Source organism: Massilia timonae CCUG 45783, assembly GCF_000315425.1.
GTDB lineage: Bacteria > Pseudomonadota > Gammaproteobacteria > Burkholderiales > Burkholderiaceae_D > Telluria > Telluria timonae.
This window is the reverse complement of record NZ_JH992925.1, coordinates 1-56,702: the sequence shown is the minus strand read 5'-3', so window position 1 is coordinate 56,702 and position 56,702 is coordinate 1. Positions and strand designations below refer to the sequence as shown.

The following is a 56,702-nucleotide window of genomic DNA, read 5'->3' as shown; positions in this document are numbered from 1 at the left end:
TGCTGTGGCTGGGCGTGCTGTTCATCCTGTCGATCTACTTCTTCCCGATCGGGATCGTCGGCAAGCTGCGCGTGCGGGCGTGGCTGGCGCGGCGCAAGATGGTATCTCCCGTGTCTTGAGACCTCTTCGGAGGTCTTTTTCCTGTCGCAGAGATATCGCGCCGGCGTCAGTCGCGGTTCGGGCGTGGTGGATCACTTGCGCTCGAAAATTCAGCCATCGGTGGACTCGTGGGGCGCCAACGCATGCCGCCCAGCAGGGTGTCCAGTCGTTGCTTGCTTTGTTCAAAAGGCGGTGGATGCTGCGTGATCTCGGTGGCGACCGCCCTGTTCACGGTATGCATTTCGACGAGAATGTAGGGCAAGACGTAAGTGCCCAGCCAGCCTCCATAACCTGTGAAGACATTGTAGATGTCGTATTTCTGGCCCTCCAATCCGGCTTGCAGGACGACGCCGCCTTGCGATGCGCTGAGTCCTCCCATTTTTACGGACTGGGGGCCGATGCGCTTGATGACCACCGGCCTGGCTTCATCCTCCCGCATTTGCGGCGGTGGGTTGATGCTCGCATGTGCCAACGCGTGTAGCAGCGGCGCTTTCGATCGGCGAGGGTGCACGGTGCCTGTTTCAATGGTGTAGAGCACGCCTGGAGCGTCGGGGAAACGCAAGGACTGCTTGAATTCGACGACGGTCCTGCCGTCGTCTGGAATGAAGCCATAGGGGATACATACGCCTGGTTCGGTCGGAATCTCGTGCAAGGCACGTGGCCTGAATGACTTGAGCATGGCGGAGAAATCACGCCTGTGAGCTTCCTTGGCGGCTGGCGTATCCATCTTGACCGTTGATTCGAATATGTATATGTAGTCTCCCCGCGTCAGGTAGGCGCGATAATTCGAATATTTGGTCATATAAATACCCCCTTCGAGCGTGCTGGTCCAATAGCCGTAGCTGGCGGGTACGCCCGGGTCGAACGGTTCAAATTTCTCGCGCATCTCCTCAATGGACTTTTGCCACATCTGAATAAATTCTTCCCGTTGTTTCACCTCTCTACGCAAGCTTTCAGCATCTTTGTTCTCCCGCCTCTGCTCATCGATATATCTGCGCGATCTTTCTATCAATTCCCTTAAATTCGCTTCTCGTGCTGGCGGGGTTATATCAAATATTTTCTCTTTACTGCTCCCACTCACCGACCCAATCACGGCAATATACGTATTACCGAAACGCAATGTATCGCCAGAACTGCGAACATTATTACTAAATGACCTCCCCCAAAATCCGCTACCATGCGGAACGTTATAGTATACTGGCCACTCGATTTTGTTTTTCACCTCGAATACGAGACGACCCAAGCATTCTGATTCAAGACCAGCGACGGGCCGATAATTCGGCGCAGTAACTTCTAGCACTCTTTTAGCATCAGGTATTCGAGATGGCACTGCATCTTCGCCATCGACTTGCATTGGTGGCGTCTGATTCGACTTTGCATCGCAGGCAGACGTCAGGGCAATCACCAGCGAAACCGCGACGCTATTCGACCAGAACAGGAAAAAATGCTCCTTGCGAAGCCATGCCCTGGGCGCACGAACAATAAGAACGCCCATCTGATCCATCCTAACTCCATTTTTCAAGTTTCGCATTTTCAGCCTCACCTATTCCAGCAAATGCATGTCCATCATCTTCAGACCTTCTCTCATCAGCAAGGATAGTCAAATTCATACCTGACGAATTACTCTCAGAATCCGTCCAAGACATTGGCAATGCAACGATAAATCCTTTGACGCCTATAGGATCCGTCTCGATAGTTCGCGATTTTGCATTCCATGACGAAGGCTTATCCATCACATTATCCAGCCTCCAGAAGCGCTCATTAAATGGCATATGCGCGTCTAACCTTCGCGTAGACCTATTCCATGTCGACCAAATCGAACTGGATCCCCCATCCACGTGCGGCAGAAAGGGAAATGCTTTTTTATATGCTAAAGCGTTAGCATATGAGACATGTTGGACAGCCTTCCAACTCTCCATGGCAGCGGGCTTATCAATAACGTTCTCCAGGTCGCGTGCAGGTTGGCTCCCAGCCATGAAACCAAACAGCTTCCTCCACAACTGCACTCTCAGCCTATGAACATTGGCACTTACCAGATCTTGATGCACACCGTCCAAGCTGATCTTCACCTGCTCATCATCACGCAGGATGACTGCGAGTTCCGAATCCCTGTCTCCAAGTTGACTACGATCATTAATATTGGCACTCCCCAGAACTGCCACCCTGTCGTCGACAATCAGCAACTTAGAATGCACGTAAATCTGTTCCGTTACGGGCCGTTGCCCTAAACTTTGCCAGCTTCGAAGATTCAGCATGGTCAAATAAGGTCTCCAGGATTCTTTAGCAGCATCTATAACATTATCAATTTCATATTTTTCAACCTCCGCGACCGCATCTTTTCTGCTAATTTTCCTTTCTTTGCACAACATAGCTCCAATTACTGCACGTCGAATCCTATTCACCAGACTGTGACTTCCCGCGACAATCGACTGCATGGTCAAATGTACCTGCGTCATGATATTCAGGGTATCCAATGTGCCCTCAGGGTGAAAAGGAAGTACCATATACACATGGAATGGGCGCCCGTCATAGATCGCATTCTCTATTCGACAAGCCAGCGCTTCACCGATCGGATTCAAGACTGCTTTCTGCGATGACCCTATTGATTGTGTTGCTTTTATTGCAGCGATATTTTTTAGCACCGCCTTCAAATCTCTTAGAAAAGCCGCTCCCTTCCCATTCCCATCCTTCATCACGGCATCGATCTGCGACCAGCGTATTGCAGCTGGTATATCACCAGGCGCGACCTCGTGGATTTCCAGGCGCTTTGCATATTTCTCATAGTCTGCCAAGGCTGTAACATCGGTCAGCGTGGCCATTGGCGAATTCTTTTTATCTTTTTCGCCGATTAGCTGATCAACCCCATAAGCCGATTGGAAGAACTGCCCTTCTATATAAATGAACTTCTGCGCACCATGAATTGCAGTCAGCATCGCCTTCAGACAATCATTCTGCGCATGTCCATGGTGTTTTTTTGCGGCCCCCGATGGCGCCGCATTCGACTCATCACGCAGCATCGCCACCGGCGCACTACGCAACACCTGCACCCAGCTCTTCCCCGGTCTGGGCTGCGCCGTCCTGGGCGGCGGCGCGGGTAGCCGCGGTATGCGAATACGTGCCGACGGCTTCAACCCGAATACAGCAAACAACGCACTGACATCCCGGGAAACAGCCGCGTGCGATCGTTCATAACGGCATGCGATGCCGTTCCAGCGCTGCACGAAATTCCTGGCCAGGTCGCTGACCGCCGGACCACTGATCGACGAATGGACATCGTGCCAGGGCATGCGCGGCTGCCCGGACGAGAGCGTCTTTCCGCTGGCAGGAACCACCTTGCCCAACGTTTTCAGGTTGGTGTACCGCCCTTTGGAAGTGTCGGCAAGGTTGCTCAGGTGCGTAAGCGTCGCGATCGTGAACGCCTCGATGAGCTCGACGCTGCCTTTCCACAGTCCCGCCGGTAACTGGTCCAGACTCGCGTTGTTCAGCCACGCCAGCAGCACCGCTGGCGCATTTGCCGCATGCGCCCCGCCGGTTTCCCGCAGCCACTCGAGCTTGCCATTCAGTTCCTGGTCCAGGCGCCGATAAGCCCAGCGCGCGGCGTCCTGGGCCGCGTCCACGGGAACATCCTGGAGCTTGCGCACGAACTCTGGCATCAAATCGCCTGTTGCCCACCAGTCGCTGACCACCTTGTGGGTCCGCGCCAGCGTATCGCCGACCGAACCGATCGCATCCTGCGCCATGGCGAGCGGTTTCGCGGGGGCCGACGTGATGAAGGTGCCGGTGCCGCCTACTCTCCCGTGAAAACAGGCGCAGAACAGTTCGGCGCGCGTCAGGTATTTCGTTTGCTCCACCTTCGACAGCGTATGAATTGGCGGAATACAGGGGTTATACAACTCGCTCCCGGTCCGTCCCTCCGCGGCGAGCGAGAAACGCCCATCGTCGCGCCTTCCGTATGCCAGATCGATACCTCCGACAAACGCCCGCTGCTCGTCGATGACCACGAGCTTTTGATGGTGCGAGAAACCGATGCCGAGGCCACCAGACATATCGCTCTGCGCGATCGCAGGCAGGGCAAAGGCACGCGCCGGCGGCGGCAGTCCCGCGTTGAGCTGGAAGACCACCAGCATCGTCTCGAAGTCGCCGGTATCGACACCAACCTTCGGCGACAGCCACGGCATCACATACACGCGCAGCGCAGGATTCGAATCGATCGCCTTCTCCAGGCATTGAAACAGCGTCTTCCCGCCAGCCAGCTCGACATCGAAGTTCACCTGCCAGCCAGCAATATAGATCGACTTCCTCGCGCCTGCGATCGCCGCGGCGACGGCATTGAAATACTCTTCGCCGGTGACATAGAAATCCACCTTGTTTCCATGCGACGGCTCGGAAAACACGCTTCCCCAGGACAGCCCCGGATGCTTTTCAACCGGTACGCCGTCCGAGATGAAGCACCCGGGGACAGAGGTCGCCGCAGCAATCGCTTTACCATCGCGAGAAACCAACTGCGATATGTGCTTGTTGCTCATCGCCAATCCGCTCCAATTCAGCCGAAACAAGTCGATTCATTTCTTTACTTTGGGGAAGATGCCGTTCGTGGCAGCCGCTTCGAATGCTTCTTTCGCATAACGCGCTTGCGGCAGGGCGCCATCCGCGAGCACCGATGCATGAAGATCCAGACTGAAATCCGCTGCGTGTAGGGCTTGCAGCAGCTTCTGCTTCTCGTCCCATTCGGGCGATTCCGTCTGCACATCGATGCGGACGACATGGCCGGGATAGACGAGCCAGGTACCGTCGGGATGCGCGGCATACGCTGCCGCGAGCTCCTCTTGGGCATCCGTTGTCAGCACCACGTTTCCATCGTCATCGGTAAGCCCTTCCGCCACCAATCGGTCGTCATCGATGAACGCAAGGCCGTCAGGCTTTTCGCCCGCCACGATCTTCCATGGCGTGCTCCCCAGCGCATGGCCGTTCGGTCCGGGCGTATCGGCCAGGCGCATATTGAACTGCAGCGGTCGTTCAGCAAGCGCCGAGCGCGGCAGCTTCGGCACCGGATAATTCAGGTTCTGCGGCCCGGACAGGCTTTTTTTTCCAGCGTGGACCCTGAGGGTTCCAGGGCATTGCACCGTGATGTTGCCGCCGCCGATCGTGACGCTCGCGCCGTCCGCGGTCGACAGGCTGATGGACTTCGCCGCCGCCCAGTCGACATGCGCATTGGCGCTGATGAGATTGATCTCGTCACGCGCCTGCACCGTCATTTCATCGCCTTGCGCCTGGATCTCGACGCAGTCCCGTGCCGAGACCAATTCCAATCCCGCACCGTCCTTGTCCGACGCCACCGCGCCCGCCAGCACGCCCATCGCCTGCCCGGAATGGATGCGGCTCGTCCCTCCGGTGACGAACTGGGTGTCCTGGCCGCTCGTCAAACTGCTGGTCTCGCCCGCAAGCAGCTGGATATCTTGCCCGGCGGCGGCGCCCAGGCCGTCCCGCGCCACCACCATGATGAGCGGATCGGCCATGTGCGGCGGCTTTCCATCGCCCGGTGCGGCAGGGTGGGCGTCCCCCGATGCCGATTTCAGCATCGCCGCGAGTGGCGCCGACTCAGCGCTCAACACACTCATGCCAGGTTTCGAGGCGCCGAGATGCGCAGCCAGACCAACCGTGAGATGCCTCGTCGCAGCGGCATTGAACGCCTAAACCGATTTCACCGCCTGCTGCAGCAATCCGATGCCTGCCGTGTTCTCGCCGGCCGGATCGCGCCGGCCCGCGCCGTGCTCGATCCTGTAGCTCGACACCAGCAAGCCGGCGCCGGCGCGCACCGCACCGTAGGCATCGGTGCGTAGTTCCGCTCCCAGCCCGCGAAAACTGCCACGGTAATTGTCGGCGGTATGGATCAGGTGGCCAAGATTCAGTTCGCTCGCCGCATGGGTACACCTCAATTGCACCCGCCCTTGAGCGTCCGTATCGTCGAACAGCAACTGGCTATAGCCCGAGCCGCCGAACTCCTTGCTGCGCAGGCCCCACTGGGCGGCGCCGTTGCGATGGCCGCCCGGGTCGCCGGATGCCCCGTGCCATACCGGACTGTTGCCGCCTGCCAGATTACCTTGCGCCGAACGCGCATGATCGTGGGCACGCTCGAAGACCGCAGCCGTGTGCGACGCGTCGCGCCGTCCTCCAGGCGTCGGTGCAGTGCCGCCTTCCCCCTGGCCGTTGTACAGCGCGCCGACGATGACCGGCCGGTCGATATCGTTTTCCAGGAACTGGACAAGCACTTCCTGGCCGATGCGGGGCAGGAACTGGAAACCCATGCCGTCGCCGCTCGAGCGCTGCGCCACCCGCACCCAGCAACTCGCATCGCCATTTTCCTGCCAGTGAAACCGGATACGTACGCGGCCAAGCCGGTCGCAATACAGTTCATCCGCACCGTTCGGCGTATCTCGGCCGTCAGGACCGACGACAATCGCACTTTGCGCGCCGGACGCCGTCGGTTTCGCCTGGCTGCGTCCATCGCTGCCAGGCAGCTGCGGACGCCACGGAAACTGCACCGGCACCGCTTCGAACCAGTTGGCGTAGCCCAGTTCGAGCGCCGTTGCGACGCTCAGGGCCAGGTCGTCCGGCAGGTCGCCGCGCACGAGTTCCTGCAGCAATTCGGGAACCGGGCCAAACAGCTCGGCGAGCGCATCGCGGGCGGGCGAAGGCAGATTGTTCACGCCGATGCTCAGCGCGCGCAAGACCACGAATGTCGGCGCAGGTCCCGTTTGCCGGCGCGGCAAGCCGGTGACGGTCAGCCGCGTACCTGCCCGCAGCGTACGGATAGTCGAGCGGCCGCTCCACATCCGTGCACGCGCTTCCCGTCCCTCCATCTGGAGGTCCGCGTAGCGGGTCGCCTGCTCCAGGTTCGCATACGCATACTGGCCGGGAGCATCGAACGATTCGAGCTCGGGCAGCCGGCGCGACCGCTCGATACGGGAAGGGGAACTCGCAGCGGTGACCAGGCGCGATTTATAGTCAGGGCCAAGCACGGTGGTAAGCGAAACGTGGAGGCGGCGCTCTTCCACCAGCGCCTGCACCGTGTCGCGCTCTTCCACCGAATGCGCGCCGTGGTAGCGCACGCCTCGCTCGAATGCGCTGCTGGGATCTTCCGGCACCGCGCTTGCCTGGCTACTGTCCGCAAACAGCACCACGCCGGGACCGTCCTCGGCCTGCTCGATGCGCCAGCACAGCCCTTCCTCGGCAAGCAGCCTGCGCACGAAGTCGAGATCGGATTCCCGGTATTGACAACAGTAGCTGCGCGCGACGGCCCGCGCCATGAACGGCCCGGTATCGGCACTCCAGCGCCAGCGTGCCAGTGGCCGGTAGGCCGAGAAGACGGCGTCGATGATCTCGATCACGGTCTTGTCCTGCCATACGCGGCAGTTTCGGGCCTGATCGAGACGCCGGAGCCACGCCGATATCCGCAGGCGGTAGCGCGTAAAGCCGCCGTCGCTGCCAAGTATCGCAGCTTCGCCGATCTCGCCCGCGAAACAGGTGCGCGTGCCGTCGGCCAGGCTGATGTCCAGGCTGGCCCGTTGCCCAATCAGGGTCGCCGGCACGATATACGTGCTGGTGGACAATGCGATCACATCGCGTGTCCCGAGTCCCTGCACCGCGTCATCGCCAAAAAAGGCTTCGACCAGGAGCACGTCGCTTCTCTGCGCCAAACGGTCGTCTTCGAGCGTCAGCGCGTAAAGCCTGGTTTCGCTGGAAAAATGTGCCAGCGTGGAAGTGAGTTCGTGTGCCAAGGCCTGGGTCGTCCATGCAGTGAGGAAAGCGACAGCTATCAAGATATCGCAGCAGAAACTCGGCGAGCATCTCTTTCCGGTGCGATTGCGGCGCATCAATGACGATCTCCCTCCACGTCCACCTACGCGATTGCCGCATCCGAGCCGCAGCGTCTCGCGTATCTGTATGCGGGACGGGTCACCCTGATTCATTGCATCGACGAATGGATGAACGAGCGATGGAAGATGCAGAGAAAAATCCTGATCGTGTGGACGGCTTCAGGGTGCGCCACGACACGTCGGTCGAGGCCGTCGACCAGTCCAGCCGACGCTGCGAAGTCGTCTTCATCGGCAACGCCGCCCACGCCGCCTCGCCCGTTGCGCCGCCGGGCCACCGGCCCGGTGCGCACGCCATTCGGCCGGGCTTCACGGGCGGTATTGCAATTTCCTTTCAGCATCGACTTGCAAAATTGCAAGCGCTTTCGTCAAGTTCCATCGCTGCATTTGAGGGGCGCCGCACACTCCGTTCGATGTTCTGAACACACATCAATATCTCGACCGTTGCCATTTTTATCATTAACTAAGAATGGCCTCGTCGTCAGCCAGCGCGAGGAATCCCATCCCTCTGGCCCCTGAACAACCACACCATGAAAAGACTCCAACTCCTGATCGCGACAGCGGCTGTCACCGCGGCCGCGTCCTCGCCGCTGGCCGCCCAGGCCAACGTCGAGGTGCTCAACGAGGGCTTCGCCAACCTGGCCGGCCTTACCGACTGGAACCTCGTCAACCACAGCAGCCCGGCCGGTATCGGCTGGTTCCAGGGTAATCCCGACGTCTTCGGCGCCCAGTCCGGCCCGGCCAACTCCTACGCCGCCGCCAACTTCCTCGGCGCCGCCAACGGCATGGGCATCGTCGACAACTGGCTGATCACGCCCACGCTCACGCTCAGCGGTCTCACCACGCTGTCGTTCTTCACCAACCGCGAGCTGGCCGACGGCTTCGACGACCTGATCGAGGTGCGCTTCAGTTCCGGCAGCGGGACCGATGTGGCCGGCTTCGACACCTTGCTTGCCTCCATCGGCGGCGACGATGCCTTCCCCGCCGCATGGCAGCAATGGAGCGCCAACCTGGCGGTCGAAGGAGAAGGACGCTTCGCCTTCCGCTACTTCGGCAACCCCGCCACGCTCAGCTACGTCGGCCTCGACACCGTACAGGTGGTCACCGCCGTGCCGGAGCCGGGCGGCCTGCTGCTTCTGGCGTCCGGCCTGGGCGTGCTTGGCCTGATGCGGCGCCGCGAGCGTCAATGAGTTCCTGGAGATATCCCATGCGATCCACTGTCCACCTTCCCGCCATGCTCGCCCTGCTCGTGGGCGCGTCCCATCCGGCTGCCTGGGCCACGCCCCAGGCCGGCGCCAGCCAGGGCATGACCGTCGTGCGCGACGCCGATACCGGCGAGCTGCGCGCGCCGACCAGCGCCGAACGGCAGGCGCTGCAGACCGCGGCGCCGGCTTCGGCCGCCACCAGCCGCCAATCCCCGCCCACCGTGGTGACCGGTCCCGACGGCCGGCGCAACGCCCAGCTGGGCGAAAGCCGCCTCGTCTACTCGGTGGTCACGCGCGGCCCCGATGGCAAGCTCGACCAAACCTGCGTCCACGGCGCGCATGCGGCCGAACGCATCGTCAACGGCGTCGCACCCGCCCACGAGAAAGGCCGCCATGATCACCGCTAATTCGTTCGCGCGCCTCGCCGCCGTCGTGCTGCTCGCGGCCGCCAGCCTGGCCAATATCGCCGGCGCCCGCGCCGCCACCATCGTGATCGTCAACCAGAACGGGGCCGGGATCGGCTTCAACGATCCCACCCCGGTCGAGCCGGTAGGCGGCAATCCCGGCACCACCCTGGGCCAACAGCGCCTGATCGCCTTCCAGCACGCGGCCGACCTGTGGGGTGCGACGCTGGACAGCGATATCCCGATCCGCATCGGCGCCGCCTTCGTGCCGCTCAGCTGCACCGTCACCAGCGCCGTCCTCGGCTCCGCCGGCGCGCCGTCGGTGTGGGCCGACTTCCCCAATGCGCCGCGCACCGACACCTGGTATCCGCCGGCGCTCACGGCCAAGCTGGTCGGCGTCGACCTGACGCCGCCGAGCCAGCAGCACATCATCGCGCGCTTCAATTCGCTGCTCGGCCTGTATCCGAACTGCGTGCCCGGCCTCACCTTCTACCTCGGCCTGGACAACAACGCGGGCGACCAGATCGACCTGGTCACCGTGCTGCTGCACGAGATGGCGCATGGCCTCGGCTTCCAGACCTATACCGACGACGCGACCGGGGAAGAAATCCAGGGCACGCCCTCGATCTGGGATCATTACCTGCTCGACAACCGCAGCGGCCGCACCTGGGTGCAGATGACGGATGCCGAGCGCGCGGCATCGGCGGTCGCCTGGCGCGGCCTGTCCTGGAACGGCGCCAACGTCACCGCGGCCGCACCAAGCGTGCTGGCGCGCGCTGCATTGATGACGATCAGCGGTCCTTCCGCCTCCAGCGCGGCCGGCGTGTATGCGGTGGGCACCGCCAGCTTCGGCCCTCCGGTGGGCGCCACGCCCGTCAGCGGCCAGCTGATGCCGATCATCGACCAGGCCGGCGGCGCCGGCCTGGCCTGCGCCCCACTCAGCACCGTCAATGCGCTGGCGGTACGCGGCAATATCGCCCTGGTCGACCGCGGCAATTGCGACTACGTGGTCAAGGCGCGCAACGTCCAGGCGGCGGGCGCCATCGGCCTGGTGGTGGCCGATAACGTCCCGGGCGAAGTGGCCGGCCTGCCGGGCCTCGATCCGGGCATCACGATTCCCGCGCTGCGCATCACCCAGGCCGACGGCCAGAAGCTCAAGTCCGCCCTGCAGACCCGCTCGCGCACCCGCTCGGGCGTGGTGGCGCAGTTCTCGGTCGATCCGCTGCGCCTCGCCGGGGCCGACGAGGCCGGCCGCGTCCTGCTGTACACGCCGAGCGTCAACGCACCCGGCTCCTCGGTCTCGCACTACACGACCGAAGCCACGCCGAACCAGCTGATGGAACCGGCGATCAACGACGACCTGACGCACGAGGTGGCGCCCCCGCACGACCTCACGCTGCCGCTGCTGTACGACATCGGCTGGTGAACCGGAACGTCCGGCGCCGCGCTCGGGCGCCGGACGCGCGGCAAATAAAAAGGCCGGCCACCCTCGCGGGCGCCGGCCTATGAAGAAGAACCTCAGGCTCAGGCCTGGGCGCCCTTCTTGTACGCTTCCACGCCATTGACCAGCTCGGCCTTGGCCTCATCGATGCCGGCCCAGCCTTCGATCTTGACCCACTTGCCCGGTTCCAGATCCTTGTAGTGCTCGAAGAAGTGCTGGATCTGCTTGAGGCGCAGCTCTTCCAGGTCTTCCAGCGACTGGATTTTCTTGTACATCGGCAGCACTTTTTCGACCGGCACCGCGATCACCTTGGCATCGCCGCCGCCGTCATCGGTCATCTTCAGCACGCCCAGCGCGCGGCAGCGCACCACCACGCCCGGCGGCAGCGGGAACGGGGTGATGACCAGCACGTCGCATGGATCGCCGTCGTCGGCGATGGTCTGCGGCACGTAGCCGTAGTTGCACGGATAGTGCATGGCCGTACCCATGAAACGGTCGACGAAGATCGCGCCGCTGTCCTTGTCGACCTCGTACTTGACCGGATCGGCGTTCATCGGGATTTCGATGATGACGTTGAAGTCGTTCGGCACGTCTTTGCCGGCTGGGACGTTATTCAGGCTCATGGATGGTCCTTGGTTGCTGGAGAGTCAATAATAGGCCGTCATTATAGCGAAACAGGCATCGCCTGTGCGGTGCGGCAGCGGTCAATGGTGTCGTCATCGGTCGGAGCGGTGTGACTGCATTGCCGCTTGTCGACTCTTTCTTCCACCATCCTCTCGCTGCAGATTGGTGCACCACGAAAACCGGCTTGTGCTTTCCGTTTTTATTGGTTCGAATATCCGAATTAACCACACATTTTTTGCAGAAATCTTACTTCTAAGCATTTTTCTTTGCATCATGTGGCGGTCCATGAGAGAGTTTCTTGTTATTGAAATCCAGCAAATTTCCCAAGCCATCCTCCGTAAATACGGATTTGCTGATTTTCACGTCTTTCTCAAACAATATCGGAGCGTCTCATGAGTACAAGAACAGCAACCGTCCCGCCTGGCAATGGTGAAATCGCCTTCATCGATACGTCCATCGCCGGCTACCAGACGCTCCTGGATGGCTTGCGAGAGGGTGTGGAGGCAGTGCTGATCGACGGCGCCCACGATGGCGTGGCGCAAATCGCCGCGGCGCTGGCCGGCCGCAGCGGGATCGAGGCAGTCCACATATTTAGCCATGGGGCGGCCGGCGTTCTGCAACTGGGCGCGACGCGCCTCACCGAATCCAGCCTTGCCGAACATGCGGCCGACCTGGACGTGCTGCGCAGCACGCTGGCAGAGGGCGCCGATCTGCTGCTCTATGGCTGCGATGTTGCTGCCGGCACGGTGGGTGAAAGCTTTTTGCATGCCCTGTCGGTGGCGACCGGAGCCGACGTAGCCGGCTCCATCGATCCGAGCGGCAGCGCGCTGTTGGGCGGTGATTGGGAACTGGAAGCGGATACCGGCAACATTGAAACACATTCGGCGCTGACGAAGCTTGGTTCGGCCACTTTTGGCGGTCTGCTCGGCATAAGCAGCGAAGACTTCGATTCTCTGGGACCTGGCAACATTTTCGGAAAGGCCATCACTGCGGGAGACTGGACCTTTTCATCTGATGTCGACACCGATTTGGCTATCGCGAGCAGCGCCCCGGAAGAGTTTCCCACATATCTGAACATCGATGAGAACGATCCAAACGACCGTGCCGTCGCCCTCAACTACCAACAACTTCTCGGACCGCAGGAATTCCGAATGAAGTCGACGGACGGCACGAATTTCAGCCTTGAATCCTTCAAGATTGGACAAAGCCCGGAATCACCATCGACGGTTACCATCGTCGCATACACGGACAGTGGCTTAAAAGTGCCTGGGGTCGCGATCGACCTTGCTAACTCGTCTTCCAATGGCGGTATTACCTATTCAATGAACGCCAACGATATCAATGGGCGTTACGGTACGTTGACCTTCGGCTCGGCGTACGCGGACATCGATGAGATCCGCTTCATCGTTAGCGAAGGTGCAAATCTATTTCTCGACAATATTACGGTAAGCCCGGTAGCAGTGGATGAGACGGAGCCCCGGGACCTGTCAGAAATTCTGTGTGCGGGGCCAGAATTCAGAGTTAGATAATTGCGTTCGTGAAGCGCTCGCCGAACATGATAGCGAACTGGTTGGCAGCCTGCTTCCAGGTACGCTGCGGCATCTTCCAATCTTTCTCGATATTGCGCAAGGCCAGGAACAATAACTTGGTCGCGGCTTCGTCGCTGGGGAAGTGGCCGCGGTTCTTGACGATCTTCCGTAGGCGCATATGCAGGCTCTCGATGGCGTTGGTCGTGTAGATAATCGTGCGCACTTCAGGCGGGTAGGCAAAGAAGGGAATCACCTGCTGCCACTGGCGCCGCCACATTGCAGCCACGGTCGGAAACTTGGTGCCCCATGGACCTTCCGCAAACGCGTCCAGCGCCGCTTCTGCCAGGTCGGCATTGGCAGCGTGGTAAATCGGCTTGAGCGCCGCTGCCAGCTCTTTACGGTCCTTCCAGGCCGCAAGCGTCGTCGAGTTGCGGATCAGGTGCACGATGCACGTCTGGATCTGCGCCTGCGGATAAACGGCTTCAATGGCCTCGGGGAAGCCACGCAGGCCATCGACGACAGCGATCAGGATATCGTCCAGCCCACGATTCTTGAGCTCGTTGAAAACCTTCAGCCAGAACTTGGCGCCTTCGGTCTGCTCGATCCACAGACCCAGCACTTCCTTGCGGCCGTCGGCACGAATGCCCAGAGCCAAATACACAGCCTTGTTCTTGACTGTACCTTCGTCCCGGATCTTCAGGCGCAACGCGTCGAAATAGACGATTGGATACATCGCTTCAAGCGGCCGTTGTTGCCACTGTGCGACCTCGTCGAGCACCTCGTCGGTGATGGTCGAAATCAGGTCCGGCGACACCTCGGTACCGTACAACTCCAGCAGATGCGCCTGGATCTCACGCACGCTCATCCCACGCGCGTACATGCTGATGACGTGATCATCAAAGCCAGACATCCGGCGCTGATGTTTGGCCACCAGCTTGGGCTCAAAGCTCGACAGGCGATCGCGCGGCACGTCCAGGTGGAGCTCGCCGCCGGGCGTGAGCACCTTCTTAGGGCTGCTGCCGTTACGGTGGTTTTTAGTGCCTTCTTCCTCGTTGGCCAAGTGATGGTTCAACTCGGCCGACAACATACGTTCGGCCAGCATCTTCTTGAGTTGCCCGGCCAGGCCCGATTCGCCAAGGATCGACTCAGCGTCCTTGTTCTCAACCTGGGCCAGCAACTGGTCGATCAGCTCGACGGGGAATGGGTATGCTGCTTTTTGCTTCTTGAGCTTCTTAGTGGTCATCACTTCGGTCATGGAACAGTCCTTTCGGGATTATTTCATGACCCCGGTTCCACACAGAAATTCTGACAGGCTCGAGCCCCGCATCAGTTCGGTCACGGCCCCCCAAAACGACACCTATGCCATCGGCGAAACGCTCCTGTTCACGGTCACCTTCGACAAAGACATCATCGTCGCCGGCACTGATAGTAGCCTGGAACTGGACATCGGCGACGTCGCCCACAACGCCACCTTCCAATCAACGCCTACCGACCGAACCATCGTTTACAGCTACACGGTGCGAAGCGGCGACCTCGACGCCAACGGCATCACGATCAACGGACTGTCCCTCGGCACCAGCACCATCCGCGATGCGGCCAACAATCCCGCCGACCTCACGCTCAACAATGTGGGCGCCACCGCCGGAGTACGCGTCGACGGCGTGGCTCCCGCGATCACCGGCACGATCTCCGCGCCCGCCGACCGCTGGTACAGCGTGGGCGACGAACTGCTGTTCACGGTGACCTTCGACGAAGACATCGTGATGTCGGGCACCGTCAGCACGCTCACTCTGGACGTCGGCGGCGTTGCCCGCCAGGCGGTCTACGACGATTCGAACGGCGCCAGCATCACCTACCGCTACATCGTGCAGAGCGGTGACAACGATGCCGACGGCATCGACATCACCGGCCTGGCGCTGAACGACACCTTCATCCGCGATCACGCCGGCAACGACGCCAATCTGACGCTGACCGGCCACCTGCCGGTGCTGACCGGCGTGCTGGTCGATGGCGGCGCTCCCTCCATCAGCGCCGTCGACGTGCCGGAAGACGGCTACTACCGCGCAGGCGACGTCCTGAGCTTCACCGTGACGTTCGACGAGGACGTGATCGTCGACGGCGACGACAGCATGCTGAGCCTGACCATCGGCACGACCGCGCGCAACGCCATCTTCGAGTCGAGCACCGCCAACTCGATCACCTATACCTACACGGTGCAAGCCGGCGACAACGACGCCAACGGCATCGCAATCGACGGCATCACGCCAGGCTTGACGACGATCCGCGACGCGGCCGGCAACAATGCCTCTCTGTCGCTGATCGGCAGCCTCCCGCCGACCACCGGCGTCATCGTCGACACCACGGCACCGTCGGTCTCGGGCAATATGTCGGTGCCGGCCGACGCCACTTACGTGGCTGGCCAAATCCTCGAGTTCAAGATCACCTTCAATGAAGACATCACCGTCAGCGGCAACGCCAGCACGCTCGGCCTGACGATCGGCAGCACCGCGCGCAACGCCAGCTTCCACTCCGTCGACGGCAGCACCGTGACCTACCGCTATACGGTACAGGCGGGCGACGTGGACGCAGACGGCATCGTCGTCGGCGCCATCGATCCGGGCCTCGACACCTTCATCGATGCGGCCGGCAATGCCGCCGACCTGTCGCTGAGCGACCACATTCCGTCTACGAGCCAGGTGCTGGTGGACGGCACCGTCCCCTCGGTCACCGGCATCGACGTGCCGGACGACCGCTGGTACACGCTCGGCCAGGTGCTCGAGTTCACGGTCAACTTCGACGAGAACGTCACCGTCTCCGGCAGCGCCAGCAAGCTCGAACTCGACATCGGCGGCACCTCCCGCAGCGCGACCTATTCCTCGTCGATCGGACACAGCGTCACCTATCGCTACACGGTGCAGGCCAGCGACAATGATGCCGATGGCATCAATGTCACCGGCCTGACCCTGAACGGCAGCACCATTCACGATGCCGCCGGCAACGATGCCGACCTGACGCTGACCGGACACGTGCCGCCGCTGACGGACGTGCTGGTCGACGGCGGCCCGCCGGCCGTATCCGGCAATATCGAGGTGCCCGACGCCGGCAGCTACCGCGCGGGCCAGGTCCTGAACTTCACGGTGAAATTCAGCGAGAACGTGACCGTCGATGGCCAAGGGAGCGAACTCGCCCTGCACATCGGCGAAGCCGTGCGCCATGCCGAATTCGTCAGGAGCGTCGGCGATTCGGTCACTTATTCCTATACCGTCCGGGCGGGCGACACCGATGCGAATGGCATCGAAGTCGGCGACATCGTCCTGAACGGAACGACGATCCGCGACGCCGCCGGCAATGACGCCAACCTGTCGCTGGACGACCACCTGCCATCCACCGCCGACGTGCTGATCGACACCACCGCGCCGGCCGTCGCGGGCACGGTGACGGCGCCTCTTCCCGGCACCTATGTGGCCGGCCAGAGTCTCGTCTTCGTGGTCAGCTTCGACGAGAACGTCACCGTCGACGGCGACAGCAGCACGCTCGGCCTGACCATCGGCACCACCGCCCGCAAAGCCACCTTCCTGTCCGCCGACGGCGACACGGTGACCTACCGCTACATCGTGCAGGCGGGCGACCTGGACGCCAACGGCATCGACGTCGGCGCCATCGACCTGGGCAGCAGCACGATCCGCGATGCCGCCGGCAACGACGCGGTCATCGAGCTTGCCGGTCACCTGCCATCCACCAGTGACATCCTGGTGGACGGCACCGCGCCTGTCGTGAGCGGCACGATCGCAGCGCCCGACAACAAGACGTACACGGTCGGCGAAACGCTGACGTTCACGGTCGCGTTCAGCGAGAACGTGACCGTCACCGGCACCACCAGCACGCTCGGCCTCGACATCGGCGGCGCAGCGCGCAGCGCGGTCTACGACTCGAAGAGCGCCAACAGCATCACCTACATCTACACCGTGCAGGCCGGCGACAACGACGCCGACGGCATCGAGATCACCGGCCTGGCGCTGAACGGTGGCGCCATTCGCGATGCCGCCGGCAACAATGCCGACCTGGCACTGGCTGGCCACCTGCCCCCGCTGGGCGCCGTGCGTGTCGATACCGCGGGCCCAAGCCTGACCACCGCCACGGTCAACGGCAACAGCATGGTGCTGGGTTTCGCCGACGCCGGCGCACTGGACGCGGCGCATCCTCCCGCCCTGGGGGACTTCACGGTAACGGTGGCGGGTGAGACCGTCACCGTGACTGGCGTTACCGTCGACGCAAGCGCCAAGACCGTCACCCTGACCCTGTCGAGCGCCGTGAAGAATGGGCAGGCGGTCACGGTGGCCTACGACGACCTGACCCCGAACGACGCCAATGCCATCCAGGATGCGGTCGGCAACGATGCCGCCAGCATCGAGGTCACGCCGGTCGTCAACAACACGCCGGCGCCGCCGACCAATCCACCAACCAATCCGCCGACCAATCCACCAACGACCGGCAACACGGTCGATGGCGTGCCCCTGCAGACCGGCACCGTCGTGCGCAGCGACGGCACCGTGGCCCAGGTCATCACGGTGCCGATCGTGACCCCGTCGCGCGAGGAACAGGTGGGCAACAACGACGTGGCCGACATCCCGCTCGTGAAAGCGGCGGACGGCAGCAGCCTGCTGGCCGTGCAAGTGCCGACCGGCGCCGGCCTGCAGTCGATCGGCAACGGCGCCCCCAAGCGGGCCGGCGATTCGCTCACCGACCTGATCCGCGAAATCCAGGCGCATACCGCCAGCGGCTCGCATGACCAGAACCAGCTGACCGGCGGTGGCGGCGGCTTCCTCGACATCCTCGACGCCGATACGCCGCTGCTGGTGCAGACCCTCGTCCTGAGCGGCAATGGCGGCACCGCCGACGTCCCGCTGGGCATCATCGGCCAGCCGCAGCAAGCTGGCTCCGTGCAATCGGCGCTGGTGATCGACACGCGTTCACTGTCGTCCGGCGCGACCATCGAACTGCAGCACGCGAGTTTCGCCGCGATCATCGGCGCGGCGACCGTGACCGGCGGCGCCGGCAAGCAGTACGTCTGGGGCGACGGCGCCAGCCAGACCATCATCCTCGGTGAAGGCGACGACGTGCTGCATGGCGGCGCGGGAGACGACATCATCGGCAGCGGTGGGGGCGACGACATGATCTATGGCGACGAAGGCGACGATCTCGTCTTCGGCGGCGAAGGCAACGACTACCTGGACGGTGGCGCCGGGCACGACACCGCGCGCTTCTCCAGCGCCGTCGACAGCTACTCGCTGCGCCTCAAGGATGGCCTCCTGGTGATGACGGACCGCGTGGGCAACGATGGCATCGACACGGTGGCGGCAGTGGAAGTCCTGCGCTTCACTGGCGGCCAGAGCATGGCAACCGATGCCGTGCTCGCGCGCCTGTATGAGGGCGTGCTGGGCCGCCAGGCCTCGGCGGCCGAAATCGCGTGGTGGCAGGACGTGCAAGTGCGCGGAGCCTCGCTGCAGCAGATCGCCGCCGCCATCATCGATTCGCCCGAAGCCGCCCAGGCAATGGGCCGGGCCGATGACGACGCCTTCGTCGCCGGCCTGTACCAGTCCGTGCTGGGCCGCACGGCGGCGGCGTCGGAAAGCGCTTTCTGGACCGACCTGCTGGCGGACGGCGTCGACCGCGCCACGGTCGCGCTGGGCTTCGTGAACTCGGCCGAGAAGCTGGCTTCCTCGCTCGACGTCGACTTCAACCACAGCGACGTCGCGGTGCTGGCGCGGATGTACCATGCCATGTTCGGCCGCGCGCCGGATGAGGGCGGCCTGAACTTCTGGCTCGAACGCCATGAGGACGGCGCGTCGCTGGGCGCCATCGCCGACGCTTTCGTCGTGTCGGCCGAAGCCCAGGGACTGGCCGGACACGGCAGCGACGCCGCCTTCGTCGACCAGCTGTATGCGACGGCGCTCAACCGCGCGCCGTCGTCCGAAGAGAAGACGCTGTTGCTGGAACAACTGCAAAACGGCGTCTACGATCGCGGCCAGGTGCTGCTGAACGTGGCGGAAACGGAAGAGAGCATCGCCATCGTCGGGGCCATCAACACGAGCATCGACCTGTTGTGATCCAGCGTGGCCCGCCAGAGCGGCGGCGGGCCCGCTGCAACGGCCAGCTGCCGGCCGGTCGCTACAGGACGCTGGCCAGGGCGCACTGCCGGTAATGACTCGCCGCCTCCTGCTCCTGTCCCAGCGCCTCGTGCATCTGGGCCAGCTTGAGGTGCGCCTCGCGCACCATCGACGCATCGAGGGCGTCCGACAGCGCCTGCTCCAGGTAGCGCTGGGCCTTGCCCCACAATTTCTGTTTGAGGCACAGCGAACCCAGGGTCAGGGCCAGCTCGGCGTCCATCGGGCGCTCGCGGCGCCAGGTCTCGCAAGCCTCGATCTGGGCCAGGAGCGAAGGAGACCCGGCCGGGCTGGCGGCGTCGCGGTAGGCGCGCACCACGCGCTCGTCCCAGCCGGCCTTGAGCGACTCTTCGGCGATCGCGCGCGCCTCGTCGTGCAGTCCGCGCGCATTGAAGGCGCTGGCGGCGCGCGCCGCGACATAGGGCACGGTGCGGTCTTGCGCCGGCACCGTAGCCCAGATGCGGCGCAGCGATTCGGCGTCGTGCCCGTCGCCGCCCAGCAGCGCCTCGTAGGACAGCTCGCGCAGGCGGCTCGACAGGGCCGGATGCAGCGCGCGGCGTTTGTCGAGGATGCGCACCAGGCGCAGCACCTCGGGCCAGTTGCGCGCCTGCTGGTTGGCCTTCATCGCCCACTGCAGCGCGTGGATGTGGCGCTGGCCGCTGGCATTGAGTTCGGCGACCGCTTCGAGCGCGGCTTCGGGCTGGTGGTCGTCGACCAGCAGTTCGGTGACCGTCATCAGGCGCGCGGTCTTGAGGGTGTTGTCGTGGGCGATCCCGGCCAGCCAGGCGTCGCGCCGCGCCGGCTCGCGCATGCGGTGCGCGGCGCGCGCGCCGATCAGGGCCGCCAGGCCGGCGTTCTCGGGCAGCTCGGCGGCGCGCATCGCGGCTTTCTCGGCGTGGCCGAAGCGGCCTTCGAACAGGGCCTTGAGCGCGTCGCGCATGCCCTTGTTGCCTTCGCGTTCGGCGCGGCGCTGACGATAGGCGGCCACGCGCTGCGGCATCCTGAGGGTGGCGTTGATGGCGCGCACCAGGCCGTAGAGCGCCAGGAAGGACGCCACCAGCAGCACCACGAACAGGTTGAGCGACATGTCGATCCGGTGCGGCGGATAGAACAGCACCACATTGCCCGGATTGAAGCGCGCCGTCACGGCGATGCCGATGGCGGCGGCCATCAGCGCGACTAACCAGAGAAGTAAACGCATAGCTTATTGTTTCGCTTTGTAGTTGCGCACGGCGTTCAGGCTGTCGGCCAGCGTCGGCATCTCGATCGTCAGGTTGTTGGCCTGGACCTGGCGCAGCGCGGCCTGGGCCGACTGCGTCACGCGCGCGCGCGTGTCGAAATACTTGAGCAGCATGGCCTGGGCCGTGGCCAGGTCGTCGCGGAAGGTCGCTTCGTTGCGCGACAACAGCGCCAGGCGCGCGTTCAGCAGGCGCAGCTTGAGGTTCTCGCGCACGAAGAACGACTCGCTCGGCGACAGCATCAGCGCCTCGGGCGACTCGACGCTGCGCACCCGGATCAGCTGGCGCACGTCGTCCCACATCTCCTGGCTCCACAAGGTCCAGGTCTGGAGCATGCGCTGGCCCACGCCCAGCGGCTGCGCCGCATCGGCGCCCGCCGCATTCGCTCCGGCGCCGGCTGCGGAGACAGCCGCCTCGCCCTTGCGCGCGGCGCGCACCGGCGCCACCGGCAGCAGCGGCTTTTCGCTCGACAGCATCGGCAGCGAATCGACCTGCCCGATCACGTGGTCGAGGCGCACGGCGACGCCGGCCAGGTCCACCGCCGGCAAGGCCTTGAGCTTCTCGATGTCGCCCGCGATGGCGCGCCGGATGGTGAGGAACTGCGGGGTATCGGAGCGCGACACCGCGCGGTCGGCGTTCTGCAGCGCGATCAGGGCGCCCTGCACGTTGCCGGCCAGTTGCAGCTGCTGGCTGGCGGTCGACAGGACCTGCTCGATCTCGGTCAGCGCCCACTCGTCGCGGTTCTGCGACAGGTCTTTATAGAGTTGCTCGAGCGCCACCTGCTGGCTCTGGGCCTCGCTCTGGCGGCTTTCGAGCACGCCGACCTTGATCTGGAGCTCCTTCGACTGGTCCGCCACGTCGCGCGCCAGCGCCGCCGTCTCGGCATTGACCGCATTGCCCTTCTGGAGGCTGCGCGCCATGTCCTGGCGCAGCGCGTTGATGCGGTTGTGCGACGAATACGTCTGCAGCGCCAGCAGCACGGCCAGCGCGATCACGGCCAGCGGCAGCGGGCGCGCCAGGCGGTCGAACAGGCCCGGGCCGCCCGGCTCGCCCATGCGCGGCAGGACGGGCACGCCTCCGGCCGGGGGCACGCCACCCGCCGGTGGCGTGCCGCCCGGAGGGGGCATGCCGGCGCCGCCGGCCGCGCCCTCCGGCACGCCGCTCTGGACGCCCTCGGGCTTGTGGAGACTCGGTGCGGGCACATTGGCCTGCGGCTGATCTGGATTGTTCGGCAATTCGTTCATTATTGTGATTGTAACGCTGCTAGTATGCGGGCATCTCCGGATCCCGTCAGGGTCACCTGGCGCAGGCCCAGCGCATGCGCCGTCTCGGCAATCCGCGCATGGGGCACCACCAGGCGCTGCCGCTCGAACCGTTCCTGGTACTGTGCCTGGAACTGCGGCGGCCCCAGCGCCGCCACCAGGCCGGCCAGGCCGCGCAAGGCTTCCGAGCTCGTGATTATCCAGTCGTTTGGCTGCGCCAGCAAGGCGCGCAATCGTGCGCCCAGCTCGTCCGTCAATACAGGGGTGGCGCGGCGGTAGGCCGCCACCGCCTCGACCGTGGCGCCGGCCGCGCGCAGGGCGTCGGCCAGCAGCTCGCGCCCGCCGTCGCCGCGCACGATCAACACGCGCCGGCCGGCAAACAGGGCCAGGTCCAGGCTCTGGAGCAGGTGTTCCGAATCGGCGTGGGCGGGGTCGAGCGGACTGTGGATCGTATGGGCGGGCGCCGCCACGCCATGGCGCGCCAGCGCGGCGCGGCTGCCCTCGCCCACGACCGCCAGCGGCACGGCCGGCGGCCATGCCTCCAGGTGGGCAAACGCCCCATCGACCGCATTCGGCGAGACGAACACCGCCAGCGCATACTCATGCAGGGCGGCCAGCGCCGCACGCAGCGGCGCCGGATCGTCGACCGGGGCGATCTCGAGCAGCGGCAAGACCTCGGCCGTGCGGCCGAGCGCCCGCAGCGCCTCTGCCAGGCCATCGGCCTGGGCGCGCGGCCGGGTGACCACGACCACGCGCTCGCTCACGCCTGGCTCCAGTTCAGGCATCCTCGGCCGCGTCCAAGCGGCAGGCGGCCAGGATCGCGCTGGCGTCCTGCTGCGCCAGCAGCTCGGACACCTGCTCTCCCAGGTATTCCGGCTGCCCGGCGGCGCCCGCCACCTCGGCGTGCGCGCTGCGCTTGCCGTCCGGGGTCGCGACCATGGCGCGCAGGCGCATCTGGCCGTCCTGCACGGTGGCGTAGGCCGCCAGCGGGATCTGGCAGCTGCCGCCGAAGATGCGCGACACCTTGCGCTCGGCCAGCACCGCCTGGGCGGTTTCGACGTGGTTGAGCGGGGCCAGCACGGCGCGCAGGTCGACGCCGTCGCTGCGCGCGCCGCTCAGGATCTCGATCGCCATCGCACCCTGGCCGGCCGCCGGCAGGCTCAGCTCGGGCTCGAGCAAGGCCTTGATGCGCTGCGGCAGCCCCAGGCGCTTGAGGCCCGCGGCGGCCAGGATGATCGCTGCATAATCGCCGCGATCGAGCTTCGCCAGCCGGGTGTCGAGGTTGCCGCGCAGCGGCTGGATCACCAGGTGCGGGTAGCGCGCCGCGATCAGCGACTGGCGGCGCAGGCTGCTGGTGCCGACCACGGCGCCGGGCGGCAGCTCATCCAGGCTGGCGTAGTCGTTCGAGACGAAGGCGTCGCGCGGGTCTTCGCGCTCGAGCACGGCAGCCAGCTCGAAGCCTTCGGGCAGCTCCATCGGCACGTCCTTGAGCGAGTGCACGGCCAGGTCGGCGCGGCCTTCGGCCATCGCGACCTCGAGTTCCTTGACGAACAGGCCCTTGCCGCCGACCTTGGACAGGGTACGGTCGAGGATCTGGTCGCCGCGTGTTGTCATTCCGAGAATTTCGACGCTACATTCTGGATATAATGCGGCGAGCCGGTCGCGCACGTGCTCCGCCTGCCACATGGCGAGGCGGCTCTCGCGGGATGCGATAATCAATTTGGCTGGCGCCTGGGGCGTCACGTTGGATTCCTGCTGTATAGCGTTTAACACTCGAGTTCTTTCACTGTCATTGGGCCGACCCGGACGATGCCAGTAGCCGCTCCCTGCATAAGATCATAAATTTTATCATGGGGGCATCTTGCAGATCATGGCCCACCGCCATCGCACAATCTATTACTTGTGGTCGACATGGACAATCCTGCTGCACCCGTAGTACAAGCCGGCGCCGACAAGGACGCGCCGCTCAAAGAAGACATCCGCCTGCTCGGACGCCTGCTGGGCGACGTGCTGCGCGACCAGGAAGGCGACGCGGTGTTCGACATCGTGGAAACCATCCGCCAAACCGCGGTGCGCTTCCGCCGCGACGACGATCCGGACGCCGGCGAAGAGCTGGCCACCCTGCTGCACAAGCTCACCCGCGACCAGACGATTTCGGTGGTGCGCGCCTTCTCGTACTTCTCGCACCTGGCCAATATCGCCGAAGACCAGCACCACAACCGGCGCCGCCGCGCGCACCTGTTGCAAGGTTCGGCGCCGCGCTCGGGCAGCATCGGCTACGCGCTGGGCAAGCTGGCCGAGGCGGGCATCGGGCGCGATACCGTGGACGCGTTCTTCCGCGACGCCCTGATCTCGCCGGTGCTGACCGCGCACCCGACCGAAGTCCAGCGCAAGAGCATCCTCGACGCCGAGCACGACATCGCGCGCCTGCTGGCCGAGCGCGACGCGCCGCAGACGCCGAAGGAACGCCGCCGCAACGAGCAGCTGCTGCACGCCCGCATCGCCACCCTGTGGCAGACGCGCATGCTGCGCTACTCCAAGCTGACCGTGGCCGACGAGATCGAGAACGCCCTGTCCTACTACCGCATCACCTTCCTGCGCGAAGTCCCGGCCCTGTACGACGACATTGAACTCGAGCTCGCCGAACAGTATGGCGGCGATGGGTCGGCCGCCGCCGCCCACGCCTCGTTCCTGCAGATGGGCAGCTGGATCGGCGGCGACCGCGACGGCAACCCGAACGTCAACGCCGACACCATGCGCCACGCGCTGACGCGCCAGTCGACCACCATCCTCGACTTCTACCTCGACGAGGTGCACGCGCTGGGCGCCGAGCTGTCGGCCTCCACCCTGCTGGTCAAGGTGTCGCCGGCGCTGGAACAGCTGGCCGACGCCTCGCCCGACGCCTCGCCGCACCGCAGCGACGAACCCTACCGCCGCGCCCTGATCGGCATCTATGCGCGCCTGGCCGCCACCGCGCGCGAGCTGGGCGTGGGCCACATCCTGCGCAAGGAAGTCGGCCATGCCGCGCCCTATCTCGACCCGGAACTGTTCGCGGCCGACCTCGAGGTGCTGGCCGACTCGCTGCGCCAGAACCACGGCGCCATGCTGATCCAGCCGCGCCTGGCCGGCCTGCTGCGCGCCGCGCGCATCTTCGGCTTCCATCTCGCTTCGCTCGACATGCGCCAGAGCTCGGACATCCACGAGCGCGTGCTGGCCGAGCTGTTCGCGCGCGCCGGCGTCGAAGCCGACTATGCGGGGATGGAAGAAGAGGACAAGCGCGCGCTCATCCTGCGCGAGCTGGCGCAGCCGCGGCCCCTGTTCTCGCCGTACGAAAGCTATGGCGACGAGACCAATTCCGAGCTGGCGATTTTGCGCTGCGCGCGCGAGATCCGCCTGCGCTACGGCCCGCGCGCGATCCGCAACTACATCATCTCGCACACCGAGACCGTGTCCGACCTGCTCGAAGTGCTGCTGCTGCAGAAGGAGACAGGGCTGATGCGCGTGAGCGCGGGGCTCAGTGACGTGATGGTGATCCCGCTGTTCGAAACCATCCCCGACCTGCAGCGCGCCGCCGGCATCATGGACGAGTGGATGGCGATTCCGCTAGTGGCCGGCATCATCGAGAAACAGGGCCGCCTGCAGGAAGTCATGCTCGGCTACTCCGACTCGAACAAGGACGGCGGCTTCCTGACCTCGAACTGGGAGCTGTACCAGGCCGAGTTGAAACTGGTCGAGGTGTTCGAACAGCGCCAGGTCAAGCTGCGCCTGTTCCACGGTCGCGGCGGCACCGTCGGCCGCGGCGGCGGCCCGAGCTACGACGCGATCCGCGCCCAGCCGCCCGGCACCGTCAACGGCCAGATCCGCCTGACCGAACAGGGCGAAATCATCGCCTCGAAATTCTCGAACCCCGAGATCGGGCGCCGCAACCTGGAGCTGCTGGTGGCGGCGACGCTGGAAGCGAGCCTGACGCCGCACGGTGTGAAAGACGGCGCCAGCGGCGTCGACGCCGGGCGCCTGCAGCGTTTCGAGTCGGTCATGGCCGAGCTGTCGAACCGCGCCTACAAGGCCTACCGCAACCTCGTGTACGAAACGCCGGGCTTCACCGACTACTTCTTCGAAGGCACGCCGATCGCCGAGATCGCGGAATTGAACCTCGGTTCGCGCCCAGCCTCGCGCAAGTCGACCCGCCGCATCGAAGACCTGCGCGCGATTCCCTGGGGCTTCTCGTGGGGCCAGTGCCGCCTGCTGCTGCCGGGCTGGTTCGGGTTCGCGTCGAGCGTGACGAGCTGGCTCGACGATGCCAACGTCGGCGCCGATCGCGACGCGAAACTGGAAGAGCTGCGCGCGATGTACCGCGACTGGCCGTTCTTCGCCACCCTGCTGTCGAACATGGACATGGTGCTGGCCAAGACCGACCTGGCGATCGCCTCGCGCTACGCCGGCCTGGTGAGCGACGCCGGCCTGCGCGAGCGCATCTTCCGCCGCATCGCGGCCGAGCATGGCGAGACGATCCGCACCCTGGAAGCGATCACCGGCGCCAGCGAACGGCTGGCCGGCAACCCGCTGCTTGCCCGCTCGATCCAGAACCGCTTCGCCTATCTCGATCCGCTGAACCACCTGCAGGTGGAGCTGATCCATCGCCGCCGCAAGCTGGCCGACAATGCCGACCCGCGCGTGCATCGCGGGATTCATTTGTCGATCAACGGGGTGGCGGCGGGGCTGCGCAACACCGGTTGAGCGCGTAGCGCTCGAAAAAACAAAAGCCGCCCGGCGCAAACCGGGCGGCTTTTTTACATCCACACCACCGATGAATTACTGGTTGTGCAGGAAGGTCTTGAGCTTGTCCGAACGCGACGGCTGGCGCAGCTTGCTCATCGCCTTGGCTTCGATCTGGCGGATACGCTCGCGGGTCACGTCGAACTGCTTGCCCACTTCTTCCAGCGTGTGGTCGTTCGACATCTCGACGCCGTAGCGCATGCGCAGCACCTTTGCTTCGCGCGGGGTCAGCGAGTCCAGCACTTCCTTGATCACGTTGCGCATCGAGGCGTGCAGCGCGGCGTCCAGCGGGGCCAGGGTCGCATTGTCCTCGATGAAGTCGCCCAGCTGCGAATCGCCGTCCTCGCCCATCGGGGTTTCCATCGAAATCGGTTCCTTCGCGATCTTCATGATCTCGCGAACCTTATTCTCCGGCATCTCCATCTTGGCGGCCAGGGTCGGCAGATCCGGCTCGCTGCCGGTTTCCTGCATGATCTGGCGCGAGATGCGGTTCATCTTGTTGATCGTCTCGATCATGTGCACCGGCACGCGGATCGTGCGCGCCATGTCGGCGATCGAGCGCGTGATCGCCTGGCGGATCCACCAGGTCGCATAGGTCGAGAATTTATAACCGCGACGGTATTCGAACTTGTCGACCGCCTTCAGCAGGCCGATATTGCCTTCCTGGATCAGGTCCAGGAATTGCAGGCCGCGGTTGATGTATTTCTTCGCGATCGAGATCACCAGGCGCAGGTTGGCCACCGTCATTTCGCGCTTGGCCTGGCGTGCGCGCTTCTCGCCGGCCGCCATCTGCTTGTTGATCTTGCGCAGGTCGGCCAGCGGCAGCGCCACGCGCGCCTGCAGGTCGATCATGCGCTGCTGCAGCTCCTTGATCGCCGGCAGATTCCGGCTCAGCACCGCGCTGTACGGATAGGCGCAGTCGACTTCGCGGTCGCCCCATTGCAGGTCGGTCTCGTTGCCCGGGAAGACCTTGATGAAGTGGGCGCGCGGCATGCCGCAGCGGTTCACGCAGATGTCCAGCACGGCGCGCTCGATCGAACGCACTTCGTCCATCTGGCCGCGCAGCGTGTCGCACAGCTTCTCGACCACCTTGGCGGTGAAGCGGATGCCCAGCAGCTCGTACGAGATCACGGCCTGCGCTTCTTCGTAGGCCGGCGAACCATAGCCCTCGTTCTTGAAGGCGTGGCCCATCAGGTCGAACTGCTGCTCGATCAGCGCGAACTTCTCCAGCGCGCCCTTGCGCAGCTGGGCCAGTTGCTCGGCCGAGTAGCCGGCCGCGGCGCCGCCGGCGCTGCCGCCTTCGCCCTCTTCTTCTTCGTCCTCGACCTCTTCTTCTTCCTCTTCGTCCTCTTCTGCGGCAGCGGCGGCGTGGGCCACCGAGGCGGCCGGCGCCGGGGTGTCTTCGAGGTCGACGAAGCCATCGACCACATCGTCGATCTTCAGCTCGTCGCTGGCGATCTTGTGCGACAGCGCGATGATTTCCGAGATCGTGGTCGGGCACGCCGAGATGGCCTGGACCATGTCCTTCAAGCCCTGCTCGATGCGCTTGGCGATCTCGATCTCGCCTTCGCGCGTCAGCAGCGACACCGCGCCCATCTCGCGCATGTACATGCGGACCGGGTCGGTGGTGCGGCCGAAGTCGGAGTCGACGGTCGACAGCGCGGTCGCGGCGGCGGCCTCGACTTCGTCTTCGCTGGTCGGGGTCACGGCCTGGTCCGACAGCAGCATCATTTCGGCTTCAGGGGCGCGCTCGTAGACGGCGATGCCCATGTCGTTGAAGGTCGCGATGATGCCTTCGATCGCTTCCGGATCGATGATGTTTTCCGGCAGGTGGTCGTTGATCTCGGCATGGGTCAGGTAGCCGCGCTCCTTGCCCATATTGATCAGGTTCTTCAGCTGCTGGCGGCGCTTTTCGAGTTCGGCTTCCGAGAAACCGGCTTCGTTCAGCATGCCGAGGCCCTTGGCCTTGCGCTCGCGCGCCTTCGAGGCGGCCTTCAGTTCGGCGCGCTCGACGGCGTTCAGCGCCGCGACTTCATCGTTCTCCGGCACGAATTCGCTCGGCTTGCGGCCGCGGCGGCCCGGGACCTTCACCTGCGGCAGCAGGTAGCCCGAGGTGTCGATCGCGGCCAGCGCGGCGGCGTCGGTGGTCTTGCTGACGGCGCCGACGGCGCTCACCGGGGCTGCCGGGCTGGTCTCGACGCGGCGCACGGCGCGGGTGCGCACGACTTTCGGCGCTTCCTCGGCGGCCTGGGCCACCGGCGCCACGATCGGAGCAGCGGTCGGAGCAGAAGCTGCGACCGGGACTTCCGGCTCGGCTGCCTTCAAGGCGGCCAGCTTGCCGCGCTTGCGCACGATGACCGGCGCCACGGCCGGCTTGGCCTGCGCCTGCATGTATTCGGCGGCCAGGTCGATGCCGGCGTCCACGTCGGCTTCGGCAGCGGCAGGAGCGGATTCGGCCAGCACCGGTGCGGCGGCTTCGGCCACCACCTCTTCGACCGCGGCGGCGATCGGGGCCGCGGCAGGCGTCTCTTCCACGACTGGCGCAGCGACCGGCTCGGCCGCCACCGGGCCGCCGGCGGCCAGGATGGCGTCGGCCTGCGCCTTGAGCGTGGCCAGGCGCGAACGGGTCTTGACCACCGTCACCTTGGCCGCCGCTTCCGTTTCGAGGAAGTAGGAGGTCGCGGTTTTCGGCACTGCCAGCGGCGCCGAAGCCTTGGCCGGCGCTTTTTTCGCTGTCAGTGTCAATGTCTTGGCGGTGTTTTTCATACTTAAAACTCTCCAGTCGAGGCGAGGTGCGCGCCTGCGAAGTCAATAATCCAGCGGGACCCGCGTACGGATCCTGGGAAAGGGGGAACGGAAGTGGCCCTACCTAGGGGCGGACATGCCAGGTTTCAAGCACGACTTACCGGGTTTTGCGCGCGCCAACTCGATTCTGGGCTGCGGACAGATAGGCGATGGTCGATGTTCAAAATCGTGCTGTGCATGTCGGAACGAAAAAAAGCCCGCTAACACGGGCTTGCATCTATTTTTCTAGAAGAATAGGGGAAGGGGTTATTATGCCCCAATGCAAGTTTTGGTGATAATTGATAGATCCGATAAGGGATATACACAATTCACATAGCGCCACCCTGACATGCCGTCCGTGCAAGCTGCTGGGCGTGTCTGCGCCGGCGCAAGCCGGACTCAAGGCAAGAGGCGGATGATACACGATTTCATGCGCCGGCGCTTCCCCCTGCTATAAGTTTCCCAACATTTATAATGAGAACTAGTACAATGCGCGCCCGAGCGCCGTGCTATCCTTCGCAATCCTGTTCTTACCATGAAGTCAATGAATACCAATACCCCTGCAGAGTCCGTCGACACGAACGCCAATCCGGCCACCACTCCGGAGGCGCAGCAGCCGCAAGCGCCAGCTACCGCAGCGCCGGCCGCCGCGCCGGCGCAGGGCCTGTCGGCGCGCGCGCTGCTCAAGCAACTCCAGCAGGAGTATCCAGCCTTCCGCGACTGCCTGCCGCTGTCGATCGGCATCGACAAGCAGCTGCTGGCCCGCATGCCCGGCCTGGACAAGAAGGTGATGCGCGCCGCCCTGGGCATCCATACCGGTTCGATGCGCTACCTGCGCGCGATGGAAAAGGCGAAAGTGCGCCACGACCTGGACGGCACCGCGGGCGCCGAAGTGCCCGAAGCGCACCGCCTGCACGCCAAGGAACAGCTGCAGCAGCGCTTCAAGAAGGAAGCCGAGCGCAAGAAGGCCGAACGCGAAGCCGCACAGGAAGAAGAAAACAACCGCAAGCGCCAGGAAAAACTGCAGGCGCTGGCGTCCAAATTCTCGAAGAATTGAGCGCGGAGCCCGGGATCCCCGAGGACGACCTGCCGCCCGATCTGCCGCCATACGTCGGCATCGATCTGGCCCGGGTGCGCCTGGTGCGCAGCGAGCAGGACGCGCGCGAGGCGCTGGCCGACCTGCTGGCCAGCGACGCGATCGGCTTCGACACCGAATCCAAGCCGACCTTCGCCAAGGGAGAAGTCTCGACCGGGCCGCACCTGGTGCAGCTCGCGACCCTGGACACGGCCTGGCTGTTCCAGACCGCGACCCCGGCCGGCATGGCGCTGGCGGTCACCGTGCTCAAGCCCGTGCTCGAGGACGAGCGCGTGCTGAAGGTGGGTTTCGGCCTGGGCGACGACGTCAAGCGCCTGAAGTCCAAGTTCGGCATCGGGCTGCGCAATGTGCTCGACCTGTCGACGGCGCTGCGCCGGCGCGGAGAAAGGAATCCGCTCGGCGCGAGGAGCGCCGTCGAGCGCTTCTTCGGCCAGCGCCTGCAAAAGTCCAAGCGCATCACCACCACCAACTGGGCCCTGCCCCGGCTGTCGGACAAGCAGTTGCAGTATGCGGCCGACGATGCGCATGCGGCGCTGAAGATCTACCGCCAATGGAAGGCGAATCCGCCGGCCTGAGGCGCATCGAAGCCCGCGCACCAAAAGAGGGAGTCAGGCTCGGCAATTCGCGATATCATTCTCACCATCTTCGATGCCGGTGGGAGTCCATGAGATCACGAAGCCTTCGCCTCTTCTTCGCCTCCCTGCTCGGCGCGCTGGCCTGCACGGCCAGGGCGGCGCCGCACACCGTCCCCGACACCCTCGACCAGCGCCTGCTGGCCTGCGCGACCTGTCATGCGCGGGTCGATGGGCGCGGCAACCCCGTCAACGACAGCTTCTATCCGCGATTGCAGGGCAAGCCGGCCGGCTACCTGTATCACCAGCTGCTCAACTTTCGCGACGGCCGGCGCCAGTATCCCTTGATGACCTACCTGGTCGACCACCTGCCCGACGCTTACCTGCGCGAGATCGCCCAGCACTTCGCGGCCCTGCCGCCGACCGTTCTGCCCCCGCAACCATCCGGTTTGTCGGCCGCTGCGCTCGAACGCGGGCGCCGGCTCGTGGTCGACGGTGACGCCGCGCGCAAGATCCCGGCCTGCGTCGCCTGCCACGGCGCGCGCCTGACCGGCGTGCAACCGAACATCCCGGGCCTGCTCGGCCTGCCGCGCGACTACGTCAACGCGCAGTTCGGCGCCTGGCGCAACAAGGTGCGGCGCGCGCATGCGCCCGATTGCATGGCCGACATCACGGCGCGCCTGTCGCTGGAGGATGTCTCTGCCATTTCGGGCTGGCTGGCGGCGCAGCCGATGCCGCCTGACCCGCGCCCGGCCGACGCCATCGCGCGTCCCTTGCCGCTGGCCTGCGGCAGTGATCCGGAGGCGCGATGAAGACCTTGCGGATTGCCCTCCTCCTTATCGTCGTTCTCGTCGTGGCCGCGGTGGCGCTGGCCTGGCCGCGCGCCGAGCATATTCCATCGAGTTCTCCGGCCGCCTATGCTTTGAACACGGCCAATATCGAACGTGGCGCCTACCTGGCGCGGGCCGGCGACTGCATTGCCTGCCACACGGCGCGCGGCGGCGTGGCCTACGCCGGCGGCCGCGCGCTCGATACGCCGTTCGGCCGTTTTTATGGGCCGAACCTCACGCCGGACAAGGAAACCGGCATCGGCGACTGGAGCGCAGACGACTTCTGGAACGCGCTGCACAACGGCATCGCCAGGGATGGCCGCCTGCTCTACCCGGCCTTCCCCTACACGAACTACACGAAGGTCACGCGCGCCGATTCGGACGCCCTGTTCGCGTACTTGCGCAGCCTGGCGCCGCAGCGCCAGCCGAACCGGCCGCACGAACTCGGCTTCCCCTACGACAGCCAGGCGCTGCTGGCCGGCTGGCGCCTGCTGTACTTTCGGCCCGGCGTGCACGAAGCGCAGCCGGCGCGCGGCGCCGAGTGGAATCGCGGCGCCTACCTGGTCGAGGGCCTGGGGCATTGCAGCGCCTGCCACAGCACGCGCAACCGGTTTGGCGCGAACACGGAAGGACTCGATGGCGGCCTGATTCCGACGCTGGGGTGGTATGCGCCGTCGCTCACGTCCGGCAGCGAGGCTGGACTGGGCGATTGGGACAGGGAACACATCGTGGCGCTGCTCGGCGCCGGCATCTCGCCGCGCGGCTCGGCCACCGGGCCGATGGCCGAAGTGGTGGCGCGCAGCTTGCAGCACCTGACGCCGGACGACCTAGGGGCGATGGCGAGCTATCTGCAATCACTGCCGGCGACGCCTGCGCAGCGGCCGGATCGCGCGCCCCCGGCGGACGAGCAGGTGCTGCTCGAGGGCCGCCGCATCTACGAGGCCAGTTGCGCGCAATGCCATGGCGACGATGGACGGGGCAAGCTGCCGGCTTATCCGCCGCTGGCGGGAAACCGCGCCGTGACCTTGAGCCCGGCCGTGAACGCGATCCGCATGACGGTCAATGGCGGGTTCCCGCCCGGGACGGAGGGCAATCCGCGCCCCTACGGCATGCCGCCGTTCGGCCACGAGCTGGACGATGCCCAGGTGGCGGCGGTGCTCAGTTGGATCCGGGCCAGCTGGGGCAATGCCGCGCCGCCCGTGACTGCGGTCGAAGTCAACCGGTATCGGGCGATCACCGGCGACTGAAGCGCGTAGCGACGTCCTCCACCGTTGCCTGCCAGAACCGAACGGCTGTGCACGTATGGGCGTGCTATCGTCGTGACCAATTTTCCGTCAACTGATCAGGCTCACTTCGGCGGCCTGCGCGCAATCGCGCCCCCGTGAGCCGGCCCGAAAGGACAAGGATGAACCGTTTCAACGAAAAAACCGTGCTGGTCACCGGTGCGGCCTCCGGCATCGGCCTGGCGGCTGCCCGCCGCTTCCTCGACGAAGGCGCCCGCGTCGTGATGCTCGACATCGATGGCGACACGCTGAAGAAGGCCGCCTCCAGCCTGCCCCAGGACCGCGTGCTCGTGCAGGTCGGCGATACCGCCGACAAGGACACCGCGAGCGCCGCCGTCAAGGCGGCCGTCGACCGCTTCGGCGGGCTGCATATCCTCATCAACAACGCCGGCATGGCGACCGAAGGCGACATCACGCAGACCAGCGAGGAAGACTTCGAGCGCGTCATGGCGGTCAATGTCGGCGGCTACTATCACATGGCCAAGGCGGCGATGCCCGAGCTGGTAAAGGTGCACGGGTCGATCGTCATGACCTCGTCGGTGTCCGGCCTTGGCGGCGACTGGAATCTGTTTGCCTACAACACGTCGAAGGGCGCCGTCAGCAATATGGTGCGCGCGATGGCGATGGATGCGGCGAAGGATGGCGTGCGGGTGAACGCGGTCAATCCGAGCTTCACGGTGAGCAGGATGACCGAGGACATGCTGGCCGATCCCGAGCTGGTCGCCAAGTTCAGGGAACGCATGCCGCTCGGCGCGCCGGAAGATCCGGAAGGCGTGGCGGCGGCGATGGCGTTCCTGGCGAGCGAGGATGCGCGCCTGATCACCGGGGTGAATCTGCCGGTGGATGCTGGGTTGATGGCTTCCAACGGACAGCCGCCGCAGTAAGCATCGGTCCAGAAATCCCGCTCTCGCCGGACAATATGCGGTGGGCGCCAGCCATCCGATGGCGCACGCCACTCAAGGCCTTATCTGGCTTGATCAAGGCAGGCATCGTCGCCGACACGATAGCGCAAGGCCACCGCATAGCCATCTGCCGAATAACGCGTGATCAACAGTGCTGACGATGCCTGATAGGTTCCGCCATTCATGGCGCGATCGATAAAACACACTTCCAGATCCTCGATCCCGTCCTTGTTGACATCCCGTCGAGACAGGATTTTCAGTTCGTAATACCAATCCCCCGCAGTATCGAACACAAGCGTGTCGTCCGTCGCCTTGCTCGGCCTCATGCCAAAGTCGGCGAACGTACGTAACCCGGGAGTGCGGCGCGGTCCGAATGAGCTCCGAATGGTGGCCAGGTCGAATTTCTCGGCCAGGAACTGCCCCAGGTTCTCACGAGGAAAAAAGCTGACCAAAGGCGAAGCTTGCACGGTCCCCGCCAGCGCCAGACCGGCCAGGATACTGGACACGAAGCGGGAGTACGTCACCGGGCTTTTCTGGTCGTCAATGACATTTCCGCTCGTCGATCAGACCATGTCGGCGAACGCCACGCGGTCGGTGGTCGCATTGCGCGCATCCTCGACCCGCACCTTGTGCGCCGCCAACAGCCCCTCGAGCGACGCATTCATCGTGTGGCACCCGGCATCGATCCCCTTGTTCATCTGCGCCCGAATGCCGCCCAGGTCCCCCGCCTCGAGCATGCGCACGACCGCCGGACTCGGCGTCAGACACTCGGTCGCAAGATAGTAGCGATTCCCTTCGACCGACGGCAGCAGCGCCTGGCACAGGATGCCGCGCAAGGCATGCGCCAATGCCTGCGCCTGCGCCTCCGAATTACCCAGCAGGCGCAACATCTTTTGCAGCCCGAGCTCGGTCGAGCGCGCATGCAGGGTTGCCAGCACCAGCGGCCCCGACTCGGCCAGCGCCAGCGCCTCCTGCGCCGTCTGCGCATCGCGAATTTCTCCGATCACGATGACGTCCGGCCGCTCGCGCAGCGCATCGAGCGCCCCCAGGTAATAGCTCTCGACGTCGCCATCCTCCCCCACCTCGCGCTGCGTGATGATGCACTTGCGCTGAGGGATCAGGGTCTCGACCGGATCTTCGATGGTGATGATGTGGCCGGAACGCTGGCGATTGATCTCGTCCAGGATCGATGCAATCGTGGTCGACTTGCCCTGGCAGGTGTCGCCGATGATCAGCACCAGCCCACTGGTCAGCCGCGCAAACTCGCGCTCGTCGTCCCACAGGCCCAGGTCGGACAATGCGATCGGCTCCTTCGGAAAGCGCCGGATCACGCAGCCGATGCGCTTGCCGCCCTGGAAGCGAAAGCAGTTGGCGCGTATGCGCGCCGTATGCAGGTCGATCGAGCGGTCGAAGGCGCGCGAGGCGATGCGCTGCGGCCAGTTCGGCTCGATCACGTCGAAGAATTCTTCCAGCTCTTCCTTCGTGATCGGCGAATCGGTCACCGCCACCAGGCCTTTCGGCTGGCGCAGCATCAACGGGCTGTTTTGGTGGATGATGATGTCCGAAAACACCAGCTTCGAGTTCAGCAGGTGCAGGATCTGCTGCACCAGGGTCTCGAACACCGGGTGGTCTTCGTTTTCGATGTACGAAAGGGTCGGGATCTGCGAGGACTGGTGGTATTCCATCTGGTGTTGGAGAAAAAACGATTTCCAGTCATTATAGAACTGGAATGTTGCACCAGAGTAAAAATATCGTCAGCGTGACAAACTCGCAACAATGCGATCGCCAAACACCGTGATCGTCACCCCCAGGGCCACGACCAGCGCCCCGGTCAAGCGCACCGGCGACACCTCGCGCCTGGCCATATTGATCAGGCCAAAATGGTCGATCGCCATCGAACTGAGCAGCTGACCGGCGATCACCAGCACCACCAGGGTCAAGAGGCCGATGCGCGGCGCCAGGAACACGGTGCCGAGCACGAAGGCCGCGCCCATGAAGCCGCCCAGGAATTTCCAGGCCGGCTGGGACGGCAAGGCGGTCAAGGTCGTCCCCAGGCCTGCCACGCCCCCCTTGGCCAGCGCCATCACCAGCAGCGCCACCGTGCCGCAGCTGAATGAGATCAACGCCGCCATGATCGAATTGGTCCCGATCGAGTGGGCCAACTGGCTGTTCACCGCGGCCTGCGCCGACATCGCGACGCCGATGCAGAATGCCGCCGCCAATAAAATCAGGTTCATCTCCGTACGTCCTGGCAAAAAAAACGCACGATTTTAGTGCATTCCGGGCCGGCGCGTCGGCACGCCCCGTCGCGTGTTCATGCATTTCATCCCCGGCAAGCTGCAATTCGTCGCAAACGGCTCTTCCGGATGCGCCCGGCTGGCTAGGATGGCTGCCATACCAACGAATCACGGAGCCCACCCATGCCAGCCTTCACACCATCCTTTGCCGCGCGCACCCTGCTGCTGGCCGCCACCCTCGCCTGCGTCGCCGCGCCGACGCCCGTCATGGCCTGGCCCTTCGGCGGCGAAAAAGTCGAAGGCAGCGGCAGCGTGACGCGCCAGGCGCGCCAGGTCGAGCGCTTCACCGGCATCGCGCTCGAACTGCCGGCCCAGCTCGAACTGCGCATGGGCAATACCGAAGGCATCACGATCGAGACCGACGACAACCTGCAGCGCCTGATCGAGACCGAGGTCGACGACGGCGTGCTGCGCATCCGCCCGACCAAGCGCAATATGAACCTGCGCGCGCGCACGATGAAGATCGTCGTCAACGCGCGCCAGATCGAGCGCCTGTCTCTGGGCGGCTCGGGCACCATCGATGCCGAGGCGCTGCGCGCCCAGACCCTGCGCGTGAACCTGGGCGGCTCGGGCAAGATCCGGGTCGCGAGCATCGACGCCGAAAAAGTGTCGGTCAGCGTCGGCGGCAGCGGCGACTTCCGCGCCAATGGCGGCAAGGCGCGCGACGTGTCGGTGTCGATCGGGGGTTCCGGCAATGTCGACCTGGGCAAGGTTGCCGCCGACAGCGCCAGCATCAGCGTCGCCGGTTCGGGCGACGTGACGGTCTGGGCCCGGCGCGAACTGAGCATGTCGATCGCCGGCTCGGGCGACGTCAAGTACTATGGCGACCCGCAGCTGCGCAGCTCGGTCGCCGGCTCGGGCAAGTCGCGCCGACTGGGCGACGCCCCGAACTGATCCGGCAGCGGCGCTTACAGGGCGCCGCGCAGCACTTCGCGCTCGACCTGCACCGTGTCCGTGCCGTCGGTCAGCCACACCTGGCCGTCCTGGATCGTGCACTGCAGCTGCATCGAGCGCTGCGCCATCTTTTCCAGTTGCGCGCTCGTCGAAGAGGGGATGTTGATCACGCTGACATTCCTGGCGCGCTCGATCTTGTTGGCCAGGCCCTTGAACCAGATGCTGCTGGTCGCGCTATAGCTGTACACCACCACCTTCTCGGCGCGGCCGGCCGCCTTCAGCAGGCGCTTCTCGTCCGGCTGGCCGACCTCGATCCACGTCTGGATGGCGCCGGTCAGGTCCTTCAGCCACAGCGCCGGCTCCTCGACGTCGAACAAATCCTTGCCATAGGCGAGCGCCAGATCGGCGTGCAGGGCGAAGGCCAGCAGGCGGATCATCACGCGTTCATCGGTTTCGGACGGATGCCGGGCGATGGTCAGGCTGTGTTCCTGATAGTAGTTCCGGTCCATGTCGGCGATCGACAGGTCGGCCTTGTAGATGGTCGCTTTGAGAGCCATTGTTGCGTGCGCTTGTGTGTGCTGGAGGATGAAAACCCGCTATTGTCGCATGCGCGGCGACCGCCGGGTTCCCAGCCGGTATAGACTGACCGTCTTACCGAACATGGAGACCGCGATGACCAATGCTTTCCCTCCGAACCAGCAGTTCCTGCTCGCCGCGCGCCCGGTCGGGCTGCCGAGGCGCGAAGACTGGCAGTTCCACGAACAGGCCGTGCTTGACCCGGGCGAGGGCGAGGTCGTGGTCAAGGTCCTGTACCTGTCGCTCGACCCCGCCATGCGCGGCTGGATGAACGAAGGCAAATCGTATATCCGTCCGGTGGCGATCGGCGAAGTCATGCGCGCCGGCGGCGTCGGCGTGGTGGTGGCATCGCGCTCGGCCCGCTTCAAGGTGGGCGATTACGTGATGGGCGGCACCGGCGTGCAGCGCTACTGGTCCGGCCCGGCCGACGACAAGACCGCCAACCTGGCCAGGATCGATCCGCACGTGGGACCCCTGACGGCCTGGCTGAACCTGCTGGGCATGCCCGGCATGACGGCGTACTTCGGCCTGCGCGAAGTCGGCCAGGCCAAGGCCGGCGAGACGGTGGTGGTGTCGGGCGCGGCCGGCGCGGTCGGCATGACCGTGGGCCAGGTCGCCAGGCAGATGGGCTGCCGCGTGGTCGGCATCGCCGGTGGGGCCGACAAATGCGCCTTCGTCGTCGACCGCCTCGGCTTCGACGCCTGCATCGACTACAAGGCCGGCCAGGTCGGCGCCGCGCTCAAGCAGCATTGCCCGCAGGGCGTCGACGTCTATTTCGACAACGTCGGCGGCGACATCCTCGACACCGTCCTCACCCGCATCAACATGAAGGCGCGCATCGTGATCTGTGGCGCGATCTCGCAGTACAACGTGACGGAGCCGGTCAAGGGTCCGGCCAACTACCTGGCGCTGCTGGTCAACCGCGCGCGCATGGAAGGCATGATCGTGTTCGACTACGCGGCGCGCTATCCCGAGGCCGTGGCCCAGCTCGGCGAATGGCTCAAGACGAGCGCGATCCAGAGCCATGAACACGTGGTCGATGGCTTCGAGCAGTTCCCGCAAGCGCTCCTGATGCTGTTCGAAGGCCGCAACCTCGGCAAGCTGGTGCTGAAAGTGGCGGACGCCTAGAACTTGTCGCCGGCTCCACGGTCGTACAGGTCAGGGCGCCCCGCCCTTCCTCCATGGAGCCGCCATGCTGTCACCTTTCGAAAGTTTCTTCGCCAACCCGGCGCTGCAGGACCAGTTCGGCACGCAGGCGGGCACGCCGCTGAATACGCAACTGGCCGCGCAGCTGGGCGCGCAGGCAAGCCTGCTGGCCACGCTGTCGCAGCGCAGCCATGAAATGCTGGCGCGCCTGACCGACCTGAACCTGCAGATGGCGCGCCACTTCGTCGAGACCGCGCTCGACACCGGCCGCCAGCTCGCCGCCTGCACCGATCCCCTGCAACTGGCCCCCACCGCGATGCGCGGCTGGCAGCCGCTGGGCGAACACGTGCGCGCGTGGCAGCAGGGCCTGATGGGCGTGATGGCCGAGGCCCAGACCGGCCTCGGCCACGCGGCCGCGCTGGCCCCGGCGCCCGCGAAACGCGCCGCCTGAGCGGGCCGGCACGCCGTATGGCGACGGGGCGGAACTAACGCTCACCACGTTTCTCTAAACGCACGAGCGCAGCCTGAGATGGCTCCAAGTGCGTTCATGCATAGCGTACGGCCTCTACAACTGACAGCCCCACGGGCACAAGGAGATCGACATGGCGACCAGCAAGGAGAACGGAGGAAAGAGCAGCAGCAGTCAGGGCAGTGCCCAGAAGAGCGGGCCGCCCGCCAAGCGCGGCTTCGCGGCGATGGACCAGAACCAGCAGCGCGAGATCGCCAGCAAAGGGGGCCAGGCGGCCCACCAGAAAGGCACGGCGCACGAATTCGATTCCGAAGAAGCGCGCCGCGCCGGCCAGAAGGGCGGCGAGGCCGTGAGCCGCAACCGGGCCCATATGGCCGACATCGGCCGCAAGGGCGGCGAAAGCCGGCAATCGGCCCAGCGCGCGGCAGCCGCCGCGGCCGCGGCGGCTGCCTCGTCGCAAAAGGGCAATCGCCAGGGAGAAGAAAGCTAGCGCGGCTGGCAGCCGACTACGGGGCGGTCCCGGCGCGGCCTGCGCGGCGGGCCTGCCCCTGTGGTACATTGCCGGGCTTATGCCTACCCTGAAATACCTGACCGCCTACCCGGACACCCTGCAAGCCCAGGTCAGCGGGCTGATCGAACAGAACCGCCTTGGCGACACCTTGCGCAGGCGCTATCCCGAGCCGCACGGCATCCGCACCGACCGCGCCCTGTACGACTATGTGCAAGATCTCAAGGACGATTACCTGCGCCAGGCCGCGCCGGTCTCGAAAGTCGCTTTCGACAGCAAGATCCAGGTAATCCAGCACGCGCTGGGCCTGCACACCGCCATTTCGCGGGTCCAGGGTTCGCGCCTGAAGGCCAAGCACGAGATCCGCATCGCCAGCCTGTTCCGCGACGCGCCGCTGCCCTTCCTGCGCATGATCGCCGTGCACGAACTGGCGCACCTGAAAGAAAAAGAACACGACAAGGCGTTCTACAAATTGTGCTGCTGGATGGAGCCGGATTACCACCAGCTCGAGTTCGACGTGCGCCTGTACCTGACCTGGCTCGACCTGTCCGGCGAGCGCCTGTGGAGCGGCGACTAGCTCGACTGCGCCGGCGACACCGGCGGTTGCCGCAGCGGCGAGCTCTGCGCGCCATCCGGCTGCGCGGCGCAACTGCGCGTGCAGCGCTGGAGCGCCGTGTCGCAGGCGCCAAGGCGCGCCATCCGGCGCCCGTTGTCGCCGGCGGCATCGAGCGCGCGGGTCGCCTGGCCCGGCACCGCGCCCTGGGCGGTGCGCGCCAACGGGTTGCGGTATTCCGCGGTCGACCCGGTCAGCCGCTGCTCCAGCGGCAGCGCCTGGGCGCTGGCGCGGCATTCGCGCTGCTCGGAGGCGCACATCGAGGTGCAGAACGCTTCGTCCGCGGCCAGCGCCGGTGTGGCGGCGGCCAGGGTTGCAAGGATGATGATCGATAAACGCTTCATTCCAACCTTTCCAGGAAAACGTGGCGGCATGCCATCCTGTCATCCTAGCCTGTTTTGACACAGCGCGTGTCTCCGATGCCCATGGCGACCGCGGCCAGCCGTCATCGTTGCCCTGCAACAACGAACGTTTCGTCCAAACACATTTCAAACCGCCGGTCACTCGACTTCGCGAACTGGCTCCGATACAGTCCTCACACTCGGAATTGCCGCATCCCGAGGCCTTCCTCCGCCTCCGGCCACTCACAATCACATGGTTCAGCAACATACCAAGCGCCTGTCCGCCGCGTTCGCAACGTGCGCGCTCGCCATCCTGTCCTCCCACGCCAGCGGCGCCGACGCGCCGGGCGAGCCGGCCGCGCCCGTATGGAGGCTGTCCGGCTTCGGCACGCTGGGCGCGGTGTATTCGAGCTCGCGCAGCGCCGACTTCACCGCCTCGGTGCTGCGCGCCCACGGCGCCGGCCATACGCGGGCCTGGAGTCCCGACGTCGACAGCCGCCTCGGCGCCCAGCTCGACGTCAATCTTGGCGCCTGGTCGGGCGTGCTGCAGGTGATCAGCGAGCAGCGGCTGGACGGCAGCTATACGCCCCAGCTCGAATGGGCGAATGTGAAATACCAGCTCACGCCCGACCTGGCAGTGCGCGCCGGCCGCATCGCCCTGCCCGTCTTCCTCGGCGCCGAATCGCGCAAGGTCGGCTACACGATCCCCTGGGTGCGCACCCCGGTCGAAGTCTACGGTTCCCTGCCGATTTCCAGCAGCGACGGCCTCGACGCCACCTGGCGCTGGAGCACGGGCCCGGTGCTGCACGCCACCCAGGTATTCGCCGGCCGCACCAACCAGGACCTGCGCAACGGGCTGCGCATCAAGGCCGAGGACATCGTCGGCCTGTCGCACAGCATCGAACGCGGCGCCCTCAGCGCGCGCCTGTCGGCCGCCAGCGGGCGCCTGAACACCGCCATCGGAGAAGACCTGTTCGCGGTGCTGCGGGGCTTCGGGCCGGCCGGCGAAGCGCTGGCCGACCGCTACGAGATCAGGAACAAGCGCGTCTCCATGGTCAGCATCGGCGTCAGTGTCGATCCGGGCGCGTGGTTCGTGACGGCCGAGTGCGGGCGCACCCGCACCGATTCGCTGCTGGGCGGCGGCACCTCGATGTATGTCGGCGCGGGCCTGCGCCGCGGCGCGCTGACGCCGTATGCCGGCTACGCCCAGGTGCGCGCCGACGTCCCGACCCGCGATCCCGGACTGCCGCTGGAAGGCTTGGCGCCGCCGCTGGCCGCGGCGGCTGGCCGGATCAACGCCGGCCTGAACGGCTTCCTGGCGGCGATCCCGGTGCAGTCCACCTGGAGCGCGGGACTGCGCTGGGATGCGGCGACCAATATCGCGCTCAAGCTGCAGCTCGAGCGGGTGCGTCCGCGCGAAGGCTCGCGCGGCACCCTGATCAACAACCAGCCCGACCTGCGTCCCGACCGTGCGCTGCACGTCGGCAGCGTGGCCATGGACTTCGTGTTCTGATGCGCGCGCTTTCCCGCTCCCTGCCATCCTGGCGGCGCCTGCCCGCCACCCTCGGCCTCGTCCTCGGCCTGGCCTGCGCCAACGCGTCGGCCGAACTGGTGGTGGTGGTCTCCAGCCGCAGCCAGGTGGCGGCCATCAATGCCGACCAGGTGGCCGCGATCTTCCTCGGCCATGCCAGCCGCTTCCCGGACGGCACCCAGGCGGTCGCCGTCGACCAGCAGCTCGGCGCGTCGCAGCGCGACAGCTTCTACCGTGAACTCACCGGCAAGACGCCGGCCCTGCTCAAGGCGCACTGGTCGAAGATGGTGTTCACCGGCCGCGGCCAGCCGCCGCGCGAAGCCAGCGGCGACGCCGGCGTGCGCCGCCTGGTGGCCGAGAATCCGGCAATGATCGGCTATATCGGGCGCGATGCGCTCGACGCCTCGGTGCGCGCCGTGCTGGTGCTGCCGTGAGGTCGCGATGAACACGCTCGCCTCCACCACGCCGGCCGCGCCGGCTGCATCTGCCGCTCCCCGCGCGCAGGCGCGGCGCGGCGCGCCCGCGCGCTGGCTCGCCCTCGCGCTCGAGACCCACATCTCGCTGCCGCTGTTCGCCCTGTGCCTGCTCGGCGCCATGTGGTTCGGCACCCTGCACGTGATCGAGGCCGAGCGCCGCGCCGCCGCCGCCGCCGCGCGCGACGCCACCCACGAGCTGCTCGACACCTACGAGGCGCAGATGGCGCGCAGCCTGAGCAACATCGACCAGACCCTGCGCGTGCTGAAATACGCGGTCGAGCAGAACGGCCCGGCCGGCGCGCTGCCGGCGCTGGCGGCCAAGGGCCTGCTGCCGCCCGGCCTGGTGTTCCAGGTCGAGATCTCCGACAGCCACGGGCGCGTGGTGGCCAGCAATCCGGACGTCGGCCCGCGCGACCTGGCCGGCGCCAGCTACTTCGAGTTCCACCGCCACAGCCGGCACGACCAGGCCTATGTGAGCCAGGCCATCACCCATCCCGGCGCCGCCGAGCCACACCTGCATTTCACGCGCCGCATCGACGACGCCGCCGGCCGCTTCGCCGGCGTGGCCGTGGTCGCGGTCGACCCGGCCTATTTCACCAGCTCGTACGAACGCTCGCGCCAGGGCGAACGCGGCCTGCTCGGCCTGGTCGGCAACGACGGCGTGGTGCGCGCGCTGCGCGTCGGCGAACAGGTCTCCTGGGGCCAGTCCTACACGCCCGGCCCCACCGACATGGTCGGCCTGCGCGCCTGCCGCATCGATGGCGAGACGCGCTACACCACCAGCCGGCCGCTGGGCGGCTTCCCGCTTCTGGCGGTGGCCGGCCTGTCGGAAAGCGAACAGATGGCGCGCTTTCGCCAGCAGCGGCGCGCCTGGCTGCTGGGCGCCGGCGCCGGCAGCGCCCTGCTGGTGGCCGTGGTGATCCTGGTCAGCGCCTGGTCCTGGCAGCTGGCCAAGGCGCGCCGGCGCGAGCGTCAGGCCCACGAAACCTATGCCGCCGCGTCCGAGGCCAGCCCGGACGCCTTCTTCGTCCTGCGCAGCATCATGGATCCGCGCGGACGCGTGGCCGACTTCACCATCGTCACCACCAACAGCCGCGCCGAGCAGCTTACCGGCCTCGGCAAGGAGCAACTCGCCGGCCAGCGCATGTCGGTGATGCTGCCCGGGGCCTTCAGCGCCGGCATCTTCGTCGACCTGGCCGCGGTGGCGCTGAGCGGCGTCACGCACGAAACCGAATGGCTGGCGCGCGCGCTGCCGCAAGGAGAGCGCTGGCTGTACCGCCAGGCGGTCGCGGTCGAGGGCGGCGTGGTGGTAATCGTGCGCGACATCACCGAACGCAAGCTGGCCGAGGGACGCATCCGCCACCTGGCCCACCATGACGACCTGACCGGCCTGCCCAACCGCAGCCTGCTGCGCGAGCGCCTGGACCAGGCGATCGGCGCCGCCGCCAGCGACGGCGGCGCCGCCAGCGACGGCGGCGCGGTGGGCCTGGCCTTCATCGACCTCGACGGCTTCAAGCTGGTCAACGACGCCCTCGGCCACAACGCCGGCGACGCCCTGCTGAAGGTGGTCGGCGCGCGCATGGCGCGCTGCCTGGGCGCGGGCGACACGCTGGCGCGCTTCGGCGGCGACGAGTTCGTGATCCTGCTGCCGGCCCTGGCGGGCGAGCCGGCGTCCATCGCGCCGCTGCTGGAGCGGGTGCGCCAGGCGGTCACCGAGCCGGTGCTGGTCGAGGGCCAGGAAGTGCAGGTCAGCTGCAGCATCGGCGTGACCTTCTATCCGCGCGACGGCGTCGACGCCAACGCCCTCATGATGCACGCCGACGTCGCCATGTACCGCGCCAAGGAGCTGGGCAACGACAACGTCCAGTTCTACGCCAGCGAGATGAACGCCAGCATCGACGAGAAGCTGGTGCTGCTGGAAGGCTTGCGCGACGCGCTCGACACCTGCGCCGCCGATCACGCCGGCCCCTGCCAGTTCGAGCTGCTGTACCAGCCCAAGGTCGACCTGCGCACGGGGCGCCTGTTCGGCGTCGAGGCGCTGATCCGCTGGCGCCATCCGGAACAGGGCCAGGTCTCGCCCGAGCGCTTCATCGGCCTGGCCGAAGAGAGCGGCCTGATCGTCCCGATCGGCGAATGGGTGCTGCGCACCGCCTGCGCCCAGAGCGTCGCCTGGCGCGCCGCCGGCCTGCCGCCGGTCAGCATGTCGGTCAACGTCTCGGCGCGTCAGTTCGAGGACAAGCGCCTGGTCGAGCGCGTCGCCGACGCGTTGCGCGCGAGCGGCCTGCCGCCCGAAGGCCTCGAGGTCGAGGTGACCGAAAGCCTGATCATGCGCGACCTGGGCCGCTCGGTGGACAAGATGCGCGAGCTGAAGGCCATGGGCGTGTCGCTCTCGATCGACGATTTCGGCACCGGCTACTCGAGCCTGTCGGCGCTGAAATCGTTCCCGATCAGCCGCCTCAAGATCGACAAGTCGTTCGTGGCCGACCTGGCCGAGCGCGCCGACGACCAGGCGATCGCGCTGGCCGTGATCTCGCTCGGCCATAAACTGAACCTGCGCGTGATCGCCGAGGGCGTCGAGACCGAGCAGCAGCGCGACTTCCTGCGCGCCAACGACTGCGACGAGATGCAGGGCTATCTGTTCAGCCGCCCGCTGCCCGCCCAGGCGCTGGCGCGCCTGCTGGCCGACAGCCACGGGGGCGCGGCATGAAGCCGGTGCGCGACACCACCAGCGTCCTGCTCGGCGCCGAGCCCACGCTGCGGCGCATGCTCAATTACTGGATCGCCACCAGCCTGCTGTACCTGGCCGGGATCCTGCTGCTGGCCTGCCAGGTGGCGGCCGGCCACACGCCGCAGGCGCCGGCCCTGGCGCTGGCCATCGCCGCCGCCGGCGGCACGCTGGTCTTCTATGCGCTGATCCGCTTCAGCGCGGCGCTGCGCCTGGCGCCCGGGGTGCTGGCGATGCTGCAGTCGCTGTTCGCGATCGGCTGCGGCATGGCCTCGTATGCGATCGCCGGGCCGATGCGCGCCGCCCTGCTGTGCATGACGGTGGTGATCGTCGCCTTCTGCGCCATCGCCCTGCGCCCGCGCCAGACCATGTTCCTGTCGGCCGTCGCGCTGGCCGGCATGGGCGCCGTCATGTGGTGGCTGCAGGCCGCCGACCCGCTGCGCCACCCGCCCGAGGTCGAGGCCATGAACTTCGGCTACATGGCGGCGGCCCTGCTGTCCACCGCCCTGCTGTCGAGCGAAATGACCAAGCTGCGCCGGCGCATGAAGCGCAAGAAGCAGGAACTCGAAAAAGCCCTGGAGACCATCCGCACCCTGGCCACGATCGACGAACTGACGGCCCTGGCCAACCGCCGCCACATGAACGAACTCCTGAGCGCCGAGGAACGGCGCCAGCCGCCCGGCGCGCGCAGCTGCGTGGCCCTGCTCGACATCGATTTCTTCAAGCAGGTCAACGACCGCCACGGCCACGCGCTGGGCGACGCCGTGCTGCGCGAGTTCGCCGGCGCCGCGCGCGGCGCCTTGCGCGCGAACGACACGCTGGCGCGCTGGGGCGGCGAGGAATTCCTGCTGCTGTTGCCGGACGCCGCGCCGCACGACGCGCGCCAGGTGCTCGAGCGCATGGCCGACCACGTGCACGCGCTGCGGGTCGAGGGACTCGATCCGCAGCGCCGCATCAGTTTTTCGGCGGGCCTGGCCGAACGGCGCACCGGCGAACCGTTCACCGACGCGATCAGCCGCGCCGACAAGGCGCTGTACCGGGCCAAGGCCGCGGGACGCGACCGGATCGAGGTGGCCTGAATTGCGCGCAAAGGACGGGCTGAAGTCGGGGTAGAATCGGGGCATGCACCCCGACCTGTCCGCCATCGCCGCCTACGTCATGCCCGAGCTGCCGCTGCGCGCCTGCGACGTCGGCCTGCTGTTCGGCACTCGCCACGGCGTGGAAGAATTCTGCCTCGCCGCCCACGACCTGTGGGAGCGCGGCATGTTCCGCGTGCTGCTGGTGTCGCGCGCCTGGTCGAACTGGGGATGCCACGGTCGGCCCTGGTGCTGGAAACGGCGGCCACCAATACGGGAGAGAACGTGGTGCTCGGCCGCGCCGCGCTGGCTGCGCAGCTGGACCTGGCGAGCGTGCGCAGCGTGCTGGCGATCGGCAAGGCTTGCGCCATGCGGCGCTACCTGATGACGCTCGAGCGCCACTGGCCGGGCCTGGCGCTGTCGGGCTGCCCGGTCAATCATTTCGGCATCGAGGCAGAGCGCTGGCATGAACACGCCGAGTTCCGCGCCCGCGTGCTGGCCGAGTACGACAAGATTCCCGGCTATCTCGAGCGCGGCTTCCTGAGCGAGCTGGCCGGCTACGGCGCTTACCCGCGCAATCCCCTGGCCTCGGCGTCGGCCTCGACCGCGGCCTGAACGGCCGGCGCCGGCGCCGCCGCGCGCAGGCGCCGGATCAGCTCATCGGGATCGCTCTCGGCCACCATCAGGCCTTCGTGCTCGGGCCGCACGAAGCCTTCCTGCACCTGGTGGCGCACGAAGGCGCGCAGGCCGTCGTAGAAGCCGTTCACGTTCAGCAGGCCGATCGGCTTGGCATGGATGCCCAGCTGGGCCCAGGTCACCATCTCGAACAGCTCTTCCAGGGTGCCCATCCCGCCCGGCATGGCGATGAAGCCTTCCGACAGGCCCGACATCATCGTCTTGCGCTCGTGCATGTCCTTGACCACGAACAGGCGGGTCAGGCCGGCGTGGCCGACCTCGCGCTCGACCAGCGCGCGCGGGATCACGCCGGTGGCTTCTCCGCCCAGGCGCAGCACTTCGTCGGCGATCACGCCCATCAGGCCGACCTTGCCGCCGCCGTAGACCAGTGCGATATTGTGCTCGACCATGGCGCGCGCGAGGGCGCGCGCGGCGTCGGCGTAGAATGGGTTGGCGCCATGCGCGGCGCCGCAATACACGGCCAGGGTTTTCATCGTGTCAGCCTCAGAAGAAGTCGGCGCCCGGCTTGGCGTCGGCCGACAGTTTTTGAAGATAATCGTCGGACAGCTTCTCGAACAGCACCCGGGTCTCGCCGCGCAGGTAGGGGCCGACCATCGACAGCACCTGGTAGCAGCCGCGCGCCAGCGCGTCGGCGATGGCCTGCTGCTCGCTGTACTTGCGCGGATTGCGCACGTACTCGAACGACAGCCAGTAGGTCGCCACCACCACCATATTGGTCGCCATCGCGCCGATCTGCTGGTCGGACGCCTCGAGCGAGCCTTCGCTGCGCAGGTCTTCGCACAGCTGGCGCGCGACCTTGATCTTGTGGGCGTGGATGGCCTTGAAGTGCAGTTCGAGCTTGCGGTTGCGCGACAGCAGGTCGTTCAGGTCGCGGTAGAAGAAGCGGTAGCGCCAGATCAGCTTGAACATATGGTGCAGGTACAGCCACACGTCTTCCATGTTCGAGCGACGCCCGGCCGGCACCGCGAGCACGCGCTCGATCTCCGCTTCGAACTGGACGAAGATCGAATTGACGATGTCGTCCTTGTTGCGGAAATGGTAATACAGATTGCCGGGCGAGATATTCATCTCCTCGGCAATGACGGTCGTCGTGATATTGGGCTCGCCGAACTCGTTGAACAGCTTGAGCGAGAGCTCGAGGATGCGTTCACGGGTGCGGCGCGGGGCTTTTTGTTGCATGTAGGCCGAAGTTAATAGTGCATTCCCGCAAGGATAACATCGAACGGTCGTTCGATGAATCTTTCGATCGGCCCGATCGCCCCGCCCCGTTCAGGCGGCGCCGCGCTGGCTCTGCAGGCGGAAGGCCTCGTCGATCCGTTCGCGCAGGGTGCGCGCGCCCAGCGGCTTGACGTAGTGGTCGTCGGCCACGCCGCTCGCGATCGCCGCCTCGATCTCGGTGAGGTCGGGCTGGCCGGACAGCATCAGGCGCACGGTCTTGGGATAACGCTCGGCGGCGCGCGCCAGCACTTCGGTGCCGCGCATGCCGGGCATGGCCTGGTCGCACAGGATCACCTCGACCGCTTCGTGGTCGAGCACCTCGAGCGCTTCTTCGCCCGAACAGGCGCTCAGCACGCGGTAGGGCTGGCCGGCCAGCATGTCGTTCAGCACGCCCAGCATGAAGCGGTCGTCGTCGACCAGCAGCAGCGTGCGCTCCGCCGGCGCGGCGCCGGGCTTGGGCGCGGGCGCGGACTGGGCCGCCGCCGCGGGCTGCACTGCGGGCTGCACTGCGGGCTGCACTGCGGGCGCGCTCGCGGCGGCCGGCGCGGCAGCCAGGAAGGCTTCGAGCTCGGCGACGAAGCTCTCCGGTTCGATCGGCTTGCTGACGTAGCCGTCGAAGCCGGCGGCCAGCACCTTTTCGCGGTCGCCCGCCATCGCCAGCGCGGTCACGGCCAGGATCGGCACGCCGGCAAGCGAAGGCTCGGTCTTGAGCGCGGCCAGCACCGCGAAGCCATCCATGCCGGGCAGGTTGACATCGCAGGCGATCAGGTCGGGGCGCTCGCTGCGCGCGGCGGCCACGCCACGCGGGCCGTCGGCGGCGGAAAGCGGCGTGTGTCCATAGGCGCCGAGCAGGAACGACATCAGCTCGATATTCGCTGGGTTGTCTTCGATGATGAGGATACGGGCCACGATGGCGCTCCGGGAATGCGATGTTGTGACCACTTTACCACGCGGCGGCGGCGCCGTGAGCCAGTCGTGAGCCAGCTAAGGGATGCCATGCCGATGGTGCGTCGCGGCAGGCGCCACACGGTCGCTACGCAAGGCCTCGATTTCGCGCATGACCATGGCCAGCACGCGCGGGTTGCGGCCGAGCGCCACGTGGCCCACGCCACCCAGCGCCAGGTTGCGCGCGCCCGGCAGTTCGCTCGAGGTCTGCGGCGCGATGATGTTGTCGTGGTGGCTGTAGATCGAGACGATCCGCGCGCGCACCTCGGGCGCTTCGCCAGCCGCAAGCGCGGCGAGCCACGCGCATTCGGGCCCGGCCACGCCCATGCGCCGCATCTGGCCCGCATTGATGCCCAGCCCAAAGGCGGCCAGGCAGGTGCCGTGGTGCGGCGTGCCGAGCGTGACCAGGCGCGCCACCTGCTGCGCGCCATGGGTGCGCATCCAGGCGCGCGCCGCCAGCCCGCCCATGCTGTGCGCGACCACGACCAGTTGCCTCGCGCCGGCTTGCGCGCACAGCTGCTGCGCCGCTTCCTCGATGCGCGCGGCATAGCCGTCGATGTCGCCGGTCAGCGGCTCCAGGTCGAGCGTGGCGTGGCTGATGCGCGCCGCAACCAGCAGCGGCGTCAGATGGTCCCAGTAGCCGCTGTTGCAGCCGTAGCCGTGCACCAGCAGCACCGGCGGCGCCGCCCCGCCGGGATGGATGCGGGTGTACGCCCGCGCGCGCGGCATGTGCCAGGAGGTCATCAGCATGCTGGTGCTGAACTCTTCCCAAAACATGCGCAAGGCGGCGCCCGGCGCGACCCTGAACGCGGGCGGCGTCGGGCTGGCGGCGCGCGCCGCCAGCAGGAAGTTGTTGGCATTGATCAGCAGGCGCACCAGCGCCACGCTGCCCAGCCCCAGCGCGGCGGCCTGCCAGCCGCCAAGCCCGAGCCAACGCATGCCGGCCGCGCAGATGGCGAGCGCCGCCAGCGCCTGCGCCAGCAGGATCAGCCGCAGCAGGGTGCGCGAGCTCATGCCAGCGCCGCCGCCGGGCGGCCCGTCAGGCTGGCCGCCAGGCCGCTCGCCAGGCGCGCCGTGATGGCGTAGATGGTCAGTTGCGGATTGGCGCCGAGCGAGGTCGGGAACAGCGAGCCGTCGTGCACCGACACGTTCGTCAATCCACGGTAACGGCCGGCGGGATCGACCGCGCCGCGGCGCTCGTCGCCGCTCATGGCGCAGCCGCCCATCGCATGGGCCGAGACCACGCGCGTGACGTGGGCGCGCTGCGGCAGGGCCGCGATCTCGCGCCGCGCCTCGGCCCAGGAACGGTAGCGCTGGGCCTTCTCGTGCGCCGGCTGCACGGCGCGGGCGCCGGCCGCGAACTGGATCTCGGCCATCGACAGCAGCGCGCGGCGCGCGCCATCCCACAGGTAGTCGTTCAGGCCGTAATCGAGCTCGCCGCTGCCGTCTGCGCGCAGGCGCACCACGCCGCCCGGCGACTCGTCATGGAAGCCGTCGCGCAGCAGCGCCAGCATGCCTCCCAGGTGGGCGAAGTCGCGCATCGCCGCCGCGTGCTGCTCGCCGAAACCGCTCATCATGGTGGCCACCAGCAGCGGGTGCAACGGCGGCGTCTCGAGCTTGTAGCCGATCGGGCCGTCGATCGGGCCCTGCGACAGGAAGTGGTCGGAGTACACGCTCTGCGGCGCCCCGGCCCAGCCCTCGACCCGCTTCTCGTGGAAAGCGGCCGAGATCAAGGTCGGGTGCAGGAAGGTGCGCTTGCCCAGCTGGCCGCTGGGATCGGGCGCCTGCGAGCGCAGCAGCAGCGCCGGGGTGTTGATGGCGCCGCCCGCGACCACGAAGTGGCGCGCGCGCAGGCGCAGCTGGCGCCCGTTCGGCAGCACGCCGTCCGCGCCGAGGGCGGCGCAAACCAGTTCCTCGGCCCGCTCGCCGCGCAGCCGCAGGCGCTCGGCGCGGGCGCGCGTGACCAGGGTGGCGCCGTGGTCGAGCGCCGCCGGGATGCTGGTGACCAGCATCGACTGCTTGGCATTGGTCGGACAACCCATGCCGCAGTAGCCCAGGTTCCAGCAGCCCTGCACGTTGCGACGGATGGCGGCGCTCGCAATCCCGAGCTTTGCCGCGCCGCGGCGCAGGATGTCGTTGTTCTCGTTCGGACCGACCAGCCAGTCGACCACGCCGGTGCGGCGCTCGGCCATGGCGAACCATGGCGCCAGTTCGTCCGGCGTGGCCTGGTCAAGGGCGTAGTGGCGGCGCCACCAGGCCAGGGTCGGTTCGGGCGTGCGAAAGCTCGAGGTCCAGTTGACCGTGGTCGAGCCGCCGACGGCGCGGCCCTGCAGGATGTTGATGGCCTTGTCGGCCGTCTTGCGCGCGGCCGATTCCTGGTACAGGTCGGGATAGGCGTCGGCCTCGCGCATCCGGAAATCGCGCGAGGATTTGAGGGGGCCCTCTTCCAGCACGATCACCGACAGGCCCGATCTGGCCAGGATCTCGGCGCTGATGGCGCCGCCGGCGCCGCTGCCGACGATGACCACGTCGGCTTCCAGCGTGCGGTCGTGCTCGAGCGTCGAGGCGTCGAGCGTGCGCCAGCCGCGCTTGACGCCAGCCTCGATCGGGTCGGGAATGCGCGCCGTCATGCCGGCACCCCTGGCGGACCGGGATAGCCGATGGCGTCCCAGCTGGCCGGCTGGGCGTACCAGGCGCCCAGCACCAGGTCGTGCAGCGCGCCGTAGGCGCTGCGCATCATGCCAAGGCGGTGCACGCGCCAGTCTTGCAGGAAGGCGCTGACGTGGCCGATGTCGGCGCTCTCCCAGCCGGTCGGCACGCCGGTGAGCAGGCGCCGCGCCGGGCGCAGGGCCAGCAAGCCGAACAAATCCTGCACTTCTTCTTGCGTGGCTTGCGGCAGGCCGCGGATGGCGGCTTCGACGGCGTCGATGGCGCTCTTCAGCTGCTGCGCGCGGCGGCCAGGATCGTGGGCCAGCGCGCCGTCGAGGATGGCCGGCGCGATCGCGTGCAGCGCGGCGCGCGCCTCGCCGTCGAGGGCGAAGCGGTGCGCTGCCGGTGTGTGCGTGGCGCGGTACCAGGCGCCGCCGGCGCCCAGCGCCAGCGCGGCCAGGCCACCCACGGCCAGGAAGGTCCTGCGAGAGGTGCGGGGGAGATTCGCCATGGCCCTAGTGTACGACATGCGCCGGACGGGGACCGGGACGATACGGCTCAGCGAGGCGGCCTGGCCTTCAGGATCGCGCTGGCGATGCCGCGCAGGATGTTGACTTCTTCGGTCTCGAGTCCGGTGCGCGCGAACAGGCGCTTCAGGCGCGGCATCAGTTTCTTCGGGTTGTCGGCGTCGAGGAAGTCGATCGCCACCAGGGCCTGTTCCAGGTGCGCGTACATGCCGTCCACCTGCGTGACGCTGGCGCTCTCGCCATGAAAGCCCACGCCGCGCGCCTCGACGCCGTCGCCCACCGCGGCCAGCCGCGCTTCATAGGCCAGCACCTGGGCGGCCTGCGACAGGTTGAGCGACGAGTAATCGGGATTGGCCGGGATGTTGATCAGGACGTTGCAGCCTTCGACGATCCCGTTCGGCAGGCCGACCCGCTCGTTGCCGAACACGATGGCCGGGCGCAGGTCCGGCTGGCTGCCCGCGTGGGCGGCGAAGGCGCGCGGGGCCCAGACCGGCGGCGAGAATTCACGCAGGCGGGCCGAGACGGCGGCGGCGAAGTTGCAGCCGTCCAGCGCCTGCTGGACGTCGGCGACGATGCGCGCCCGGCCCAGGACGTCGATGGCGCCGCTGGCGAAGGCCACCGCTTCCGGGTCGGTCAGCGGGTTCTCGCACTTGGGGGCGACCAGCACCAGGTCGCTGAACCCCATCGTCTTCATGGCGCGCGCCACCGAGCCGACGTTGCCGGCGCGGCTGGTCTCGACCAGGACGAAGCGAAGGCGATTGAAAAGAGAAGTGTCGGTTTGGGTCGGGTTCATTTACAATAGCGACCATCGCGCAGTGCGGACGGTTTTTTGTGATAACGGGAACAAGCCCGCGATTGTAGCCGTTTCGGCACTGCCCTGCTCTTTAATCACTCTTCAATAGCTGATCGTTCACGACGCCCTAAGGTGCGTGAGTGGGCGTTCGCGTTTTTCACGGAAAAGCCTCCATGCACCCAATGCTCAACACGGCCATCAAGGCCGCCCGCCGCGCCGCCACCGTCATCAACCGCGCGTCCTTCGATATCGATCGCATCGTCGTCTCCGAGAAGCAACACAACGATTTCGTCACCGACGTCGACCAGGCGGCGGAACAAGCGATCGTCGAGACCCTGCTCAAGGCCTATCCGACCCACGCCATCCTGGCGGAAGAAAGCGGCGCATCCGGCAACCTGAACGACGAGAGTGAATTCGTGTGGATCATCGACCCGATCGATGGCACCACCAACTTCCTGCACGGCTATCCCAACTACTGCATCTCGATCGCGCTCAAGCAGCGCGGCGTGATCACCAACGGCCTGGTCTACGACCCGGTCCGCAACGACCTGTTCACCGCGACCAAGGGCGCCGGCGCCTACCTGAACGACAAGCGCATCCGCGTGCGCGGCACCGAGCGCATCGGCCGCGCCCTGCTGTCGGCCGGCCACGGTCCCGACCCACGCGCGCTGGCCGAATACCTGCGCATGTACGAAGTGGTCGCCTCGCGCAGCCACGGCGTGCGCAGCGGCGGTTCGGCGGCGCTGGAACTGGCGAACGTCGCGGCCGGCCGCATCGACGGTTATTTCGAAAAAGGCCTCAAGGTCTGGGATATCGCGGCCGGCGCCCTGCTGGTGACCGAGGCCGGCGGCATCGTCGGCGAATTCAATGGCGAGTCCGAATACCTGAACAAGGGCGACGTGATCGCCGCCGGCCCGAAGGTTTTCGGCGCGCTGGTCCCGCTGCTTTCGCCTTTCGCGTAAAATAACGGCCGTACTAGTCGGGCCACTGGCAGGCTGCGCTTGCCAGTGGCCCGTTTGCTTTTCCAGGCGTCTTACAAAACATTACATAGTAATGGCGTAAAAACTTTCTATGGTGAAACTAATTTCACTATAATCCTTGCTGACCGCTTGCGCGGCAGCGTCCGGGCGAGCGCTTGATTGCGCGCCCGCATCAACCCGATTTCCAGGACTTGCCGCCACTGTGGCGACGGGCCGTTTTTTACTGAAAAAATCTATGTCATTCTCTTCACTTGGTCTCTCTGACGCGATCGTGCGCGCGGTGACCGAACAAGGTTATACCGCCCCGACGCCGATCCAGAGCCAGGCCATTCCCGCCGTCCTGAACGGCGGCGACCTGCTGGCCGGCGCACAGACCGGCACCGGCAAGACCGCCGGCTTCACCCTGCCGATCCTGCACCGCCTGTCGAACGACGCGGTGGGCGCCGCCCAGCGCAACAAGACCGCGCCGCGCGCCATCCGCGCCCTGGTGCTGACCCCGACCCGCGAACTCGCGGCCCAGGTCGAGGAAAGCGTGCGCCTGTACGGCAAGTACACGAACCTGAATTCGGCCGTGATTTTCGGCGGCGTCGGCATCAATCCGCAGATCAAGCTGCTCAAGCACGGCGTCGACATCCTGGTCGCCACCCCGGGCCGCCTGCTGGACCACGCGGGCCAGGGCACGGTCGACCTGTCGAAGATCGAAATCCTGATTCTGGACGAAGCCGACCGCATGCTGGACATGGGCTTCATCCACGACATTCGCAAGGTGCTGGCCCTGCTGCCGCCGAAGCGCCAGAACCTGCTGTTCTCGGCCACCTTCTCGGACGACATCAAGGCGCTGGCCGACCGCCTGCTGAACAATCCGCAATCGATCGAGGTCGCACGCCGCAACTCGACCGTGGAAGTGATCGCGCAGAAAATCCACCCGGTGGACCGCGACAAGAAGCACCCGATGCTGGCGCACCTGATCAAGTCGAACAACTGGCACCAGGTGCTGGTGTTTACGCGCACCAAGCATGGCGCCAACAAGCTGGTGGAACAGTTGGGCAAGGACGGCATCGGCGCGATGGCGATCCACGGCAACAAGAGCCAGTCGGCGCGCACCAAGGCGCTGTCGGAATTCAAGGATGGCAGCCTGCAAGTGCTGGTGGCCACCGACATCGCGGCGCGCGGCATCGACATCGACCAGCTGCCGCACGTGGTGAACTATGACCTGCCGAACGTGCCGGAAGACTATGTGCACCGTATCGGCCGTACCGGCCGTGCGGGCGCGACGGGCGAGGCGGTGTCGCTGGTCTGCGTGGACGAGCACCAGATGCTGAAGGACATCGAGAAGCTGATCAAGCAGACCCTGCCGCGCGCAGTGATCCCCGGCTTCGAGCCCGACCTGAACGCCAAGCCGCAACCGATCCAGCTGCGCAGCGGCGCCCCGGGCCACGCGAACCGCGGCGGCCGTCCAGGCGGCGGCCGTGGTGGTGGCGGCGGCAGTGGTGGCGGCAAACCGCGCACTTCCGGCACCGGCGCCCCCGCCGCCGCCGCGAAGCGCCACAGCGGCCCCCGCCCCGCCTCCGCCGTCCGCCGCGACCGCTAATCCCACCGAGGGTCAGATACCGTCTTGGATTGCAAGGTTTTTGTGAAGGTAATTGGCGTCAAATGGCTTGCCGGTTCGAACGACGCCGTAGATCAGATGCGCTAGCTTATGGGTAACAGCGCTGATCACTGCTCGCTTGGCCATGCCGTTCGCTAATAGGCGTTCGGCGAATTGATGCAGGATTGGATTGTGTCGGCGTGCGACCATACTGGGCATGAAAAGCGCTGCCCGTAGCGATGTGCTGCCGGTTTTGCAGAGCATTGTGCGGCCTTTGAGCGACGTGCCCGAGGTTCGCTGTTTGGGTGTGACGCCCAGGAAGGCAGCGAAGGCTTTCGCGTTTTTGAAGCGACGAATGTCGCCAAGATGGCCAAGTATGCGGGCAACCGTCGTCATCCCCAGCCCAGGGATACTGGCGATGAGTGCGGCATCGTTCTTCAATCCTGGATGGCGATCAATGTGATCGTCGATATCATCCTGCAGCTTTCGAATCTCGGCATCAAGCCATTTGATGTGCTCAGCGACGTTGTCGGCAACGTCTTGTAAGCCTGCCACGATGTGCGCTTCTATG

At 66.1% G+C, this 56,702-nt stretch carries 49 protein-coding genes (1 of these 49 running past the window's edge); 25 read left to right on the top strand and 24 right to left on the bottom strand.

Annotated features, from left to right (window positions below):
* Positions 1 to 119, top strand: the final stretch of a protein-coding gene (locus HMPREF9710_RS20440) for a branched-chain amino acid ABC transporter permease (RefSeq protein ID WP_005669538.1). It extends 979 nt beyond the left edge of the window; the window shows 119 of its 1,098 coding nt (coding positions 980-1,098); its start codon lies beyond the left edge, outside the window; the stop codon is at positions 117 to 119.
* A gap of 47 nt (positions 120 to 166) precedes the next feature.
* Here the strand turns inward: HMPREF9710_RS20440 and HMPREF9710_RS20435 are convergent, their stop codons facing one another.
* The 4 genes from HMPREF9710_RS20435 to HMPREF9710_RS20425 all read right to left on the bottom strand — a co-directional run bounded on the left by HMPREF9710_RS20435 (position 167) and on the right by HMPREF9710_RS20425 (position 7,877).
* Positions 167 to 1,603, bottom strand: coding sequence for a T6SS immunity protein Tli4 family protein (locus HMPREF9710_RS20435; protein WP_157225685.1), 1,437 nt, complete (start codon positions 1,601 to 1,603; stop codon positions 167 to 169).
* Between the two features lies 1 nt (position 1,604).
* A complete protein-coding gene (locus HMPREF9710_RS20430; protein ID WP_005669536.1) occupies positions 1,605 to 4,625 on the bottom strand; it encodes a phospholipase D-like domain-containing protein in 3,021 nt (1,006 codons plus the stop codon).
* Between the two features lie 36 nt (positions 4,626 to 4,661).
* The gene (locus HMPREF9710_RS28855; protein WP_081589977.1) at positions 4,662 to 5,717 is read right to left on the bottom strand and encodes a DUF2345 domain-containing protein; all 1,056 of its coding nucleotides are present in this window, start codon (positions 5,715 to 5,717) and stop codon (positions 4,662 to 4,664) included.
* Between the two features lie 72 nt (positions 5,718 to 5,789).
* Positions 5,790 to 7,877, bottom strand: a complete 2,088-nt coding sequence (locus HMPREF9710_RS20425) for a type VI secretion system Vgr family protein (protein ID WP_307161092.1) — start codon at positions 7,875 to 7,877, stop codon at positions 5,790 to 5,792.
* A 218-nt stretch (positions 7,878 to 8,095) separates the two neighbouring features.
* Between HMPREF9710_RS20425 and HMPREF9710_RS28045 the strand changes: the two genes are divergently transcribed.
* The 4 genes from HMPREF9710_RS28045 (at position 8,096) to HMPREF9710_RS20405 (ending at position 11,008) form a co-directional block, all read left to right on the top strand.
* Positions 8,096 to 8,395, top strand: a complete 300-nt coding sequence (locus HMPREF9710_RS28045; RefSeq protein WP_157225684.1) for a hypothetical protein — start codon at positions 8,096 to 8,098, stop codon at positions 8,393 to 8,395.
* A gap of 108 nt (positions 8,396 to 8,503) precedes the next feature.
* Positions 8,504 to 9,163, top strand: a complete 660-nt coding sequence (locus HMPREF9710_RS20415; RefSeq protein ID WP_005669533.1) for a choice-of-anchor J family PEP-CTERM protein — start codon at positions 8,504 to 8,506, stop codon at positions 9,161 to 9,163.
* A gap of 17 nt (positions 9,164 to 9,180) precedes the next feature.
* Positions 9,181 to 9,585: a post-PEP-CTERM-1 domain-containing protein gene (locus tag HMPREF9710_RS20410; protein ID WP_005669532.1), complete on the top strand. Its 405-nt coding sequence runs from the start codon at positions 9,181 to 9,183 to the stop codon at positions 9,583 to 9,585.
* A complete protein-coding gene (locus tag HMPREF9710_RS20405) occupies positions 9,572 to 11,008 on the top strand; it encodes a PA domain-containing protein (RefSeq protein WP_005669531.1) in 1,437 nt (478 codons plus the stop codon). Before HMPREF9710_RS20410 ends, HMPREF9710_RS20405 begins: the two co-directional genes overlap by 14 nt.
* A 98-nt stretch (positions 11,009 to 11,106) precedes the next feature.
* On the opposite strand, the gene ppa is transcribed toward HMPREF9710_RS20405, so the two are convergent.
* Positions 11,107 to 11,646, bottom strand: coding sequence for an inorganic diphosphatase (gene ppa / locus HMPREF9710_RS20400; protein ID WP_005669530.1), 540 nt, complete (start codon positions 11,644 to 11,646; stop codon positions 11,107 to 11,109).
* Positions 11,647 to 12,039: 393 nt separating this feature from the next.
* On the opposite strand from ppa, the gene HMPREF9710_RS20395 reads away from it, so the two are divergent.
* Positions 12,040 to 13,176, top strand: a complete 1,137-nt coding sequence (locus tag HMPREF9710_RS20395; protein WP_005669529.1) for a DUF4347 domain-containing protein — start codon at positions 12,040 to 12,042, stop codon at positions 13,174 to 13,176.
* On the opposite strand, the gene HMPREF9710_RS20390 is transcribed toward HMPREF9710_RS20395, so the two are convergent.
* Positions 13,169 to 14,419 carry an IS256 family transposase gene (locus HMPREF9710_RS20390; protein ID WP_157225472.1) on the bottom strand — a complete coding sequence of 417 codons (1,251 nt, stop codon included), beginning with the start codon at positions 14,417 to 14,419 and terminating at the stop codon, positions 13,169 to 13,171. The two genes, HMPREF9710_RS20395 and HMPREF9710_RS20390, sit on opposite strands and share 8 nt — an antisense overlap.
* A gap of 37 nt (positions 14,420 to 14,456) precedes the next feature.
* On the opposite strand from HMPREF9710_RS20390, the gene HMPREF9710_RS20385 reads away from it, so the two are divergent.
* Positions 14,457 to 19,283 (top strand): DUF4214 domain-containing protein, encoded by a 4,827-nt coding sequence (locus HMPREF9710_RS20385; protein ID WP_005669528.1) that lies wholly within the window; start codon positions 14,457 to 14,459, stop codon positions 19,281 to 19,283.
* Between the two features lie 61 nt (positions 19,284 to 19,344).
* On the opposite strand, the gene HMPREF9710_RS20380 is transcribed toward HMPREF9710_RS20385, so the two are convergent.
* From HMPREF9710_RS20380 to hemC, 4 genes are read right to left on the bottom strand one after another with little or no spacing between them, the layout of a single operon-like run.
* Complete coding sequence (locus HMPREF9710_RS20380) at positions 19,345 to 20,541, bottom strand: heme biosynthesis protein HemY (protein ID WP_040777643.1); 1,197 nt, start codon at positions 20,539 to 20,541, stop codon at positions 19,345 to 19,347.
* Positions 20,542 to 20,544: 3 nt separating this feature from the next.
* Positions 20,545 to 21,822 (bottom strand): uroporphyrinogen-III C-methyltransferase, encoded by a 1,278-nt coding sequence (locus tag HMPREF9710_RS20375; RefSeq protein ID WP_005669526.1) that lies wholly within the window; start codon positions 21,820 to 21,822, stop codon positions 20,545 to 20,547.
* Positions 21,822 to 22,625, bottom strand: a complete 804-nt coding sequence (locus HMPREF9710_RS20370; protein ID WP_005669525.1) for a uroporphyrinogen-III synthase — start codon at positions 22,623 to 22,625, stop codon at positions 21,822 to 21,824. The genes HMPREF9710_RS20375 and HMPREF9710_RS20370 overlap by 1 nt, the downstream gene beginning before the upstream one ends.
* The gene (gene hemC, locus HMPREF9710_RS20365) at positions 22,618 to 23,583 is read right to left on the bottom strand and encodes a hydroxymethylbilane synthase (protein WP_005669524.1); all 966 of its coding nucleotides are present in this window, start codon (positions 23,581 to 23,583) and stop codon (positions 22,618 to 22,620) included. Before hemC ends, HMPREF9710_RS20370 begins: the two co-directional genes overlap by 8 nt.
* Positions 23,584 to 23,751: 168 nt before the next feature.
* Between hemC and ppc the strand changes: the two genes are divergently transcribed.
* Positions 23,752 to 26,577, top strand: coding sequence for a phosphoenolpyruvate carboxylase (gene ppc / locus HMPREF9710_RS20360; protein WP_005669523.1), 2,826 nt, complete (start codon positions 23,752 to 23,754; stop codon positions 26,575 to 26,577).
* Positions 26,578 to 26,652: 75 nt separating this feature from the next.
* Here ppc and rpoD read toward each other — a convergent pair whose 3' ends face one another.
* A complete protein-coding gene (gene rpoD / locus HMPREF9710_RS20355) occupies positions 26,653 to 29,382 on the bottom strand; it encodes an RNA polymerase sigma factor RpoD (RefSeq protein ID WP_005669522.1) in 2,730 nt (909 codons plus the stop codon).
* A 562-nt stretch (positions 29,383 to 29,944) separates the two neighbouring features.
* On the opposite strand from rpoD, the gene HMPREF9710_RS20350 reads away from it, so the two are divergent.
* From HMPREF9710_RS20350 to budC, 5 genes are all read left to right on the top strand, one after another.
* A complete protein-coding gene (locus HMPREF9710_RS20350) occupies positions 29,945 to 30,457 on the top strand; it encodes a ProQ/FINO family protein (protein ID WP_005669521.1) in 513 nt (170 codons plus the stop codon).
* Positions 30,454 to 31,071 (top strand): 3'-5' exonuclease, encoded by a 618-nt coding sequence (locus HMPREF9710_RS20345; protein WP_005669520.1) that lies wholly within the window; start codon positions 30,454 to 30,456, stop codon positions 31,069 to 31,071. Before HMPREF9710_RS20350 ends, HMPREF9710_RS20345 begins: the two co-directional genes overlap by 4 nt.
* An 89-nt stretch (positions 31,072 to 31,160) precedes the next feature.
* On the top strand, positions 31,161 to 31,880 hold the full coding sequence (locus tag HMPREF9710_RS20340; RefSeq protein WP_005669519.1) for a c-type cytochrome: 720 nt from the start codon (positions 31,161 to 31,163) through the stop codon (positions 31,878 to 31,880).
* The gene (locus HMPREF9710_RS20335) at positions 31,877 to 33,145 is read left to right on the top strand and encodes a c-type cytochrome (RefSeq protein ID WP_005669518.1); all 1,269 of its coding nucleotides are present in this window, start codon (positions 31,877 to 31,879) and stop codon (positions 33,143 to 33,145) included. The genes HMPREF9710_RS20340 and HMPREF9710_RS20335 overlap by 4 nt, the downstream gene beginning before the upstream one ends.
* A 158-nt stretch (positions 33,146 to 33,303) precedes the next feature.
* Positions 33,304 to 34,065, top strand: a complete 762-nt coding sequence (gene budC, locus HMPREF9710_RS20330) for a meso-2,3-butanediol dehydrogenase (RefSeq protein WP_005669517.1) — start codon at positions 33,304 to 33,306, stop codon at positions 34,063 to 34,065.
* An 80-nt stretch (positions 34,066 to 34,145) separates the two neighbouring features.
* Here the strand turns inward: budC and HMPREF9710_RS20325 are convergent, their stop codons facing one another.
* From HMPREF9710_RS20325 to HMPREF9710_RS20315, 3 genes are all read right to left on the bottom strand, one after another.
* On the bottom strand, positions 34,146 to 34,607 hold the full coding sequence (locus HMPREF9710_RS20325; protein WP_005669516.1) for a hypothetical protein: 462 nt from the start codon (positions 34,605 to 34,607) through the stop codon (positions 34,146 to 34,148).
* 39 nt (positions 34,608 to 34,646) lie between these two features.
* Positions 34,647 to 35,768 (bottom strand): type IV pilus twitching motility protein PilT, encoded by a 1,122-nt coding sequence (locus tag HMPREF9710_RS20320; RefSeq protein ID WP_005669515.1) that lies wholly within the window; start codon positions 35,766 to 35,768, stop codon positions 34,647 to 34,649.
* A gap of 69 nt (positions 35,769 to 35,837) precedes the next feature.
* Positions 35,838 to 36,320 (bottom strand): DMT family transporter, encoded by a 483-nt coding sequence (locus HMPREF9710_RS20315; RefSeq protein ID WP_005669514.1) that lies wholly within the window; start codon positions 36,318 to 36,320, stop codon positions 35,838 to 35,840.
* 183 nt (positions 36,321 to 36,503) lie between these two features.
* Here HMPREF9710_RS20315 and HMPREF9710_RS20310 point away from each other — a divergent pair, with 183 nt between their 5' ends.
* Positions 36,504 to 37,274: a head GIN domain-containing protein gene (locus HMPREF9710_RS20310; protein WP_005669512.1), complete on the top strand. Its 771-nt coding sequence runs from the start codon at positions 36,504 to 36,506 to the stop codon at positions 37,272 to 37,274.
* Between the two features lie 14 nt (positions 37,275 to 37,288).
* Here the strand turns inward: HMPREF9710_RS20310 and HMPREF9710_RS20305 are convergent, their stop codons facing one another.
* Positions 37,289 to 37,831 (bottom strand): YaeQ family protein, encoded by a 543-nt coding sequence (locus tag HMPREF9710_RS20305; RefSeq protein WP_005669510.1) that lies wholly within the window; start codon positions 37,829 to 37,831, stop codon positions 37,289 to 37,291.
* A gap of 115 nt (positions 37,832 to 37,946) precedes the next feature.
* Between HMPREF9710_RS20305 and HMPREF9710_RS20300 the strand changes: the two genes are divergently transcribed.
* The 4 genes from HMPREF9710_RS20300 (at position 37,947) to HMPREF9710_RS20285 (ending at position 40,550) form a co-directional block, all read left to right on the top strand.
* Positions 37,947 to 38,978 (top strand): NADP-dependent oxidoreductase, encoded by a 1,032-nt coding sequence (locus HMPREF9710_RS20300; protein ID WP_005669508.1) that lies wholly within the window; start codon positions 37,947 to 37,949, stop codon positions 38,976 to 38,978.
* Between the two features lie 64 nt (positions 38,979 to 39,042).
* Entirely contained in the window at positions 39,043 to 39,447 is a 405-nt protein-coding gene (locus tag HMPREF9710_RS20295; protein ID WP_005669506.1) for a phasin family protein, read from the top strand.
* A gap of 151 nt (positions 39,448 to 39,598) precedes the next feature.
* Positions 39,599 to 39,955 (top strand): KGG domain-containing protein, encoded by a 357-nt coding sequence (locus HMPREF9710_RS20290; protein ID WP_005669504.1) that lies wholly within the window; start codon positions 39,599 to 39,601, stop codon positions 39,953 to 39,955.
* 79 nt (positions 39,956 to 40,034) lie between these two features.
* Positions 40,035 to 40,550, top strand: coding sequence for a M48 family metallopeptidase (locus tag HMPREF9710_RS20285; RefSeq protein WP_005669502.1), 516 nt, complete (start codon positions 40,035 to 40,037; stop codon positions 40,548 to 40,550).
* Here the strand turns inward: HMPREF9710_RS20285 and HMPREF9710_RS20280 are convergent.
* Entirely contained in the window at positions 40,547 to 40,930 is a 384-nt protein-coding gene (locus HMPREF9710_RS20280; protein ID WP_005669501.1) for a hypothetical protein, read from the bottom strand. The genes HMPREF9710_RS20285 and HMPREF9710_RS20280 overlap by 4 nt on opposite strands.
* A gap of 250 nt (positions 40,931 to 41,180) precedes the next feature.
* On the opposite strand from HMPREF9710_RS20280, the gene HMPREF9710_RS20275 reads away from it, so the two are divergent.
* From HMPREF9710_RS20275 to HMPREF9710_RS20255, 5 genes are all read left to right on the top strand, one after another.
* A complete protein-coding gene (locus tag HMPREF9710_RS20275) occupies positions 41,181 to 42,440 on the top strand; it encodes a hypothetical protein (protein ID WP_005669499.1) in 1,260 nt (419 codons plus the stop codon).
* Positions 42,440 to 42,892 carry a hypothetical protein gene (locus HMPREF9710_RS20270; RefSeq protein WP_005669498.1) on the top strand — a complete coding sequence of 151 codons (453 nt, stop codon included), beginning with the start codon at positions 42,440 to 42,442 and terminating at the stop codon, positions 42,890 to 42,892. The genes HMPREF9710_RS20275 and HMPREF9710_RS20270 overlap by 1 nt, the downstream gene beginning before the upstream one ends.
* A 7-nt stretch (positions 42,893 to 42,899) precedes the next feature.
* The gene (locus tag HMPREF9710_RS20265; protein ID WP_005669496.1) at positions 42,900 to 45,641 is read left to right on the top strand and encodes a bifunctional diguanylate cyclase/phosphodiesterase; all 2,742 of its coding nucleotides are present in this window, start codon (positions 42,900 to 42,902) and stop codon (positions 45,639 to 45,641) included.
* Entirely contained in the window at positions 45,638 to 46,738 is a 1,101-nt protein-coding gene (locus tag HMPREF9710_RS20260) for a diguanylate cyclase (protein ID WP_005669495.1), read from the top strand. Before HMPREF9710_RS20265 ends, HMPREF9710_RS20260 begins: the two co-directional genes overlap by 4 nt.
* 171 nt (positions 46,739 to 46,909) lie before the next feature.
* Entirely contained in the window at positions 46,910 to 47,350 is a 441-nt protein-coding gene (locus HMPREF9710_RS20255; RefSeq protein WP_157225683.1) for an ElyC/SanA/YdcF family protein, read from the top strand.
* On the opposite strand, the gene HMPREF9710_RS20250 is transcribed toward HMPREF9710_RS20255, so the two are convergent.
* The 7 genes from HMPREF9710_RS20250 to HMPREF9710_RS20220 form a co-directional block, all read right to left on the bottom strand.
* The gene (locus HMPREF9710_RS20250; RefSeq protein WP_005669492.1) at positions 47,302 to 47,904 is read right to left on the bottom strand and encodes an LOG family protein; all 603 of its coding nucleotides are present in this window, start codon (positions 47,902 to 47,904) and stop codon (positions 47,302 to 47,304) included. The genes HMPREF9710_RS20255 and HMPREF9710_RS20250 overlap by 49 nt on opposite strands.
* A 10-nt stretch (positions 47,905 to 47,914) precedes the next feature.
* Positions 47,915 to 48,610, bottom strand: a complete 696-nt coding sequence (locus HMPREF9710_RS20245) for a TetR/AcrR family transcriptional regulator (RefSeq protein ID WP_005669491.1) — start codon at positions 48,608 to 48,610, stop codon at positions 47,915 to 47,917.
* Between the two features lie 90 nt (positions 48,611 to 48,700).
* Complete coding sequence (locus HMPREF9710_RS20240) at positions 48,701 to 49,558, bottom strand: response regulator (RefSeq protein WP_005669489.1); 858 nt, start codon at positions 49,556 to 49,558, stop codon at positions 48,701 to 48,703.
* A gap of 75 nt (positions 49,559 to 49,633) precedes the next feature.
* The gene (locus tag HMPREF9710_RS20235) at positions 49,634 to 50,608 is read right to left on the bottom strand and encodes an esterase/lipase family protein (RefSeq protein ID WP_005669486.1); all 975 of its coding nucleotides are present in this window, start codon (positions 50,606 to 50,608) and stop codon (positions 49,634 to 49,636) included.
* The gene (locus HMPREF9710_RS20230) at positions 50,605 to 52,224 is read right to left on the bottom strand and encodes a GMC family oxidoreductase (RefSeq protein WP_005669484.1); all 1,620 of its coding nucleotides are present in this window, start codon (positions 52,222 to 52,224) and stop codon (positions 50,605 to 50,607) included. Before HMPREF9710_RS20230 ends, HMPREF9710_RS20235 begins: the two co-directional genes overlap by 4 nt.
* On the bottom strand, positions 52,221 to 52,754 hold the full coding sequence (locus tag HMPREF9710_RS20225) for a hypothetical protein (protein ID WP_005669482.1): 534 nt from the start codon (positions 52,752 to 52,754) through the stop codon (positions 52,221 to 52,223). The genes HMPREF9710_RS20230 and HMPREF9710_RS20225 overlap by 4 nt, the downstream gene beginning before the upstream one ends.
* Positions 52,755 to 52,801: 47 nt before the next feature.
* On the bottom strand, positions 52,802 to 53,563 hold the full coding sequence (locus HMPREF9710_RS20220) for an RNA methyltransferase (protein WP_005669481.1): 762 nt from the start codon (positions 53,561 to 53,563) through the stop codon (positions 52,802 to 52,804).
* Positions 53,564 to 53,745: 182 nt separating this feature from the next.
* Between HMPREF9710_RS20220 and HMPREF9710_RS20215 the strand changes: the two genes are divergently transcribed.
* Both HMPREF9710_RS20215 and HMPREF9710_RS20210 read left to right on the top strand, forming a co-directional pair.
* Positions 53,746 to 54,525, top strand: coding sequence for an inositol monophosphatase family protein (locus HMPREF9710_RS20215; protein ID WP_040777633.1), 780 nt, complete (start codon positions 53,746 to 53,748; stop codon positions 54,523 to 54,525).
* A 253-nt stretch (positions 54,526 to 54,778) separates the two neighbouring features.
* A complete protein-coding gene (locus HMPREF9710_RS20210) occupies positions 54,779 to 56,134 on the top strand; it encodes a DEAD/DEAH box helicase (RefSeq protein WP_005669478.1) in 1,356 nt (451 codons plus the stop codon).
* A gap of 12 nt (positions 56,135 to 56,146) precedes the next feature.
* On the opposite strand, the gene HMPREF9710_RS20205 is transcribed toward HMPREF9710_RS20210, so the two are convergent.
* A partial coding sequence (locus HMPREF9710_RS20205; protein WP_040777630.1) for an IS110 family transposase occupies positions 56,147 to 56,702 on the bottom strand: 556 nt, incomplete at its 5' end.

What these genes read in the sequence shown, in the direction of transcription:
- HMPREF9710_RS20435 (WP_157225685.1), bottom strand. Translation starts at nt 1,603, where the DNA reads ATGGATCAGATGGGCGTTCTTATTGTTCGTGCGCCCAGGGCATGGCTT.
- HMPREF9710_RS20430 (WP_005669536.1), bottom strand. Translation starts at nt 4,625, where the DNA reads ATGAGCAACAAGCACATATCGCAGTTGGTTTCTCGCGATGGTAAAGCG.
- HMPREF9710_RS28855 (WP_081589977.1), bottom strand. Translation starts at nt 5,717, where the DNA reads ATGAGTGTGTTGAGCGCTGAGTCGGCGCCACTCGCGGCGATGCTGAAA.
- HMPREF9710_RS28045 (WP_157225684.1), top strand. Translation starts at nt 8,096, where the DNA reads ATGGAAGATGCAGAGAAAAATCCTGATCGTGTGGACGGCTTCAGGGTG.
- HMPREF9710_RS20415 (WP_005669533.1), top strand. Translation starts at nt 8,504, where the DNA reads ATGAAAAGACTCCAACTCCTGATCGCGACAGCGGCTGTCACCGCGGCC.
- HMPREF9710_RS20410 (WP_005669532.1), top strand. Translation starts at nt 9,181, where the DNA reads ATGCGATCCACTGTCCACCTTCCCGCCATGCTCGCCCTGCTCGTGGGC.
- HMPREF9710_RS20405 (WP_005669531.1), top strand. Translation starts at nt 9,572, where the DNA reads ATGATCACCGCTAATTCGTTCGCGCGCCTCGCCGCCGTCGTGCTGCTC.
- ppa (WP_005669530.1), bottom strand. Translation starts at nt 11,646, where the DNA reads ATGAGCCTGAATAACGTCCCAGCCGGCAAAGACGTGCCGAACGACTTC.
- HMPREF9710_RS20395 (WP_005669529.1), top strand. Translation starts at nt 12,040, where the DNA reads ATGAGTACAAGAACAGCAACCGTCCCGCCTGGCAATGGTGAAATCGCC.
- HMPREF9710_RS20390 (WP_157225472.1), bottom strand. Translation starts at nt 14,419, where the DNA reads ATGACCACTAAGAAGCTCAAGAAGCAAAAAGCAGCATACCCATTCCCC.
- HMPREF9710_RS20385 (WP_005669528.1), top strand. Translation starts at nt 14,457, where the DNA reads ATGACCCCGGTTCCACACAGAAATTCTGACAGGCTCGAGCCCCGCATC.
- HMPREF9710_RS20380 (WP_040777643.1), bottom strand. Translation starts at nt 20,541, where the DNA reads ATGCGTTTACTTCTCTGGTTAGTCGCGCTGATGGCCGCCGCCATCGGC.
- HMPREF9710_RS20375 (WP_005669526.1), bottom strand. Translation starts at nt 21,822, where the DNA reads ATGAACGAATTGCCGAACAATCCAGATCAGCCGCAGGCCAATGTGCCC.
- HMPREF9710_RS20370 (WP_005669525.1), bottom strand. Translation starts at nt 22,625, where the DNA reads ATGCCTGAACTGGAGCCAGGCGTGAGCGAGCGCGTGGTCGTGGTCACC.
- ppc (WP_005669523.1), top strand. Translation starts at nt 23,752, where the DNA reads ATGGACAATCCTGCTGCACCCGTAGTACAAGCCGGCGCCGACAAGGAC.
- rpoD (WP_005669522.1), bottom strand. Translation starts at nt 29,382, where the DNA reads ATGAAAAACACCGCCAAGACATTGACACTGACAGCGAAAAAAGCGCCG.
- HMPREF9710_RS20350 (WP_005669521.1), top strand. Translation starts at nt 29,945, where the DNA reads ATGAATACCAATACCCCTGCAGAGTCCGTCGACACGAACGCCAATCCG.
- HMPREF9710_RS20340 (WP_005669519.1), top strand. Translation starts at nt 31,161, where the DNA reads ATGAGATCACGAAGCCTTCGCCTCTTCTTCGCCTCCCTGCTCGGCGCG.
- HMPREF9710_RS20335 (WP_005669518.1), top strand. Translation starts at nt 31,877, where the DNA reads ATGAAGACCTTGCGGATTGCCCTCCTCCTTATCGTCGTTCTCGTCGTG.
- budC (WP_005669517.1), top strand. Translation starts at nt 33,304, where the DNA reads ATGAACCGTTTCAACGAAAAAACCGTGCTGGTCACCGGTGCGGCCTCC.
- HMPREF9710_RS20320 (WP_005669515.1), bottom strand. Translation starts at nt 35,768, where the DNA reads ATGGAATACCACCAGTCCTCGCAGATCCCGACCCTTTCGTACATCGAA.
- HMPREF9710_RS20315 (WP_005669514.1), bottom strand. Translation starts at nt 36,320, where the DNA reads ATGAACCTGATTTTATTGGCGGCGGCATTCTGCATCGGCGTCGCGATG.
- HMPREF9710_RS20310 (WP_005669512.1), top strand. Translation starts at nt 36,504, where the DNA reads ATGCCAGCCTTCACACCATCCTTTGCCGCGCGCACCCTGCTGCTGGCC.
- HMPREF9710_RS20305 (WP_005669510.1), bottom strand. Translation starts at nt 37,831, where the DNA reads ATGGCTCTCAAAGCGACCATCTACAAGGCCGACCTGTCGATCGCCGAC.
- HMPREF9710_RS20300 (WP_005669508.1), top strand. Translation starts at nt 37,947, where the DNA reads ATGACCAATGCTTTCCCTCCGAACCAGCAGTTCCTGCTCGCCGCGCGC.
- HMPREF9710_RS20295 (WP_005669506.1), top strand. Translation starts at nt 39,043, where the DNA reads ATGCTGTCACCTTTCGAAAGTTTCTTCGCCAACCCGGCGCTGCAGGAC.
- HMPREF9710_RS20290 (WP_005669504.1), top strand. Translation starts at nt 39,599, where the DNA reads ATGGCGACCAGCAAGGAGAACGGAGGAAAGAGCAGCAGCAGTCAGGGC.
- HMPREF9710_RS20285 (WP_005669502.1), top strand. Translation starts at nt 40,035, where the DNA reads ATGCCTACCCTGAAATACCTGACCGCCTACCCGGACACCCTGCAAGCC.
- HMPREF9710_RS20280 (WP_005669501.1), bottom strand. Translation starts at nt 40,930, where the DNA reads ATGAAGCGTTTATCGATCATCATCCTTGCAACCCTGGCCGCCGCCACA.
- HMPREF9710_RS20275 (WP_005669499.1), top strand. Translation starts at nt 41,181, where the DNA reads ATGGTTCAGCAACATACCAAGCGCCTGTCCGCCGCGTTCGCAACGTGC.
- HMPREF9710_RS20270 (WP_005669498.1), top strand. Translation starts at nt 42,440, where the DNA reads ATGCGCGCGCTTTCCCGCTCCCTGCCATCCTGGCGGCGCCTGCCCGCC.
- HMPREF9710_RS20265 (WP_005669496.1), top strand. Translation starts at nt 42,900, where the DNA reads ATGAACACGCTCGCCTCCACCACGCCGGCCGCGCCGGCTGCATCTGCC.
- HMPREF9710_RS20260 (WP_005669495.1), top strand. Translation starts at nt 45,638, where the DNA reads ATGAAGCCGGTGCGCGACACCACCAGCGTCCTGCTCGGCGCCGAGCCC.
- HMPREF9710_RS20250 (WP_005669492.1), bottom strand. Translation starts at nt 47,904, where the DNA reads ATGAAAACCCTGGCCGTGTATTGCGGCGCCGCGCATGGCGCCAACCCA.
- HMPREF9710_RS20245 (WP_005669491.1), bottom strand. Translation starts at nt 48,610, where the DNA reads ATGCAACAAAAAGCCCCGCGCCGCACCCGTGAACGCATCCTCGAGCTC.
- HMPREF9710_RS20235 (WP_005669486.1), bottom strand. Translation starts at nt 50,608, where the DNA reads ATGAGCTCGCGCACCCTGCTGCGGCTGATCCTGCTGGCGCAGGCGCTG.
- HMPREF9710_RS20230 (WP_005669484.1), bottom strand. Translation starts at nt 52,224, where the DNA reads ATGACGGCGCGCATTCCCGACCCGATCGAGGCTGGCGTCAAGCGCGGC.
- HMPREF9710_RS20225 (WP_005669482.1), bottom strand. Translation starts at nt 52,754, where the DNA reads ATGGCGAATCTCCCCCGCACCTCTCGCAGGACCTTCCTGGCCGTGGGT.
- HMPREF9710_RS20220 (WP_005669481.1), bottom strand. Translation starts at nt 53,563, where the DNA reads ATGAACCCGACCCAAACCGACACTTCTCTTTTCAATCGCCTTCGCTTC.
- HMPREF9710_RS20215 (WP_040777633.1), top strand. Translation starts at nt 53,746, where the DNA reads ATGCTCAACACGGCCATCAAGGCCGCCCGCCGCGCCGCCACCGTCATC.
- HMPREF9710_RS20210 (WP_005669478.1), top strand. Translation starts at nt 54,779, where the DNA reads ATGTCATTCTCTTCACTTGGTCTCTCTGACGCGATCGTGCGCGCGGTG.